Genomic DNA, 56,917 nt, shown 5'->3' with positions numbered 1-56,917 from the left:
TACGCATCGTTTCGGGCAGGATCTGTGCGATGAGCTCGCACACGCCGAGCGGCTTACGGGCGCCAACACCGGGCTTACGCTCCTGCTGGCGCTATCTTATGGCGGTCGCAGCGAAATCGTGCAGGCGGCGAAAGCCATCGCCCGCGCGGCCATGCGGGGCGAACTCGATCCCGATTCCATCGACGAAACTGTCGTATCCAATCACCTGCTCACGGCAGGGATTCCCGATCCTGATGTGATCGTGCGCACCAGTGGCGAGCATCGCCTCTCCAACTTTCTCCTGTGGCAGAGTGCTTACGCCGAACTGGTTTTTCTCGAACAGATGTGGCCCGATTTCAACGAGACGACATTTAACCAGATTCTCGAAATCTATGCCCGGCGGGAACGGCGTTTCGGTGCGCGTCCGGCGTGAACGATCAGGGTAAGCAACCGGCAGCGTCGGCATCCTCATCGAACTGGCGGGATCTTCGTCCCCGGCTGATTTCTGCCGCCGTTCTGATTGTGGTCGCCGCGACCGCCATCGGCGCCGGTGGTGTTGTCTATGGCGCGCTGATCATTCTCACCATGGTCGGCCTTGCCTCGGAAATGGCCAATCTCTTCGGGCTGTCGGTAAAAAGCTGGCGAGGCGTGCTGTATCTTGGCTGGGCGCTTTGTGCCGGCATTGTCGCGTATGCGGGGCGTTGGACGGAAATCCTCGCTTTTCCCATGAGCGCCTTCGTGTTTGGGCCGCCTCTGTGGATTGGCACTGCCGCCATCGTGGCGGCAGGCACTGCGCTTCTGTGGCTGCGGCTGGGAACGGAAACCGGTATCTGGTCGGTGGTGTTCGCTATCGCAGTCGTCGTGTCGAGTGACAGTTCGGCCTACATGGTCGGACGCCTGATCGGTGGTCCGAAGCTGGCGCCGAAGATTTCTCCCGGTAAAACACGGTCTGGTGCTGTTGGTGGCCTCTTGGGTGCCCTGCTTGCTGGCTTGGTTGTCGCCACTCTGGCGCAGAAAAACGGTGATATCTCCATTCAGTCGGTATTGGTCCGCAGTGCTATCTGGTCCTGTATGCTCGGTGTTGCGGCGCAGGCAGGCGATCTGCTTGAAAGCGCGGTGAAGCGTCGACGCGGTGTCAAGGATTCCGGCACGTTGCTGCCCGGTCATGGGGGGCTGCTGGATCGTTTCGACGCGCTTCTGGTCGTGGCGCCTCTTGCTGCTCTCATCTCGCTGGCAGCCAGACCCGGAGCGGGGTTCTGGACGGTGGGGCTGGGCGATCTCGTCACAGCGTTCCGGCAACTGGTGGGACAATGAGAATTTCTGGTTCGGTTTCCCGATAGGTCACGGGTAGGATAAGACTATAATGAAAACAGTAACGGTTCTGGGCTGCACCGGCAGCATTGGGTGCTCGACAGTCGATCTGCTGCATCAGGCTGGAGAGGATGTCGCGGTGCGGGTCCTCGTTGGGGGTCGCAACGTGTCGCTGCTGGCGGAGCAGGCGAAAGCGCTCCGTGCGGAACAGGCTGTTATCGCTGACGAAACCCTCGTGTCGGAACTGAAGTCGCTGCTGGCGGGCACCGATGTGGCGGTGAGTGGTGGACGTGCCGCCGTCATCGAGGCCGCAGGCGTGCCGGCTGACTGGACGATGGCGGCCATCACGGGGGCCGCAGGTCTGGAGCCGACACTGGCGGCGGTGCGCAATGGTCGCACCGTGGCGCTCGCCAACAAGGAGGCGCTGGTGTGCGCGGGCGATGTCATGCTTCGTGCTGTGAAGGACGCCAAGGCCACTCTGCTTCCCGTCGATTCGGAGCATAACGCCGTTTTTCAGGCGATGGCGGATCGGCAGGAAGATCAGGTCGAGAAAATCATCCTTACTGCCTCTGGCGGCCCATTCCGCAATGCAACGATCGAGCAGATGGAAGCGGCGACACCTGCGCAGGCGCTCAAGCACCCGACATGGACCATGGGCGCAAAGATCAGCATCGATTCGGCCTCCATGTTCAACAAGGGGCTGGAAGTCATTGAGGCCGCCCGTATTTTTGGCCTGACCGAGGATCGGATCGGCGTGCTGGTGCATCCACAGTCGGTCGTGCATGGGCTGGTGCAGTATACGGACGGCAGCCTGATTGCGCAGATGGGATCGGCGGACATGCGTATTCCCATCGCCCATTGCCTTGCGTGGCCAAAGCGGATGGCGACCACTTCTTCCCGTCTCGATCTGGCCGAATTCGGTACACTCGTATTCGAAAAACCGGACGATGTGCGTTTTCCTGCCCTGCGTCTTGCCCGTCAGGCCTTGCGCGAAGGCGGTGCAGCCTCCACGATTCTTTCAGCGGCCAATGAAATCGCGGTGGAGGCTTTCCTGAACAACCGGATCGGCTTCCTCGATATCCCGAGGATCGTGGAAAGCGTGATGGAAGCACTGGGTGCGCCCGCCATCGAGACGCTCGATGCTGTCCTGCACTGGGATGCAACGGCGCGTCGTGCCGCGGAAGACCGCGTGCTGAAGCGCGCCGCTTGATCGATCAGACTTCCGGCCGACAGGTCGCGCACGAGAGGAGCCCAAGCCATGCATGAGATGATCCGGACCATACTGGCCTTTTCCGTCGTGCTCGGCGTGCTGGTCTTTATTCATGAACTGGGCCACTACCTCGCCGCCCGCTGGCGCGGCGTAAAGGTCGAGACATTCTCCATCGGGTTTGGGCCGCCGCTGCTGCGCTGGACCGACAAGGCCGGCACCGAATGGCGTGTCGGGCCGATCCCCCTGGGTGGCTTCGTGAAGCCGCATGGGTTCGAAGGGCCGGACGAAGCGACCGACGAGCAGAAGGCTGCGTGGGAACCGGGGCGCACCTTCCACGACAAGCCGGTGCTGTCGCGCGCGATCATCATCGTCGCGGGGCCGGTATTTAACTTTCTTCTGGCTTATGTCCTGTTCCTGATCCTGTTCGCGGCTTGCGGTTTGCCGGTCGTTCGGAACGACATCAACACTGTCCGTCCCGATAGCGCTGCCGCTGTGGCTGGCCTGCGGCCAGGCGACACGATTCTCGGGTTGGGCGATGTGCCGACCCCGGATGCGGCGAGCGTGCAGAAGATTGTCGTGGGTGAACCGGGCAAACAGACGACCGTGAAAATCCGACGTGCCGGGCAGGAAATGAGTCTGCCGGTGACAATCGGGCAGATCGCGCCCAAGGGGGCTGCCAAGCCGGTCGGCCAGCTTGGTATCGAGTTTGCGACAGCAAGCGGCTCTCCGCAGCCTTTCAGCGAGGCGATTGTCAATGCCGGCAAAGCAACATGGGTGACGACCGTCCAGACGCTGGATGGCCTGTGGCAGATTCTCTCGGGGCAGCATACGGCGAAGGATCTTGGCGGCCCGCTGCGGATCGCGCAGCTTTCGGGGCAGGTGGCGCAGCATGGTGTGGCCAATCTGCTGTCCTTCATGGCACTGCTTTCGGTCAATCTGGGACTGATCAATCTCTTCCCGGTGCCGATCCTTGATGGCGGTCGGCTGGTCTTTTACGCGCTGGAGGCGATTCGTGGCCGTCCAGTGCCGAAGAAGGTGCAGGAGGTCGGTTTTCAGGCCGGTTTTGCCCTGCTGGCCGGGCTGTTTCTGTTTTCTACATTCAATGACCTGTCCAGTTTTGGCCTGTTCAAATGGCTGACGTCTCTCGGTGGCTGATGTGCCGGGAATACCTCATTGATGAAAAAAGCGTTTGTCCGACGACGAAAAGCCACTCTGATGACTTGCGGGATAGGGTGGTGTTCGGATAGTTCCCCATGAAGGAATAGAAAGACTTGTCTGTAACGGTCAGTTCGTTGACCGTTTGATAGGGCAGTCCGGGATGTCGGGTCGGAAAGGGCGCTGATGTTGAAGAGTAAACGTTCGGCTCTGCTTGCATCCGTTTGCGCGCTGTCTTCTCTTTGCGCCCATCATGCTTCCGCTCAGTTCGCACCACACCGCACTCATTCTGTCCGCCCCACGACCGACGTGTCCGATACGGCGCTGGCGCGGGGACAGCGGATCGAGGAAATCGAGGTTCACGGTAATGACCGTATCGAACCGAGTACGGTCCTTTCCTACATGGTGGTGCGTCCCGGCGATACGTTCAATCAGGACGATCTCGACCGGTCCCTGAAGACGCTTTACGCCACTGGTCTGTTCAAGGATGTGACGCTGCACCGGAGTGGCAACATCCTGCAGGTGCAGGTGGTCGAGAACCCGATCGTCAATCGCATCGTCTTTGAAGGCAACAGCGCCGCCAAGGACGAGGATCTGCGTAAGGTCATCGCCCTGCGTGCGCGGGCGGTTTTTACGCCGGACGCCGCTGCTGCGGATCGCCAGAAGATTCTCGAGGTTTATGCAGGCAAAGCGCGTTACGGGGCGGAAGTCACGCCTCAGCTGATCAAGCTCGCTCATAACCGCGTGGATGTGGTCTTCCAGATTCACGAAGGGCCGCAGACTCTCATCAAACGCATCGCTTTCGTTGGCAATAAGTTCTACAGCGAAGCGCAGTTGGCGAGTGTGGTTTCCTCCAAGGAAACGGCCTGGTACCGCTTCTTTTCCTCGGCGGATCAGTACAACCCGGAACGTCTGCGTTATGACGGCGAGTTGCTGCGTCGCTTCTATCTGACCAACGGCTTTGTCGATTTTCAGATGATCAACGCGACGGGTGAAATGTCGCCTGATCGCAAATCGTTCTTTGTGACCTTCACCATCAAGGAAGGTCCGCGTTACCGTCTGGGCAAGATCGATATCCGTTCCAGCCTGCGCCATATGCCTGCGTTGAAGCTGCGTAAATATATCGAGGTTTACCCGAACCAGTGGTACGACGGTAACGCCGTGCAGCAGAACGCGACGAACATGGAGGAATCCCTTCAGGCGGAGGGTATTCCTTTCGCTGTGGTGCGTCCCGAGATCGCGCGTAACCCGGAAAAGAGAATCGTCAACCTTCTGCTGGATGTCAGCGAAGGTCCGCGCATGTATGTGGAGCGGCTCGACATCAACGGGAACACGGTGACACGTGATAACGTGATCCGCCGTCAGCTGCCGATGTCCGAAGGCGACCCGTACACACCGGTTCTCAAGAAATACGCCAAGCAGTCGATCGAAGATCTGGGCTACTTCAAGTCCGTTGCGATCTCGCAGGGACAGGGCTCCGCAGCGGATAAGGTCAACGTGGCGACCAGCGTGGTCGAAAAACCGACGGGTGAGTTCTCGCTGGGTGGTGGTTACTCAACTGACGTGGGCGTGATCGGCAATATCGGTCTGAAGCAGCACAATCTTCTGGGAACAGGCGTTGATGCCGGTATTTCTGGCACGATGGCGCTGTGGGAGCGTCAGGTCGATGCGTCCATTACGGACCCATACTTCCTGAACCGGAACCTCGTGGTCGGTGCGGATATTTTCTACATCAACAACCGCTACCAGACCTATCAGAACTACTCGGAAGGTCGTTACGGCATCTCGCTCCGCATGGGGTATGCCTATACCAATCACCTGTCGCAGTCGTTTAACTACTCGCTGATGGAACGTCACATCGGTGGTGTGTGGGAATATGCTTCCCAGTATGTGCAGGACAATACGGGCCATTCGCTGCTGTCGCAGATCGGAACCGTTCTGCAGTATGACACCCGTGACCGTCGCATCATGCCGCACAAGGGTTATATCCTGCGTCTTGGTGGCGATTTCGCCGGTCTTGGTGGCGACGCAAAATATGTGCGTGGCAAATTCGATGCCGCCTATTACCTCCCGCTCGATGACCTGATGGGCAATCACGACTGGACCGTCGAGTTCAAGGCGGGCACCGGATACATGGCGGATTGGGGCCACAGCAAAGACTGGATCATCGACAACTTCTATCTCGGTGGTAACAACCTGCGCGGCTTCCTTGATGGTGGTGCGGGACCGCGTGCGGTTGCCGATCCGTCTCCCAGCTATGTCGGTCCTGACGGGCATGCGCGTGCTGGTGAAGATCTGCTGGGTGGACGCTTCATCTACACAGGCTCCGCTACAGTTCGCTTCCCTATTCCTTTCGCGTCGTCGATGGGGCTTGGTGGGCGTGCGTTTGTCGATACCGGCAGTCTGGCCGGCCTGCGTGTGGCGCGTCGCTTCACCAACAAGGCAAAGGACGGCCCCTATTACGAGGCTGTCAGCGGCAATACGCTTTCCCCACGTATCAGTGCCGGTTTCGGTATTTCGTGGAAAAGTCCTTTCGGTCTGCTGAATGTCGATGCGGGCTTCCCGATCCGACGCAGCTGGAACGATCGTACGCAGGTTCTTCGCTTTGGCTTCGGCCAGCAATTCTGAGGTGATGATGTTTCGTTTCTCACGGGCCGTGATGCTGGCCTCTTCAGTGCTGCTCGCAGGAAGTGCCCTGATTTCGGGCGATGCGTTCGCCCAGTCTTCGGGTGGTGGCTGGTTCGTGCCGAAAACGGCGCATCCGGTAGCACCGCCACCGGCCCATGCCCCCACCCATGCAAGCCGCCCGGCGCCTGACGCGGAAGCTGATGACGGTGGGCAGGGTGATGATGGCGGTGAGGGCGGATCGCGTCCGCCACCGGTTCTTCCACAGCCAGCCATTCCCGCAGCGCCTTCGCTTGCCAAGGCCGCGCCGCCGCCGACTGCGGTGATCGGCATGATCAGTGTGGGCGATGTCATGCGTCAGTCTCTGGCGGGGCAGCAGGTTGAGCGTGAACTCGGTGGGCGCCGTGACGAACTGGCGCAGGATGCGCAGCGTGCTCAGGCAGGCTGGCGGGCTGAACAGCAGAAGCTGCAGGCGAACGCCAAGAGCATGACGGCCGATCAGATTCAGTCGCAGGAGCGTGCTCTCCAGTCAAAGGTCATGAAGGCGCAGCGCACGTTCCGTGATCGCAATCGCATCATTCAGGAAGCCGCGCAGGTGGCTCTCGGACAGATCGAGCGTGAACTGGTGCAGGTCATTCAGCAGGTCGCTGGCAGCCACAGCATGAACCTCGTTCTGCATAGCGAGCAGGTCGCACTGCATGTGGATGGTCAGGACATCACGAACGAAGTGGCCAAGCAGCTGAATCAGGTGCTGCCAAAGGTCTATATCCCGGCTGCCAACGAAGACCCGGAAGTGCTGGCTAAGTCCGGCAAGATGCCGACGACGGCGTCTCCGCCGCCGGGACCGGCTCCGACGGATAGTCAGGCTGCGGTGGCTCCGGCTGCTGCTCCAAAGAAGTAAGGGGCGGAGCAGGCTGAATGGCGCGGAGTCGGGAAACTTCTGTTTCTGGTGACAGGCAGGGTGGGGTGGCGGACAGCCGTTTCTTCACCCGTCAGGGGCCGTTCACGGGGCAGGCTCTGGCAGAAGCGGCGGGGGGAACATACCAGCCGCCACAGGAGCGCGAGGATACCGAACACACCTATGGTGGAATCGGGCCTCTCCAGTCTGCCGGTCCTACAGAAGTCAGCTTTCTCGACAATCGCCGTTATGCGCCACTTCTGGACGGGACGCAGGCGGGTCTGATCATTGTTGCGCCGGCGTTCGCCAAGCGTGTGCCGGCTTCAAGCGCCGCCATTGTTTCCTCCACGCCTTATCTCGCATGGTCGCGTGTGGCCCGGATGTTCCATCCGGCTCCAGCGCCGAAAGCAGGCGTGCACTCAACGGCCGTAATCGAGGAGGGCGCAGTTGTGCCCGCCTCCTGCGAGATCGGTCCTTTTGTGGTGATCGGTCGTGGTGTGGAGATCGGTGAAAACACGATCATCGGTTCGCACGCGATTATCGGTGATGGCGTGACAATCGGCGCTCACTGCCGGATTGGCGCGCAGGTGGTGGTTTCCCATGCCACGCTCGGTGACAGGGTGACGCTGTTTCCGGGCGCCAAGATTGGTCAGGACGGGTTCGGATTTGCCGTCGGGCCGGATGGCTTCGAGACCGTGCCGCAGCTTGGGCGCGTCGTGATCGAGCATGATGTCGAGATCGGCGCCAATTCGACGATCGATCGTGGTTCCGTGCAGGATACGGTCATCGGGGCAGGTTCCCGTCTCGACAATCTTGTCCAGATTGGCCACAACACACGCCTCGGCAAATGCTGTATCGTCGTGTCGCAGGCTGGTATTTCCGGTTCGACCGAACTGGGTGATTTCGTGACCGTTGCTGCTCAGGCGGGACTGATCGGACATATCCGGATCGGGTCGAAGGCCCGGATCGGTGCGCAATGTGGGGTCATGTCGGATATCGAAGCCGGTGCTGACGTGATTGGCAGCCCTGCTATGCCGTTCCGGGAGTTTTTCCGGAACGTGGCGACATTACGTAAACTGTCGAAAAAGTCGGCAGGAGGCGGACAGGACGGATCCGGGAAAGACGGAGACTGACTGAAATCGGCGCCTTGCGCGCACGTTTGAAATGGTTTGAGTAACGTGAATCAGAAACCTGAAGCGCAGGCTCCGGACGAGGAGCGGAAATACATCGAAGCTGTGGACGTGATGCGGATCATGGAAGCGATTCCTCATCGCTATCCATTTCTGCTGATCGACCGGATGGTCGAGATCACATTGGGCGAATCAGCTGTCGGTGTGAAAAACGTCTCGGTCAATGAACCGTTTTTTCAGGGACATTTCCCGGCGCGTCCTGTCATGCCGGGCGTTCTCATTGTCGAGGCCATGGCGCAGACGGCGGCCACGCTTGTGGTGCTCACGCTTGGCAAGGCGTTTGAAGGGAAGCTGGTCTATTTCATGACGATCGAGAACGCGAAGTTCCGTCGTCCTGTCGGACCGGGCGATCAGTTGCGCATCCATGTGGAAAAAGAACGCCAGCGCGCGAATGTCTGGAAGTTCAAGGGCATTGCCCGTGTCGAAGGCGTGTCCGTGGCGGAAGCGACGTTCAGCGCCATGATCATGGAATGATCTGGGTCATACCCAGAGTAGGATGATTGAAAGCCGGCGTGCTCGCTTGTGGGGAATGCATGACGGGATATCTTGACCCGGAGTCCACGAATTGCCGCAAAAGGCATGGATAAGAGAGCATGGCGGCAATGGAGGCAGTTCTGGCTGAGTCGATGAAAACGGTATCCACCGGTCTTTCCGGAAGCCTGGAAACGCTCCCGGAAGGGATTCATCCGACGGCGATCATCGCCCCAGGCGCAAAACTCGGGAAAGGCGTGCGAATCGGGCCATGGTGTTCGATCGGCCCCAATGTCGAGGTGGGCGATGGCGTCGAGATGCTCGCCAACGTGATTGTCGATGGTCACACGCGTCTTGGTGAGAAGTCGCGCTATTATCCGTTCGTCACGATCGGCCTTGCGCCGCAGGATCTCAAATATTCCGGCGAGCCGACGCGTTGCGAAATCGGCGCACGTACGGTGGTCCGCGAGCATGTGACAATTCATCGTGGCACGGCGACGGGTACGGGTATCACGCATGTTGGCGCGGATTGCCTGATCATGGCCAATGCCCATGTGGCTCATGACTGCACGCTGGGTGACCGGGTGATCATCGTCAACAATGTGGTGATGGGCGGTCATGTGAACATCGCCGACGATGCGCGTGTCATGGGGTCGGCAGCGATCCATCAGTTCGTACGGAGCGGTCGGGCTGCTTTGGTCGGGGGTGTCGCAGGTGTGGAAGCGGATGTCATTCCCTATGGCAGCGTCCTTGGAAATCGTGCGCGACTGGTCGGGTTGCACTGGATCTGGTTGCGTCGGAATGGCGTTAAATCCGAGGAACGTCATCGGATGCGGCAGGCTTTCCGTCTGCTTTACCCGCGCGATGCTGAAGGAGACGTCTTCTCCCAACGCCTTGAACAGGTTCGGGCCGAATTTGGCGATGATCCCAAGATCGCCGAAATTCTGGCGTTCATAGATGCGCCGAGCCGTCGCGGACTGGTGCGCGTGGCGACCGCTGGCTTTACGTCAAGCGAGACAGAGGCGGGCTGATGCCCGCGCCCACCGATAGCAGTAACGGTGGATGTGTCGGGATTCTGGCAGGTGGCGGTCCCTTGCCCGGGCAGGTGGCTGCGGCAGTTGCGGCGCAGGGGCGCCCTGTTTTCATCATAGCCTTTCAGGATTTTGCTGAACCGGCCGTCGTCGAACCGTGGCCCCACGCCTATGTCCGTCTGGCAGCGGCGGGAACGATTCTGGCCGAACTTCGCGCGCATGGATGCGGTGACATCGTTCTGATCGGCCCTGTGCGACGTCCTTCCTTCCGTGATCTGCGACCGGATGCTGAAGGCGCAAAGATTCTTGCGCGGCTTGGGCGAGCGCTTTTTTCCGGTGATGACGGCCTTCTGGGTGCGCTGGTGCGCATTCTCGGTGAGGAAGGTTTTACCGTTCGCGGTGCTCACGAATTTCTTTCCCAGTCTCTGGGGGCGGTCGGATCGTTAGGGCGTATCTCGCCCAATGAAGCGGATCGGGCTGACATTGCCCGTGGTGTCGAGGTCGTGCGGACACTTGGAAAGCTCGATATCGGGCAGGGGTGTGTGGTGCAGCAGGGCGTCGTGCTGGCGGTAGAGGCGATGGAAGGTACGGACGCCATGCTGGCCCGGGCCGGTACCTGCCGACAGCCGGGTGAAGGTGGCGTACTGGTGAAGCTCTGCAAGCCCGGGCAGGAACGCCGTGCCGATATGCCGACAATCGGTCCACGGACGATCGAAGGTGCCTCTCAGGCCGGGCTAAAAGGAATAGCCTTCGAGGCAGGTGGCACCCTGTTCACCGATCAGGCTGCGTGTGTCGCTGCTGCCGATGCGGCAGGACTGTTTCTGTTCGGTGTTGATGCCACAGCCTCTCCTTGCGACGGGCTGTGAGGAAAACGCGGGGGAAACCGAACGGGCTTCTCTGCTTTAACAAATGAATATTGGCCGCCTTGGAGACAATCATGGGAACATTTCTGCACACCATGCTGCGGACGAAGAATCTGGAAGCGAGTCTCGGCTTCTACAGGTTGCTTGGGATGCATGAACTGCGACGCCGTGAGGTGCCGGACGGCAAATATACTCTGGTTTTCATTGGTTATGCCTCCAATGCCGAAGGGCAGGCTGAAATCGAACTGACCTATAATTGGGGGCAGGACGATGGATACGATGTCGGCACGGGCTTCGGCCATCTCGCCGTCGGGGTGCCGGATGTTGCTGCGGCCGTGGAAAAGGTGCGCGCAGGCGGCGGCAAGGTCACGCGTGAGGCTGGTCCCGTGAAGTTCGGCACATCCGTCATCGCGTTCGTGGAAGATCCGGATGGTTACAAGATCGAGCTGATTGAGAAACCGACCGCGCCAAACTGATTACGTCCGCGCGGTTTTGAGCCGTTCCGTGGCGCGATCCAGCGCATCGAGAATCTGCGTTGCCCGGGTGCGCGTCGTCTCGTCAGCGCTGAGGGTCAACTGATCGGCGCATAGAACTGCGGGGGACAGAATGCCGCGCAGATCGTGTCGCAACTGGGGCGTGATCTCGCTCTGTGCGGGTTGTGGCTGTGGTGCTTCCTGTGCCGGAGAAGGGGAAAGTGTGAGAAGCGCGCCCGTTGCGATGAATCCTCCAGCCAGAACCAGCAATATTTTTGCGAAAGCGGGGATGGGCACGAAGAGAGCGATCAGTCCACATCCGGCGACGAGGAAGAATACGGCGAGGGCGGGAAGAAGACGGGGCATGCAAGGACTTTCCGGATGGAAGGACGAACGCCGCGCCGTTTTATTGGTGAAAACATTGACGCGACGCCGCCAGATGACTATAAGCCCGCGATCCCGGCAAGGGCTGCCATGTGTTGTGACCTTGCTGCTTATGTAATCGAGTCAGAAAATTTTCAGGGAGTGCCGCCGTGAAGCGCACGTATCAACCTTCCAAGCTGGTCCGTAAGCGCCGCCACGGTTTCCGTGCACGCTCAGAGACTGTCGGTGGCCGTCGTATTCTTGCGAATCGTCGCTCCAAGGGCCGCAAGCGCCTGTCTGCCTGAGATTTTTACATCTCAGGATGTAAGCCGGGACGGAGTGGCGGCAGAGGATTGATCCATGAACCGCCCTTCGATCCGGCTTAAAAAACGGTCCCAGTTTCTGGCAGCCGCGGCAAAAGCCCGCAAGGCTCCCATGCCGGGACTGGTTTTGCAGACTCTCCGTCGTGATGATGACGACGTTGCACGAGTCGGTTTTACAGTTACCAAAAAAGTCGGAAATTCCGTTGTCCGCAACCGGACGCGCAGGCGTCTGCGGGAAGCGATTCGCGTGGTCGAACGTGACACGGAACTGAAAGGCGTTGATCTCGTGCTGATCGGACGAGACAAGACACGCCGTCGTGTGTTTTCCGATCTGGTCGAAGACGTCCGTCAGGCTCTGAAAAAGACGGGAGCAGTCTCGTGACGTCTCAGGGAAACGGAGTCTTTTCTTCAGCCCTGATCGCGGGAATGCGGTGCTGGCAGGTTGCCATACGGCCGGTCGTTGGGCCGAACTGCCGTTTTCATCCCTCCTGTAGTTGCTACGGTATCGAGGCGGTCCAGAAGCACGGTGCGTTGCGTGGAAGCTGGCTGACGGCCCGGCGCATCCTCCGCTGCAATCCCTGGCATGCGGGTGGATATGATCCGGTGCCACCATCGGAAACGGTCAAAAACCGCACTTAGTACGCCCGAAGGCTGGCAATCCGGCGCAATTCCGCTATGAGAGACCGCGATTGCGCCGGGCGTGACAGGGTCCGGGTGTGTTCTCAGAAAGCAGAAAAGGCCTGCCGGTCAGATATGGATATCAGACGCGTAATACTAGCGACCCTTCTTTCAGCGCTGGTACTGATCGGATTTGATTACTTCATGCCGGAGGAACACAAATCCCCGGCAGCGATTCAGGGCAAGACGACCACTGCGGCCGCTCCTCCCGTCGCAACCGACCAGCCTGAAATAACCAGCCGTGACGAGGCTCCGGCCCGTCTCCCCATCGATGCAGCGGATGTGAAAGGTTCCGTGAACCTTCATGGCGCACGCCTTGATGATCTGGTGCTCAAGGGGTACCACGAGACCGTCCGGCCTGATAGCCCGCTGGTGCGCGTGCTGGAGGCCCGGAACGAGAAGGAGCCGACCTATGTCGAGTTCGGCTGGTACGGTTCTGCCGGAGAAACACTGAAGCTCCCGAACGCTCACACCCTGTGGACCACCAGCGCCCAGAAACTCGGCTCTGACAGCCCCGTCGTTCTTACATGGGACAATGGGGAAGGGCTTACGTTCGAAATCGATCTGTCGGTGGACCGTGACTACATGTTCACGGTGACGCAGAAGGTCCGCAATGCAACGGGCGCGGCTGTATCTCTTGTGCCTTACTCTCGCGTCGTGCGGGCCTATACGCCTGAAGAGACGGGCGGCATGCTGGTGCATGAGGGGCCTGTTTCCGTCATCAATGGCCGTCTAGGCGAGGAATCCTACAAGTCCCTGCGTGAAGGCTCGACGGCTCCCAACTATGTGTCATGGTCCAAAACTGGCACGGGTGGCTGGGCTGGCATCACGGACAAATACTGGCTGACAGCAGTCATGCCTGAACAGACATCGGACGTCGCTGGCACTTACGGCTTTGATACGACTGCCGGTGCCTATCAGGTCGGCTTTACGGGCCAGAAGCCGCTGATCGCAGCTCCTAATGGCGAAGCCCAGATCACCTCCCATGTGTTCTCCGGTGCGAAGGAAGTGCGCCTGCTGGAGCGTTATCAGCATGAGATGAACATTCCGGATTTCTGGAAAGCCGTCGATTTCGGCTGGTTCGCTTTCCTGACGCGTCCGGTGTTCTTCGTGCTTGACTGGCTTTATCAGTTCTTCGGCAATTTCGGTCTGGCGCTGCTGACGTTCACACTGATCGTCAAGGCGGTGTTCTTCCCGCTGGCGTCCAAGGGCTTCCGTTCCGCTGCGGCGATGCGCGACGTTGCGCCCCGCATGAAGGAGATCCGCGAGCGCTTCAAGGATGATCCGGTTCAGATGAACCAGCAGATCATGCAGCTCTACAAGAAGGAAGGCGTGAACCCGGCCAGCGGCTGTCTGCCACTCCTTATTCAGGCGCCTGTCTTCTGGTGTCTGTACAAGGTGCTGTATGTCACCATCGAGATGCGTCAGGCGCCGTTTGTCGGCTGGATTCATGATCTGTCCGCGCCGGACCCGACGAACATTTTCAACCTGTTCGGCCTGCTGCCTTTCGATCCGGCGCATTTCTCGTCGTGGCTGTGGCTGGGCGCGTGGCCGATCCTCTACGGCATCACCATCTGGCTGATGCAGAAGATCAATCCGGCGACGATCGATCCTGCCCAGAAGCCGGTGTTCATGATGATGCCTGTCATCTTCACCTTCTTCATGGCGCGGCAGCCCGTCGGTCTCGTGATCTACTACTGCTGGAACAACCTGCTGACGATGGCGCAGCAGTACATGATCATCCGCAGGCACGGGCAGAAGAAGAACGAGCCGGAGATCATTCCTCCGCCCAAGGCATCGAAAAAGAAGGGCTGAGCAATTGGCTGGCGAACAAGATTTTTCCTCTTCCCTTGAGCTGTCTCCAGAACAACTGGAGAAGGGGAGACTGCTGTTCGCCGGTCCATGTGATTTCTTTCATGGTGCGCAGCAGATTCAGCAGCTTCCCGATGCACGGGCGCCGGAAGTGGCCTTTGCAGGGCGCTCGAACGTCGGCAAGTCTAGTCTCATCAACGCCTTGACGGGGCGGAAAAGCCTTGCGCGTGCATCGTCCGAGCCGGGGCGTACCAAGCAGCTCAATTTCTTCGATCTGGCGGGACAGCTGGTTCTGGTCGACATGCCCGGTTATGGCTTTGCCAAGGCCGCCAAGGCTGTGAAGGAAGACTGGCAGGGGATGATGTTCGATTATCTCCGTGGTCGACCCAATCTGCGGCGGGTGATTCTGCTGCTTGATGCGCGGATCGAGACCAAGGAATCAGACCGCGACGTGATGGACATGTTCGACAAGGCAGCCATCAACTTTCAGGTCGTTCTCACGAAATGCGATAACGTGAAACCACAGGCGGAGGAACGCCGCTACCGGGAAGTCGTGGCCGAGGTGAGCCGTCATCCGGCTGCGCATCCGCTGGTGATTGCTTCAAGCAGCCAGACCGGTCGTGGCATCCCCGAATTGCGGGGTGAACTGGCGGCATTTGCCGAGCCTGTAGCGGACTGATTGGGTATACGAACGGCCATATCGGCCTTCCTGTTTTCGGGACAGAGACGGACGTGAAATGACTCAGGGACTTCCAACAGCAGACGCCTTGCAGCAGGCCTCCACACTGGCTCGGGCTCTGCCTTTCCTGCGCCGCTATGCAGGCGATACGATTGTCGTGATGAATGGCGGTCACGCGATGGTCGACCCGGAACTGGCCCAGACGTTCGGCAAGGATATCGCCCTGCTGAAGCTGGTCGGAATTAATCCGGTCGTCGTGCATGGTGGTGGTCCGCAGATCAATCAGATGCTTGAGCGCCTGCAGGTGAAGTCCTCCTTTGTGGATGGCTTCCGTGTGACAGATGCGGCGGCGATCGACGTGGTCGAGATGGTGCTGTGCGGTTCGGTCAACAAGCGGGTTGCTACCCTCATCAATGAGGCCGGGGCGCTGGCGGTTGGCATTTCCGGCAAGGATGGCGGTCTGGTGAAAGCCAGCAAGATGCTGCGGAAAGTGAAAGACCCATCGAGTGGTGTCGAGCAGACGCTCGATCTGGGCTTCGTCGGTGACCCCGACGAGATCAACCCGCAGGTGCTGTATGCGCTGTCAGGAGCCGGTCTGATCCCGGTGATTGCGCCGGTCGCTGGTGGTCATAATGGTGAGACATTCAATGTGAATGCCGATTCCATTGCCGGCGCCATTGCTGGGGCCATCCATGCTTCGCGCCTGCTGATGCTGACGGATGTTCCAGGTGTTCTGGATCAGAACGGTGTTCTGATTCCGGAACTGACGGCGGAAGAAGCGCAGAAGGGAATTGAATCCGGCATGATTTCCGGGGGCATGATTCCGAAGGTCGAAACATGCCTGAAAGCCGTGCAGGCCGGGGCGAAGGCCGCCGTGATTGTGAATGGTCGCGTGCCGCATGCCTGTCTGCTGGAACTGTTTACGACATCTGGCTCAGGCACGTTGATCCGGGGTGCATAACGGCTGATACAGCCTGCTGATAAGGATGGAGAGGGGCTTTTATAGCCCCTCTTTTTTTGTCTTTGAGAGGATGAGCTTTCCGCTCAAGGCAAAAGAAAAGCCACGGAGGAGACCTCCGTGGCTTTCTCAGAACTTCCCGTGGAAGCGGAGAGAGGTTCTCTCCGTTTACTGCGGGGTATCCACACCTGCGTGGGTAGCAGGAGCAAAAGTCCAGCCCGGGCCGAAAGGTTGCGGTGTGAACAGACCCCAACTGGAGCTTTCCGTCGGAGAGAAGGTCCAGCCCCGGGTGTCGGCGATCGACTGAGTGCCACGAAGCTTTCCAACTTCGCTCGCCGTCATGTTTGCAGTGCCCTTGTTACCCCAGGCCGTGCGGATGAAGTTCACCACATCAGCAACCTGCTGGTCGTTCAGGATCTTCTGATAGCCCGGCATGGCGACCGCGGAAGGCGCCCAGTTGGTTGGCGGCAGAACGCCACCGGCAACAATGATGTGCGCAACCGAGACCGGGTTGTCAGACGCTACGACCGGGTTTCCAGCCAGAGGCGGGAACATGCGGTCGACCGCACCACCGTCATTACGGTGACAGATCGAGCACTGCTGCACATAGATGTCAGCACCCGTGATGCCAGCTGTCTTGCCCGAATCAAGAGCCTGAGCCGTGGACGGATCGTAGGTGTAATCGCCCTTGGGCTTCGGAACTTCCGGCAGGCTCTTCAGATACTTGGCGGTCGCACGAAGATCGTCTTCCGACCAGTACTGGGTGCTCCATGCCACAACGTCGGACATGCCACCAAATGCAGCCGTGTGGCTGAGACGGCCAGAGCGGAGGAAGGTGACGATATCGTCTTCCGACCAGCGGCCAATGCCCTCCACCGGATCGCTGCGCAGGCTTGGTGCAATCCAGTTATCGATCGGTGCGCCACCGCTCAGGAAGTCTGCACCGCCAGCAGCATCATACGCCTTTTCCTGCATGGAGAAGCCGCGCGGTGTGTGGCACATGCCGCAGTGACCTGGGCCGGTGACGAGGTATTCACCACGGGCGATAACCGGATCAGCTCCAGCAGACGGTGTGAACGGTTTCACAGCCGGTGCGAAGAACTTGGCCCAGAGAGCCAGAGGCCAGCGCATGGACAGCGGCCAAGAGATACCCGCTGGCTTGTTCGGCTGATTGACCGGGCTCACGCCATGCATGAAGTAGGCGTAGAGAGCCTTCACGTCTTCATCCGGCATACGGGAGAAGTCCGGATAAGGCATGGCGGGATACATCGACGCGCCATCCTTGCGGACGCCGTGACGGAGGGCTTTTTCAAAGTCCTCGTAGGTGTAATTGCCGATACCTGTGTCCGGGTCAGGCGTGATGTTCGTCGAGTAGATCGCGCCGATAGGGGTCTTGATTTCAAGACCACCAGCGAACGCCTTGCCATGCAGGCCGGTATGACAGGCAACGCAGTCGCCAAGGCGGGCGATATATTCGCCCTTTGCGACCAGATCCTTGTCTCCCGCATCCTGGGCCATTGCCGGAGCAACACTCAGGATGGTGCCCGTCAGAAGCCCGGCTGCGACCGCACCAAGTGCGGTCTTGAGTCCCTTGATCATTGTTTTACCGCCGCGTCGCTTTTGTTCGAAGGATGTCATTTTCAAAGACCCCCATTCACGGCGTGATGCCGAGCGCCGGAGCGGTCGGAATGTTGTTCGGGTTCTTCCGGGCTTCCGCCTCACGCTCATACGTTTCGTTGGCGCGCTTCAGCAGATACTGACGGATGGTTTCGATTTCGTCCGGGCTCATGGATGTATCGAAACGGTCCATGCCGTAAGCTGTCAGAGCACCGCGACCGACGACGTTGTAGAACGCGTCCTGATGGCGGATGGCGCCCGACCAGCGCAGATCCGGCAGCACGCCACCGGCTTCAGCGTTATCGCCATGACAGGTCTGGCAGTACGTCTGATACTGGAAGTAGCCCTTGTCGACGAGTTTCTCGTCATACTCGGCAGGCGGCTTCACAGGCAGGAAGCCCTTGTTGTTCCAGTTCGGCGCCTTGGCTTTGCCGTCCATGGAGAAGACCGCGATGTAGGAATGGTTGACTGTCCAACCGCCCGTGCGGCTCATGCCGCCCATGGAGATCGGATAGATGCCGCCCCAACCCACTTCGATCGCGACATACTGCTTGCCGTTGACGCTGTAGGTCACCGGGTTCGCGATGATGCCGCTCTTCAGGTCATACTTGAAGAGGTCTTTACCGTTCGTGGCGTCGTAAGCGTGGAACTCACCCTTTGCGAGCCCCTGGAAGACCAGATCGCCGCCAGTGGCCAGCACGCCGCCGTCCCAGCCGCCTTCACGCTCGATCGACCAGACAGCCTGCATCTTGATCGGATCCCATGCCAGCAGCCAGCCTTTGAGATCTTTCATGTAAGCCGTGCGGGCTTCCGGGGTGTCGGGCAGACCCGTCTTGGTCATATCCAGACCGACATTCCATGAATCCGGGTGCGGCTTGAAGCCACCAGCCTGGTTCTTGTAGCCGAACGGAATCTGGTGCGCCGGGATGTAGACCAGATTGGTCTTCGGGCTGTACGCCATCTGCATGAAGTTATGCGCACCCAGCGGTCCCGGAATACCGTACCATTCCTTGCCGTTCAGGGTGTAAAGCGCCTCGGGGTTGAAGATCGGGCGACCAGTCTTCGGATCCAGGCCATAAGCCCAGTTCTCGTAGACGTAATTCTTGCCCTGGATGAACTCACCCGTCTTGGCGTCGATCATGTAGAAGAAGCCGTTCTTCGGCGCATGAACGATGACGTGGCGGGTTTCACCATTGATCGGCAGATCAAGTGTCATGATCTGCTGAACCGAGGTGTAGTCCCACTGGTCCATTGGCGTGGCCTGGAAGTGCCACACATATTCGCCAGTGTCCGGCTTGACCGCTACGATGCTGCCAAGGAACAGGTTGTCGCCAATACCGTTCGAACGGTATTTGTAGTTCCACGGAGAACCGTTGCCGACAGCGATGTAAACAAGGTCGGTGACCGGGTCATAGACCAGCGAGTCCCAGACGGTTCCGCCGCCACCCTGACGCGTCCACGCGCCGGTCGGGCTCCACGTCTTGTAGGCCTTGTTCATCAGAATGTTGTCGGACGCGGCGTGATCCGGCTCGTTCTTCGGGTTCGGAACCGTGAAGAAGCGCCAGTCGAGCTTGCCGGTCTCGGCGTCGAAAGCGGAGATGAAGCCACGGGCACCGAACTCGGCGCCACCGTTACCAATGATAACACGACCTTTGGCGATACGGGGGGCGCCATCGACAGTGTAGGAGCGCTGCTTGCCGAGTGCTGCGTCCTTGGGAATGGTGTTTACGCTCCAGACCAGCTTGCCGGTCTTGGCGTCCAGCGCGAGCAGGCGGCCATCAAACGTGCCGACATAGATCTTGCCGTTCCAGTAAGCGATACCGCGGTTGACGGTGTCACAGCAGCCGCGAACAGCGACGTTACCGGGCACTTTCGGGTCATAGGCCCATAGCAGTTCGCCGGTGTCGGCCTTGAAGGCTTTGACCTTGGACCAGTTGGTGGAAGCGAACATGACGCCATCGACGATCAGCGGCGTGCCTTCCTGACCACGATTGGAGTCGAAATCGTAATACCAAGCCAGCTTGAGGTTGCCGACATTGTCACGATTGATCTGGTCAAGCGGGCTGTAGCGCTGCTCTGAATAGGTGCGCCCATAAGTCAGCCAGTTTTCCGGATGATCATCAGCGTGGATGATCGCTTCTCCGGTGGCACCCTGATCGTCAGCGGCGCGGGCGACGCCTGCGGGCTGACCGAGGGCCGCGGCAAGCATGGTTCCTGCCGCGAGAAAGCCAAGGAGGGAAGTCCTCTTGGCGGGTGAAGGACGGCTCATATCGTTATGTCCTCGAACTCACTGATTGCTGTTTTTCTCGGCAAATCAATGCGGAATTACCGTTGTGTCTCAGTCAGCCCACATGAACCAATGATGTCAATCGTGTCATCTGGGCACGCCCTATGCATCAACGGAAGGCCCGGAAACGCCACTATGACGTTGCCTGGCGGGAACGATTCAGTGTCCGCAAATGAAAAGAATCTGGTTTCGTGTAGCTAAATCAACGGCTGTAACGCGGTGTCCTCTTTCGGGAGAACGTGCCTGTCAGGCCGTTTGACCCTCTCAATTTCGATCAGTTTTCCCAAGCAAAAGCCGCTGCGGATCGTCGAACCTCACGGAAAGGTGAAATTCCTGAGGCAAGTCCTAACCATGTGAACTCATTGGAATCGCATCGGTCGATGGTGAACGCGAACAGGGAATGAAACTCTCTTCATGAAGGCGTCTTTGACCGCTTCCGTGCTGCAGTGGTCGTCTTGAGTATGCTATAGTAATATATAAAGAGTATCGGTCAGGTCTGAGGTGTCCGGCGTTCTTGAAGTATGCCCCTTGGGGACACATATGAATCGCGGATCGGTAGAGCTGATCTAAGATCGAGGAGACAGTATGTCATTCAGTCGCGACTTCCGTTCGTCGCCTTTTGCCACCGGGACCCAGTCTGCGGCCATTGATGCTGGGCTGCGGGCGTATATGCTCCGCGTCTATAACTGGATGGCCTCGGGATTGCTGCTCACAGCGCTCGTTGCTTACCTGATCGCGGAAACCTCAGTGCGATCCCTGTTCTTCCATGTGCAGGGGTATCAGATCGCGCCGACGGGTCTTGGCTGGCTGGCGATGATTGCCCCGCTGGGTTTCGTGATGGTCATGTCGTTCGGCGTGAACCGTCTTTCGCGTGGAACAGTTCAGGCTCTGTTCTGGCTTTTCTGTGGTGTGATGGGAGCAAGCCTTTCAAGCATTCTGCTGGCCTATACGGGCGTTTCAGTCGCACGGGTCTTTCTGGTGACATCGGCGACCTTTGCCGCAACGTCCCTGTGGGCCTACACGACCGGCGCCAATCTTATCCGGTTCCAGTCCTTCCTCATGATGGGGCTGTTCGGGCTGGTGATTGCCGGACTGGTTAATATGTTTCTGGGTAGCCCGGCGCTCTATTTCATCTACAGCGTTGTCGGCGTGTTCCTGTTCATTGGCCTGACCGCTTTCGATACCCAGCGGATCAAGGTGACCTATCCGCAGTTCGCCTATTATGAAGGGCCGGAAGGCGTTGCGAAGCGCTCGGTATACGACGCGCTAAGCCTGTATCTGAACTTCATCAACCTGTTCCAGTTCCTTCTCCAGTTTATGGGTGTGCGGAACAGCAACAGCAGCGAGTGATGGGCTGATTGCCTGTCCTCAGTGTTGAGAGTGCGACTCTGCCCCGGCCTTGAAAAAGGGTCGGGGCTTTTTTTTGCTAAAATTCAGAGCTGCCGGGTAGGTGGGTCGACGGTAGGGAATGAACTGCATGCAAAAAAAGATAACACTTATTTGAAACTTGGGGGGATAGTCAGAAATCCGTGAGTTCTGTTTTCGCGGAAGTCTGTGAGTTGTGTCGAAAAAAAGGAGTATCTGTGTATTTTGTAATTATCTGAAATATTGCGTGATCAATGATTAGAGGGTGGCAGGCTTGCACTGAGAGAAAAACAGAGCCTTTCCCCGTTTCATAATCCATTGTGATAACTTTCTAGTGGGATTATGGAATCATTGTAATGCAGCATGGCCTGAAATGGCCGTGGCCTTTTTCGCAAGGTTGGTATGGCGGGAGGCGGATTTGCTGGAGAAGTCAATGAGTATGTCAGAATCGAGGGACGTACGATGAGAAACAAGTGCCTGAAGGGAGCGGCCAGACTGGCCGGTCTCGCTTCGGTACTTCCACTGGCGGGATGTGACTGGGACGTCCTGGACCCGAAAGGGCCGGTGGGAGACCAACTGAAAACCCTGATCGTTGAATCGACGATCGCCATGCTCATTGTGGTTGTCCCGACAATCATCATGGCATGCTACTTTGCTTGGAAGTATCGCGCTTCGAACACCGAAGCCGAGTACCTTCCGAAGTGGAGTCATTCCAACAAGATCGAACTGGTCATCTGGGGCGTTCCCAGCCTGATCATTCTGTTTCTTGCTGTGATCACCTATCAGACCTGCCACTCGCTGGACCCCTATCGTCCGCTTGAGGCCGAAGCGACCACCAAGCCGCTTGATGTGGAAGTTGTCGCTCTCGACTGGAAATGGCTCTTCATCTATCCGAATGAAGGCATTGCCACGGTCAACCAGCTCGCCATTCCGGTGAACACTCCGGTCCATTTCGTGATCACCTCCGACGCCGTGATGAATTCGTTCTTCATTCCGCGTCTTGGTTCGATGATCTACGCCATGGCCGGCATGCAGACGCAGCTTCATCTGATGGCTACGGAAGCAGGTGATTACCTCGGTGAATCCGCCAACTACAGTGGTCGCGGTTTCTCCGACATGAAGTTCCGCACTCTTGCGATGCCGCAGGAGCAGTATCAGGCTTGGGTCGAGAAGGTCCGTTCTTCAGCTGATCAGCTGGACGATCAGACTTATCCGCGTCTTGCGGCACCGAGCGAGGCCGAGCCGGTCAAGTATTATTCCCACGTCGAGCCGAATCTCTTCGACGAGATCGTGGCGAAGTACAACAACGGCATGGTCATGGACAAGAGCACGGGCAAGATGATCCACGTCCAGTCCGCGATGTCCGACATGAACATGAAGGAGTAGGATCACAATGCTAGGGAGATTATCATTCGCGGATATTCCGTTGGATGTGCCGATCCTCGTCGGTACGTTCCTCGGGGTCGCGGTCATGGGTATCGCCGTTCTCGGTCTGATTACCTATTTCGGCAAATGGGGCTATCTCTGGAAAGAGTGGCTGACGTCTGTCGATCATAAGCGTCTGGCGGTGATGTATGTCGTCGTTGCGCTGCTTGCTCTTGTGCGTGGTTTTGCCGACGCCATCATGATGCGTACCCAGCTTGCGCTGGCGTATGCGGGAAACCCCGGCTATCTGCCGCCTCATCACTATGACCAGATCTTTTCGGCCCACGGCACGATCATGATCTTCTTCATGGCGATGGCGTTCATGACGGCTCTGTTCAACTTCGTGGTGCCGCTTCAGATCGGCGCGCGCGACGTTGCTTTCCCGTTCCTGAACAACCTGAGCTTCTGGATGACGGCAGTCGCCTTCGCGCTGATCAACGTCTCGCTGTTCATCGGTGAGTTCTCTCAGTGCGGCTGGCTGGCTTATCCGCCGCTGTCCGAAAGTCAGTTCAGCCCTGGTGTCGGTGTCGACTACTATATCTGGGCGGTTCAGATTTCCGGTGTAGGCACGCTGCTGACGGGTGTGAACTTCTTCGTCACCATCGTTAAGATGCGTGCTCCGGGCATGACCTGGATGAAGATGCCTGTGTTCACATGGACGGCTTTCTGCGCCTCCGTGCTGATCATGGTCGCCTTCCCGGTTCTGACCGTGGCTGTGGCTCTTCTTGGCCTTGACCGTTATTTCGGGATGCACTTCTTCACGAATGACGGTGGTGGCAACCAGATGCTCTACCTCAACATGATCTGGGCGTGGGGTCATCCGGAAGTCTACATTCTCGTTATCCCGGCGTTCGGCGTGTTCTCGGAGGTCGTTCCGACGTTCTCCCGCAAGCCGCTGTTCGGTTACAACACGATGGTCTACGCGACCTGCGCCATCATGGTGCTGTCGTTCATCGTCTGGGTTCACCACTTCTTCACCATGGGTGCTGGTGCTGACGTCAACGCGTTCTTCGGTATCGCGACGATGATCATCTCCATTCCGACGGGCGTTAAGCTCTTCAACTGGCTGTTCACCATGTACAAAGGGCGCGTTGAATTTCACGCCACGATGTACTGGGCTGTTGGCTTCATGGTCACCTTCACCATCGGCGGCATGACCGGCGTGATGATGGCGATCCCGGCTGCCGACTTCGTTCTCCACAACAGTCTCTTCCTCATCGCTCACTTCCACAACGTCATCATCGGCGGTGTGTATTTCGGCTATGTCTGCGGCATGAACTTCTGGTTCCCGAAGGTCTTCGGCTTCAAGCTGAACGAAACCTGGGGCAAGCGGGCGTTCTGGTGCTGGTTTGTCGGCTTCTACTTCGCGTTCGTTCCTCTGTATGTCCTCGGCTTCGAGGGTATGACGCGTCGTCTGAACCACTACGACAATCCGCAGTGGCACCCCTGGCTGCTGATTGCTGAAATCGGCGCTGTCATGATCATGTTCGGTATCGTCTGTCAGGTGACCCAGCTTTATGTCTCGATCCGTGACATGAACCTGGCTGAAAACCGTGACGAGACGGGTGATCCGTGGAACGCTCGTTCGCTCGAGTGGTCAACGTCTTCACCGCCGCCGCCGTACAACTTCGCTATCGTTCCCCACATTCATGAGCTTGATGCGTTCATGCATGACAAGGAAAACGGTATCGACACGCGTCAGGCTGGTGGTCCTTACGAGGCGATCCACATGCCGAAGAACACGGCAGCCGGTTTTCTGGTTGGTGCGTTCAGCTTCGTGCTTGGTTTCGCCGCGGTCTGGTACATCTGGTGGCTTGCAGCAATCGCTCTGGTGGGCGTCTTTGCGACCGTCATTGCACGCAGCTCGAACCAGGATGTTGATTACTACATCCCCGCCGAGGAGGTTGCCCGGATCGAGAACGAGCACTCTCGTAAACTTATGGCACAGGCGGCTGAGTAATGGCGCACGATACAACTCTCTCTGACGCGCACGCGGAACACGGACACCACGAACTGCCGACGGTGTTTGGGTTCTGGGTGTACCTGATGACGGACTGCATCATCTTCGGATCGCTGTTCGCCGTCTTCGCAGTCCTCCGCAACCAGTTTGCGGGCGGACCTACGGGTAAGGAGTTGTTCGAAATTTCGGGGCTTGCGCTGGAAACAGCGCTCCTCCTGATCTCGAGCATCACCTATGGTTTCGGCATGATCGCGGCTCACAAGGGCCAGATCAAATCTGTCCAGATGTGGCTGGCCGTTACCTTCCTGCTGGGTCTTGGGTTTGTGTTCCTTGAAATCAAGGAATTCGCTCACATGATTGCCGAGGGTGCTGGCCCGGATCGCAGTGCGTTCCTGTCCGCGTTCTTCACGCTGGTTTCGACTCACGGTCTGCACGTGAGCTGTGGTCTGATCTGGATTATCGTCCTGATCGCCCAGCTTTCGGGTGTGACCGCGATCAATGAGCGTATGATGAACAAGCTCACCATGCTGAGCCTGTTCTGGCATTTCCTCGACATCGTGTGGATCTGCGTGTTCACCTATGTCTATCTGGCGAGCATGATCTGATGAGTACTGACCATTCAGCAGCCCATGGGGGCTCCAGTCACGGCAGTGCAGGCTCGTATGTAATCGGGTTTGTTCTTGCCGTTGTCCTGACGGTCGCAGCATTCATGGTGGTGATGGGTCACAGCCTGTCACCTTCTGCGACACTGACGGCGATCTCCGCTCTGGCAGCGATTCAGGTGATCGTTCACCTGATCTTCTTCCTGCATATGAGCACGACATCCGAGAAAGCCTGGGATAACAAGGTCTTCCTGTTTACCCTCGGCTTTGTGGTGATCCTCATTATCGGCACGCTGTTCATCATGGACAACACGGCCGCTCACATGATGTCGCGTTAAAAAGGTTATTGTTCTGGTTACTTCGGTGACTGGACCAACGATCTGGAAAAGCCCCACCCGTTAATTCGGGTGGGGCTTTTTTTTTGTGCAGCATTCATTTGCTTGTGAGAACGTGCGCTGTTCCATCAGATGAAGAGTATTCATAAGCTATTTGATGGGTACGTGCTTATGGACAAACAGACTTCTCAAGGATGGTTCGCCGTAAAACGCTATGGATATGGTGCAGGGATGCCCATCAGTTGGCAGGGATGGGTTGTTTTCCTGCTTTTCCTGGCATTGACGTTAATTCCGACTTTGACGGTGCCTTGGCTTGACTTGCCTCGGCCACTCCTTGCCGAAGGCATCGTTGTTTTTACCAACGTGGTCACGACCGGAGTATTTGTCTGGGTCTATAAATCAAAAACGAATGGTGAGTGGCGCTGGCGTTGGTGAGAGACAGACTGAATCAAGGGAGGGACATGCCTGCGCTAGGCTGAGGCAATAAAAAAACCCGCCTTCCGGAGAAGACGGGCCTGTTCCTGAGACAGAAAATGTCTGCTCAGTCCTTGTGCGGCTCAGGGGAGAGCAGTTCTGCTTTATTGGGCTTGTCTTTCCATTCCTCGGCATCCGCCGGCTGGGTGCCTTTGCGTGTGATGTTCGGCCACACGGCAGAGTATTTTGCATTGATCTCAGCCCAAGCTGTCGCGCGGTCGTCACTGTCCGGGAAGATCGCCTCAGCCGGGCATTCCGGTTCGCAAACGCCGCAGTCAATGCATTCGTCAGGGTTAATGACGAGAAAATTCTCGCCGGCGTAGAAGCAGTCCACCGGGCAGACTTCCACGCAATCCATGAACTTGCAGCGAATGCAGTTTTCAGTGACCACGTAGGTCATCGTCATCTCCGATTGTCGGGGCTGGACAAACAGACCAGCCTGGTGTGCGTGAACAGATGAGCCACCGTCCACAGATTGAGGCGCACCTATGATGCGGTTTTCCTGCAGACGCAAGCCATTGGAGAGGAAAACTCTCCTTTTTCAGCGAATGGCGACCATGCGGTAGGGCTTACGCGGCAGAGGTTCTTTGCAGGAGAACAGACAGCGCCGCGAAGGGACTGTCCTTCTTATATAAAGGTAAAGCGCGCCGGGACCTACGGTTTTCTGCCTTTCCTGAACGCGCTCGTGCGAGCATCCAGAATGGCATCGGACCCGCCATGACAGCGGGTAGCGGGCGTGGCGCGGCAAGGTGAAAGCCGAGAGACCTCAGAATGGCCGGGACATCCGCTCGCTTGGTGCTGAGCCATGAGGCGAAGTCTGCCGGAAGCGCCACGTCTCCCTGACGCGCCTGATGAGAAAGCTGGCGTGTGAGCCTGTCCACCATGTCGATCCTAAGTCGCACTGGCCCACATGCCACCCAGCCAAGCCAGTCAAGCACCGGAAAAGGGAAGCTGGCGATCGGCACTGACACGGCGGAAGCCGGTGGCAGTTGAATGGGGCTGACGTCTTGATGAACGGCCAGCAGAAGGGCGCGGAATTTCATTGGACGTGGCTTGAGAAGAGCGGGGAGATAGAGCCATCCCAATGCACACCGAACACCGATTTTCAGCAGGGGGTGGCCTTTGGTGACCGGAAAGCGGGCAGCGGCCTGTCCCGCCGCTTCCATCATCTCATGCAGAGCGCCACGCGTCTCCGGATTGGAGGCGGCTCGGGCATGGGCATGGAACAGGGGAGCCAGTTCCTGCTCGATCTGGCCCGCGACAAAGCGGCTGATGCGGGCTCGTACAGTGTCGCGTTGCCGTGTGTCGAGCAGGCCATCCCCCAGCAGGCCGATCGCTGGATGCAGCGCATCACGACCGGGACGAAGCCGGGCGATAAGGGTGTCGCGCCAATGGATTTCCCCATTGTCGTGCGACAGGGTGAAAGCCGTGTCGTTATCCTCATGACAGGCCCGGACGCGGGCCGGGAGTTCTATTCGAAGAGCACGGCGGGCAGCACGTCCCAGAGTCGCGCGGTCGGATTGCGACAATTCAGCTTCAAGTTCGAGCTGGAAGCCGCGCATGTGGCCAACAGGATGCCCCTCGACAATCACCTCGCCATCCGCTTTCACGGCGGAGAGAAGGGGTGCGTTGCTCTCGTTTTCCAGGAGGCGGATCAGATGTGCCGAGCGGCGGTCGACAAAGCGGGCAGTGAGCCGTTCATGCAGCGCATCGGACACCTTGTCCTCCACAGCACGGGTGCGCTCCTGCCACAGGGAGGCGTTCTTCACCCAGTGCTCGCGATTGGCGATGTAGGACCAGATACGGATGCCGGCGAGGCGCTGCATCAGCGTGTCCACATCGCCGTCCACGCGGTCAAGGCGTCCGAGTTGTTCCTCGATCCATGATGCGGGCAGGCGTCGCTGCTCAATCAGCAGACTGAATACGCGGGCACAGAGCTGTGCATGGCTACGCTCCCCGATCTTGCGGAAATCGGGGATCTGGCAGACGTCCCACAACAGGCGTGTATGGGCGCGGGTTGTGGCAGCTTCACGGATAGCGGGCTCATGCGCCAGAGCTGCCAGAATCAGGGCGTCACTGGTCGGTTCGCTGGCCTGAAGGCCCCGCAGGGGCGGCGGTCGGTTGAGACTGGCCATCAAGGCCGCGGGACTGGAGAAATCGAGGGCGTCATTTCGCCAGATCAGCCGTTCCAGAGGATCGAACTGATGCGTTTCCACGGCTTCAATGATGTTGTCGGGAATGGGTGGACAGCGGCCGGTCGTGCCGAATGTGCCGTCCCGCGCGCCGCGTCCGGCACGTCCGGCAATCTGGGCGATTTCCGCAGCCGTTAATGGACGGCGTCGGGAGCCATCGAATTTCGAGAGACCGGCGAATGCGACATGGGCGATGTCCATGTTCAGTCCCATGCCGATGGCGTCGGTTGCCACCAGATAGTCCACTTCGCGATTCTGATAGAGTTCGACCTGCGCATTGCGGGTGCGGGGCGACATCTGCCCCATAACCACGGCGCATCCGCCGCGCCGACTGCGGATCAGTTCCGCGATTGCATAAAGTTCCGCGGCGGAGAAAGCGACGATGGCGGAGCGGGCCGGCAGCTTTTCCAGCCGCATCGCGCCGGAATAGATAAGAGCGGACAGGCGGGGCCGCGTATCGATGACAATGCCTTCAACAAGCCGTCTCATCAGGGGTGCGATGGTTTCGGCGCCGAGAAACAGGGTCTCATTGAGGCCGCGCGCGTGGAGCAGACGGGAGGTGAAGATGTGCCCCCGTTCCGGGTCCGAGCAGAGCTGGATCTCATCTACGGCCAGAAACGATACTGGCCGGTCCACGGGCATGGCTTCCACAGTGCAGGAGAACCATCGCGCGCCGGGGGGCACGATCTTTTCCTCACCCGTGATCAGTGCGACGTGTGCGGCGCCTTTGCGGGCGACCATGGCCTCGTAATTCTCGCGGGCCAGAAGCCTCAGCGGGAAGCCGATGATACCAGAGGAATGAGCCAGCATTCGCTCGATGGCGAAATGCGTCTTACCCGTGTTGGTGGGGCCAAGAATGGCGTGGAGGTGATGGTCCGCGCCATGACGAGGCATGGGGAAGGAACCATCGGCATCCGCTGGGGCGCAGGCCGGGAGCGGGTGGGTAAGAAACCCTGTCATGCCGCCATGGTCGGATGGCTCGCGCAGAAATGCAAGCAACAGTTTCATGTTGCGCGGATCTGGGAGACGGTTGCCTTCTCCTGCCTTCGGGAGCAGCTTTCCTCTCACGGTTTTTAATAAAGTGGGAGGGCGCGATATGGGCGCGAAAAGTCTGGGCTGCATCGTTACGGGAAGTGTGAAAGGTCCTGTGAATGTCGTGCATGGCGTGCGCGCTGCCGACCGGCACGCTCTCGCCTCTCTTGTCGGCGAAAATGGGGCTCGCTTTGCAGAGATGACGGGTTTCTCGGCCAAAGCCGGAGAGATCGCCCTTGTGCCTGATGCGTCCGGCAATGTGGTGGGGCTGCTGGGGCTGCCTGCGGAAGGGAGTGTGATTGCGCCCACGGTTTTTGGCGGGCTTGCGGGCAAGCTGCCAGAGGGGGTGTGGCGCCTGGAACTCCCCGAGGAGGTCAGCCGTGCCGATGCGGTCCTTGGCTTTGCGCTCGGTGCCTATCGCTATTCTCTCGCGGAGAAGAAAGCGCCGAAAGTGCTTCTGCATGAGGCGAAACCCGACAGGTTGGCGCTTGAGACGGCGCGTTCCATCTGGCTTGGGCGGACCCTGATCAATACCCCCGCCAATCTGCTCGGGCCGGAAGAACTGGCTGACGCGGCCGTTGAAGAGCTGACACCTTTTGGCGCGAAGGTGAAGGTCATCAAGGGCAAGGCGCTGGATGAGGCCTATCCCCTCGTCGCGCATGTCGGGAATGGCTCGGATCGCAAGCCTCGGGTGGTTGTGGCCCACTGGTCGGGATCGAAGGCGAAAAAGAATGCGCCTTTGCTGTCGTTGGTCGGTAAGGGGGTGTGCTTCGATTCCGGCGGATACGACATCAAGCCTTCGTCGGGCATGTTGAGAATGAAGAAGGATATGGGCGGAGCCGCCACCGTTCTGGCGCTGGCGCGGCTCATCATGGCGCAGGATCTGCCGCTTCGGCTGGAGGTGCGGCTGGGCTGTGTTGAAAATTCGGTCTCCGGCTCGGCCATGCGTCCGCTTGACGTGGTGAAGGCCCGGAATGGTCTGACAGTCGAGATTGGCAACACGGATGCAGAGGGGCGGCTGGTGTTGGCTGATCTGCTGACCGAGGCAAGCGAGGCCCATCCTTCCTTGTTGCTGGATGTGGCGACCCTGACCGGCGCGGCGCGGGTGGCACTGGGCCCCGATCTGCCCGTGCTGCTATCCAATAATGATCTGGTTGCCGAAGCGATGCTGGCAGCCGGTCAGGAAGTATCCGACCCATTATGGCGTCTGCCTTTATGGGATGGTTACCGTGATTGGCTCAAAAGTTCAGTTGCGGATCTGAATAACATTTCGTCAAAACCTTTTGCTGGTGCAGTGACGGCGGCATTGTTTCTTGAGCGTTTTGTCCGGGCCGATGTGCGGTGGGTACATGTGGATAGTTACGCATGGAATGATTCTTCGCGTCCGGGCCGCCCAGAAGGAGGCGAAATCATGGGGTTGCGGGCGATCTATGCGGCTTTGCCTCAGGCTCTAAAGGTGACGGATTTATTAAATTCGTGAAAAGAACGATCGCGCAATGCAACTATTCATTTGTTACGGGTGTAAACCGGATGCGGATCGCTTATATGTGAAAGCAATTGAGAGACGCCGACCATGAGTCGGCAGGCAGGTGGGGCGCACAGGCCCGTCTGCCGTAACAGAACAACAGGGAATAGAGACATGGCTCAGGCCAAAACCAGCCTTCGTTCTGCCGTTGCCGCGAGAAACGCTGGCAAGACACAGACGAATGCCACCGCAGACCAACTCGTTGCCACGCTGCGCGATACGATGGTGTCGCTTGTGCGTCGTGACGGTCCGGACCTCTCCGCACGTCAGATGGCGGTATTCCTGACCTGCTATCTGCAGGAAGAGGGCCACACGGTGCGTGGTCTCGCGGCGGATCTGAATGTGTCCAAGCCAGCCATCACCCGTGCGCTTGACCGTCTGGGCGAGCTTGATCTGGCACGCCGGAAGGTTGATCCGCTTGATCGCCGTTCCGTGCTGGTTCAGCGCACCCTCAAAGGTGCTGCGTATCTGCGCGAAATCCGTTCGATCATGGGTGAAGCGGGAACCGCACCACGTAAGGAAGTCGAAGAGCGTATCAAGCGCGTCGCCTGAAGCGTTTTTTCAGTTTCAGAGAAAAGGCCGTGTCTTCAGGACACGGCCTTTTTTATTGGGTTTTTGAAAAAGAGGCTGGGTTGAAGCCCCTGTCCAAAGCGTCCACTCTGTCCGGGTATAATTGCCCCTTTCTTCATGGGAGAGATCATGACCGAACTGACTGACGCGCTCAGGCACCGTTATACCTGCAAGGCCTATGACGCTTCTCGTCGTCTTCCAGACCCGATTGTGCAGCAGCTTCTGGCAGCGCTTCGATACAGTCCGTCTTCCGTCAATTCTCAGCCGTGGCATTTCATTGTGGCTGACAATGCGGAAGGCAAGGAACGGATCGCCAAAGCGACGGCGGGTTCTTACGCCTATAACGCAGCCAAAGTGCTGAATGCGTCTCATGTTATCGTGCTTTGTGCGCGCAATGAACTGCCCGACGATTATCTCCAGGCAGTGCTTGATCAGGAGCAGGCCGACGGACGGTTTGCGGATGAAGCGGCCCGTGAAGGGCAGCGCAAGGGGCGCGCAGGCTACGTTGCGCAGCATGAAAGTGCTGGCGATGTCGCGGAATGGACGCAGAAGCAGACTTACATCGCGCAGGGCTTTCTGCTGCTGGCGGCAGGGCTTCTGGGTGTGGATGCCACACCGATGGAAGGTTTTGATCCTGCCGCGCTGGATGCGGAATTCGGTCTCAAGGAGAAAGGATTTTCTCCTGCGGTGATCGTTTCGCTCGGTTATCACGCGGACGGTGATTTCAACGCGACATTGCCGAAGTCGCGTCTGCCTGAGGCTGTGCTTTTCTCACGCGCCTGACACACATCTGCGGTGCCAGCGTCTGACCAACAGGTTCAGCGCTGGTTCGCGGAAATCAGGATATCGCACGACGGGAATTTGTAATTCCCTTTATATATTCAAGTTTCTTTCCATGTAAAAAAGAATTTCGTCATCACTCTGACACTGCATTGAGTGTGTCAGAGTATGTATAGTTGTTATTTGCAGTTGACAGTGATTTGCAATTGCACAAAAGGTGCGCCGCATAATTTTGTGTTGCGGAAAGAAACCATGCGCCAGTCGATTTCCCTGGCACGCAGTGTCGTGCCTGTAGCTTTCATGGTTTCGCTCGGTTCTGCGGCGATGGCGGCCTCGCCGGAGCCGGAGCCCATCAAGAAGAAAGCGACGGTCAGAAAGGTCGCTGGGAAAGCGGGCTCAAAGGAAGAAGTCATCGTCGTGACGGCGACGGGTCTTTCCCATGCGACTTCCAGCACAAAAACCCGTACGCCGATCATTGAGTCCGCCCAGACCATTTCCATTGTCAGTCGGGAGGAAATCGAACTTCGTGCTTCGCCAACCGTGGCGGACGCGCTGGCCTATACAGCAGGCGTGCAGGCCGAGCCGAGCGGTATCGACAGTCGTGTTGACGAAGTTTCAGTCAGAGGGTTCGGCGCGGGCGGCTTTTCTTCCAACAACAATTTTGTGGACGGATTGCGCCTGCCGTCCGGTGGCCAGTGGACACGCACCTCGTTCGATCCTTTCGCACTCCAGCAGATCGAAGTGCTCAAGGGTCCGTCTGGCGCGCTTTATGGACAGACGGCACCCGGCGGTATCGTCAATCTGACGACCAAGAAACCAACAGAGCAAAGTCACGGTGAGTTTTTTACCCAGACGGCGGGTTATACGGATCTTGGAAACTGGCAGGGACAGGCTGCGGGCGACGTGTCCGGCAAACTGAACAAGCAGGGAACAGTGCTCGGCCGGATTGTCGCTCTTGCGAAATATGGTGGCACGCAGGTCAACAGTGTCATGACTGGCCGTTATTATGTTTCTCCCACGTTGACATGGAAATACGCTCCAGGTTCGTCGTGGACGCTGCTGGCACAGTATCAGCGCGATGCGGGTGGTTCGACGTTCCAGTTTCTTCCGCGTACAGGCACGCTCATTGCCTCGAAGGGGCGTTACATCTCCAACGACGCCAATATCGGCGAGCCGGATTGGGACAAATTTGATCGCACGCAGGCTTTGGCGGGATCTTTTCTGGAACACCAGGTCAACCGTTTTCTCACGGTGCGCAACAATGTGCGCTACACTTATCTCGATAATCTCTATCGCGCGACCGTGCTGAGCGGAGATACGCTCACTGCCTGTCCCCCATCGGTCAGGGGCTGTGTGGCGGGTGAGACCGTCAATCGGCGTGCCGTGGAAGGCCGAGGCCGTTCACAGGGCGTAGCGATGGATACGCAGATCGAAGGTCATGTGCGAACGGGGCCGGTGCAGCATACGCTGCTGGTCGGAACAGATTATTTCTATACCAACTGGGAAAGCTCCCGTGATCTTGTGAATTCCGCACTTGTTTTGCCAATGCTTGATATTTTCAATCCGATCTCAAGGGGAGCGGAGGGGTATGCGGGCGGCCTCAGTCCTCAAGTCTACAGTGCTACGACCTCGACCCAGAATGGCGTCTATTTTCAGGATCAGATGAAATTCGATCGCCTGCGTGTCACGGTTGGAGGTCGACAGGACTGGGCGACAGATGACACGTTGAATATCCTCACTCAGAAACGATATGTGACGTCATCTAATAAATTTACGTGGCGTGCGGGTGGTGTCTATCTGTTTGACTTCGGGCTAGCGCCGTATTTCAGCTACGCTACATCTTTTCTGCCGCAGGTCTCCGATCCTTCGACTGCGCTGAATGGTCAACCCTTTAAGCCGACTACAGGCGATCAGTATGAGGCGGGGCTGCGCTATCAATACAAGAAGAGTATTTACGTTACGTTTGGCGCCTATCAGATCAAGCAGCAGAACATGACCACGCCTTCACCGGGTGGGGAACTGTGTGGCACCACAACCTGTCTCATACAGACAGGCGAAGGCCGTGTCAGAGGACTTGAGCTGGAAGGACGTGCAACGCTTCCGTGGGATATGGCTGTGATCTTCACCGGCACGCGGAGCGATCCGAAGGTGACGAAATCGAATATTGGATCGCAGATCGGCAATTATCTGCCGCAGGCACCTAAGTGGATGGCGTCGCTTTTTGTCGATCAACGTATCAGACACGGTATTTTCAAAGGCACAGGTGTTGGCGGTGGCGTCCGTTACACCGGTCATAGTTATGGCGATACGGCAAATACGCTATCGATACCCGGTTATACAGTGTTCGACATGTTCCTGCGTTATGATTTTGGAGAAGCGCATCCTCGCTATAATGGCCTGTCTTTTTCGGCGAATGTACGAAATATCGGCAATAAACGATTTGTCGCAACATGCACGGCGGTGTCGGCCTGTTATTATGGGCAGGGACGAAGTCTGACGATGCGACTGGAATATCGCTGGTGATACCGGGAAATTTCATGCTGGTTCTTGGAGGTATCGCCACGCTGGTTGCAGGGGGGCTGTTTTACTGTGCCTCTTCACAGCAACGGCTTCTTCCTGCCCCTCTGTCCGCTCTTTTAGGCGTGGGTGGCGGGACAGGTCTCATTACCATCGCTGTCATCTATCTTTCGCAAATCATGTCTCCGGCAACGACATCTTTCATGATCGTTCTTCTGCTAATGATTGTGTGCTGCCTGTTGCCGGTGCTGGCTTCCTTTCTGAAGCTGCGGAATGGACGTCGGTGATGACAAAAAAGCTCGATAACACAGCCTGGAAAGGAAAACTTTCCGCTGGGGTTCTGGCAGGAGCCGGATCGGCTTTCGGACTTATGGCTGTCATTGGACTGCTCTGTCATACAACGGGCAGTCCAATGACGCTTTCAGCGCAATACCTTTTATGGGTTGTTGCATTCGTATGGATTGTGATCGTCTCCTCATGTTTCCTGTTTTCCAGTGGACGGAAAGCATGGGGATGGCTAGGCGGTTCATGTCTCTTGCTCTGGCTTGTTTTCCTCATTCTGAAGAACGTGATGCGATGAAACTCCGCGCTGATATTGTCGAGATTTATCGCGAAGTTCATAGCTGGGTCGGTATTCTGACCGCACTGTTTCTGTTCGTTGCTTTTTATGCTGGTGCAATCAGCATGTTTGAACCGGCGGTACAGAACTGGCTGTCTGTGGAGAGCCATCTGCCTGCGCCGGTTTCCCTCGAACGGACACCAGAACTGATGGACAAAGCGTTTGCGGCCTTTCCGGAGGCACGCAAGCATTACATGATCGTTCTGAATGTGAGCCGTACGCAGCCGGCCCGCATGGTGTGGTCAAAAAAAGCCGATCCACATGGGAACGTCCCGAAACTTTTTGTTGGCGCGGCTCTTGACCAGAATGGCGCTCTGGTGACGGAAAAACGTCCTTCTTCGGAAGCCGCCTACTTTATTGATGTGTTGCATCAGCGTGTCGGGCTTCCTTTTTCCGAGGATGTGGCAATGCCGATCATGGGCGTGGTGGCTCTCGCTTATGCGGTTGCGCTGGTTTCCGGTGTCATTGCGTTTCTGCCTGCTCTGAAAAAAAGTCTTTTCGCTGTTCGACTGGATGGAGCGAAACGGCGTGCCTGGCTGGACCTGCACAATGTATTCGGTTTCTTTTCTCTGCCGTTTCACATCGTCATGGCGGTGACGTCCGTTGTATTTGCCTTCCATGAGCAGATCTATGACGTGCAGAAAATGCTTTTTCATAAAGCGGATCTTCCCGCTCATGTCAGGTCGCGCGACGAGGGAGTGAAAAATGCTGGTACACCGCTGGAACCGGCTGTGCTTGTCGCTGCTCTGGCGCGTCAGGCTCCGGGCTTTGTGCCGAATACATTGCAGTATGCCGTTCGTGGAGACGGGGTGCTGACTCTGCGTGTCGCGGGATATGACAGGCGTTTTCCCATGAGAGGACCCAATGTCGGGTTTGCGATGATGGACCCGCTCACCGGTCATATTATCTCGACTGACTATCTGCCTGGCCACCAACCGACGGGCTTTGCGGTTCTCACCTCGTTTTTCTCTCTGCATTTCGGCAGTTATGGCGGTGCGCCGGTTCGGTGGGGCTATCTTGTTCTCGGGTTTTCTGGCGCTTTTCTTTTCTATACCGGAAACCAGCTCTGGATCATGGCGCGGCGGCGGCGGGAACGTGCCAGCGGGTTGGAGTTCGACACACGTGGCACGCGCATCCTCTCGTCGCTCACCATCGGTTGCTGCACCGGCTGTATGACGGGCATTGCCGCCGTTCTCACTGTTGCCGCGTTTTGGCCGGTGTTTTTGCCCTATATGAGCATTGCGACCCTCTATTACGTGATCTTTGCACTGTGTGTATTGCTCGCCTGCTTGCTGCCGTCTCGGCGGAAAGCAGTAGCCCTCTTCACGATCGCGGGCATCAGTAACGCGCTTCTGGCGACGGTCGCCCTGACGCGGGAATGGCATCTGCACGATGGAACATCGGTCGCAGTGGCGACCGTCGCACTCTTGCTGGCGGCAGGGCTTCTTCTCGTGCCGCTGAAAATGCGGCGACTGGCGTGATGGAAGATCAATGCGGTGAAAAAAGGGCATCCTTTTTGCGCAACCCTTATGCGCTCTGAACCTTCTTTGCGGAGAAAAATGCACATGTTTCAATGATCTGCGAAACCGGCATGATGATCGTGCGTTACAATGGTCACAACTCTTCACGACCACCATTTCTGGTTTTGTCGGAAACATATTCAGGAGTGCAGTAATGCGTTTAGCTCCATTGGCCGCAGTTGCGGCTTTTTCTGCTGCCGTTTTCACGATGCCTGCTCAGGCAGCGGAATCGGCGCTTGGCAAGCCTTCGGGCACGATCAGCATCAAGGTCAAATCGGCCGATGTCGGCGTCGGTTATACGTGGGGTGACGCCCGCCTTACCTTCAATGGCAAGGTGTACCGCTACAAGGTGACGGGTGGCCAGATCGCCGCTGTTGGTTTTTCTGAGTCCGAGAGCAAGGGCACGGTCTACAACCTGCACCGTGTGGCCGACATGACGGGAACTTTCGCCTCGACTCATGGTGAAGCGACTTTGGGCTCTGGCCTGGGAGGAGCGGTTCTTGAAAACAAGAACGGCGTTCGCCTGAAGCTGGAAAGTGATTCCAAGGGTGCGCGTCTCTCGGCAGGCGCAGGTGGCCTGACATTCGAGCCACTTAAATAAGAGCTATCGTGACGGCAAAATATGCCGTGACGAAAAAACGGGGGTCTCAAGATCCCCGTTTTTTATTTGATTCTATTGCTTGGTCCGTACGAACCTTACCAGCGTCCAACAGGGTGACGCTGAACGCGCAGAACCACGAAAGCTGTCCACAGCACTTGCGGCAGGATCACGAGCGCTACGGTCAGCAGATCGCCGTTTAACGCTGCCTCCCGTGCGGGCAGGGAGAACAGCGCGTAGGCTGCGCCCCCCCACAGAACAAATCCCCAGTGCAGCAGTGATACGACTGGCATTGGAATGCCTGACCGGAAGGCGATCTGATAGAGGTGCCCCCGGTGTGCCTGAAGCAGCTTTTCGCCCATGCAGCCGCGACGGATGAGTGTGAAGGCCACATCGTACAGCAAGCCCGCGGTCAGGCACGGCACGAGCAGGCCCGTATGAATGTCCGGTATTTTTGGTGCGATATCAGGGGTAGCGAGGAAGAGCGCTGCCGTGGCCACCAGCAGACCACAGGGCTGGCTGCCGACATCGCCAAGAAAGATGCGGGCACGTGGGAAATTCAATGGAAGAAACGCCAGTAATCCAAAAGCCAAAAGCGCTGCGGACAGCCGCAGTTCCACCGTGTCTGAAGGCCAGAACGGTAGGGCGAGGCAAAGGAAGGTCAGGCAGAGCGAGCCGGAGACCAGTCCGTTAAGGCCATCCATGAAATTGACGGCATTGGTGACGAAAACAGTCCATGTCACGGCCAGGACAAATGCCGCCATCACCATAGTCGAACTGGAGAGGCTGCCAAGCGGCAACGTGGCGGCAGCGACCAGAAGCGCGGCGACGATCTGAGCGGCGAGCTTTATGGTCGGTCGCCATTGATAGACATCGTCGAGCCATGACACCGCAGCGAGAAGGGCGACCGCAACCCATAGGGCAACGGCATCCGGCGTGAAGGCTGCCAGTCCACACATATGCCGCATGGGAAAGAACAGAATCAGAAAAGCGCCGACCACACCCACTCCGCCGCCTTTGGGTGTGGGAGTGCTGTGAGAGCTCCGATGACCCGGCGTGTCGAGAACCGCGACGGCGATCATCCGGCGGCACAGCAACGCGGAGATGCCGTAAGCAAGAATCAGGAGGCCGAGGGAAAGAAACTGTTGAGACATGCTGAAAGCCGGAACGGGGAGAAAGACAGGTTCGGCTTCGCGCGCATCAAGCCGATACAGCAGTGGCTATAGGGCGCGCAGGGTGTGCCCGCAACAATCCCTCATGATCGGTGTCAGGATTTCGCATGTCCGTAGGTCGCGTTCAGGCGTTCCTGTAGATAGTCATGACCCGTGATGGGAGGATAGTGCGGCTTGTCGTCCGCTTGTGTCACGATTGGCTCGACAAGGGCGTCCGCGTCCGGATCGAGGAAGAAGGCTATGGAATAGCGCTCGGCGGCAGGGCGCAGAACACGGTGCGGCGTGGAGGTGTAGACGTCGTTGCTCCACCGCATCAGGCAGTCGCCAATATTGCAGATGAATGTGCCGGGGATCAGCGGTGCGTCGATCCATTCCTGTCCGCGTGGGCGCACCTGCAGGCCCGATACGCCATCGACCGCCAGAATCGTCACATTGCCATAATCCGTATGTGCTCCGGCACCGGGGCCGGTAGCTTCCTGCGAGCTTTCCGGCGCGGGGTAGTGAAGCAGACGCAGGGTCGCGAGCGGATTTTGGAATTTATCGACGAAAAAATCCTCAGCCACACCAAGGTCGCGGGCGAAGCCGCGATGAAGGATGGCGCCGAGATCAAGGCAGGTCTTGAAGTATTCTTCCATCAGGGCACGCCAGCCGGGCAGATCGGGGCAGGCTGAGAGCGTGCCTTCCTCGTCACGATTGAGGTTGAACGCTTCCTTGCGGTCGGGGAGGGAGCTCGTATCCAGACGCTCCACACCCAGTCCGACATAACCGCGATTCTTGCCAAGATGGCGCATTGCCAGCGCATCCTTGGCTTCGGGAGACTGGCTGAAGAAGTGGCGCGATGCCGCGAACATCTTCTCCATCGTATCGGATGCGACCCCGTGGCCCTGCATATAAAAGAAGCCGGTCTCACGGCAGGCTTGGCCAAGGGCCTGCGCCGTGGTCGCGCGTTCGGCTTCCGTGCCGGAGCGGAGCGGCGTGATGTCGATGACGGGGATCGTGGTCATGGGCAGGGCGCTCTTCTGGGATGGAAAGGAAGGGTGCTGCGTGCAGTCTGGCCTCCATTTCAAAATCGAAACCAGCTCACGCTAGCGAAAAAGAGCAGCGGATAAAATGGTCTGAGCCCGGCAGGCTGACTGCCGACACCAAGAAGAAATGCAAAAAACCTTTGTCCAGCTGCCTTCTAGCCGACGCATTGGTGGGCTATACGGCGAGCGTGATGGTCCCGCAACGCCCGCCGGACGCCGCGCCGAAAAGCACCCGGCTGCGGCCGCTCAACCGGATACTGGTCAATGTCGCCCTTGACGGCAGCCTTGCCGCCGTGGCTGCGCCTGTCGCGCGCTGGCTGGCTGCGCCGCGGGACGGCCTCCTGCATCCGCTCTGGTTTCTTGCCGGTGGGGCGATCACCCTCATTGTCAGCGGCGTGCCATTCCGCATGCAGCAGCAATACTGGCGCTTCTCGGGTCTTTCCGACCTGCTGGGCATTGCGGGCGCTTCCATCGCCAGTTCACTGCTGTTCACGTGCGGTCTGTACGTTACCGGCTTTCCACTGCCCAGCCCGACCTTTCCGATCATTTACGCGTTGACCCTCACCGCCATGCTCGGCGGGTTAAGAATGGCCTATCGTCTGAGCAACGGCATCACCCGCCGGAGTGTGGTGCAGCGACGCATCGTGCTGGTCGGCGCGGATCAGATTGCCGACCTCTATCTCCGGGCCCTTGATCGCAATCCGGAATCGGGGGTGCGAGTCACGGGACTGATCGGGCTTGGAACGCATCAGGCAGGACGGCGCATCCACAATGTGCCGATTCTTGGTCATGTAACTGACATTGCTGCTCTTCTTGATGGTATGGCGCGTCGGAATGCGCTGCCTGACACGCTGGTGGTCACCGATCCGAATTTCCGGGGGGAAGGACTGAGCCGCGTGCTGGAAGCGGCAGAGGCGCACGGCATCGACGTCATGCGTGCGCCGGTGCTGACCGCGCTCACGCCAGCGGAGAAGATCGAACTGCGGCCTGTGGCCATCGAGGATCTGCTCAATCGGCCACAAGTGCCGCTTGATCGGGCAGGCATGGACCGGATGATCCGCGATCAGGTCGTGGTGGTCACCGGCGCGGGAGGCAGTATTGGCTCGGAACTGGTGCGCCAGATCGCAGGTTTCGCCCCGTCTCACCTTGTGCTGCTGGACCACAGTGAGTTCGCGCTGTGGCAGATCGATATCGAGCTGAGCGAGATCACTCCCTCTTTGTCACGCAGTATCGTCGTGGCGGATGTGCGCGACGGGGAGCGGATCGACGCCGTATTCGCGCAGTATCGACCCACGCTCGTCTTTCACGCGGCGGCGCTCAAGCATGTGCCGATCGTCGAGGCCAATGCCTGCGAGGGTCTGCTGACCAATGTGGTCGGAACGCGGATCGTCGCTGATGCCGCCCAGCGGCACGGCGCGCGGGCGCTGGTGATGATTTCCACCGACAAGGCGGTGAATCCCTCCAGCCTGATGGGGGCGAGCAAACGCGCGGCGGAGATGTACTGTCAGGCGCTCGACATTGCCGCCCGTGCTGCCGGTGAACCTCTGCGGTGTGTCACGGTGCGGTTCGGGAATGTGCTCGGTTCGACCGGTTCCGTCGTGCCGCTGTTCCGGCGTCAGCTTGAGCGCGGTGGTCCTTTGACGGTCACGCATCCCGACATGCAGCGCTATTTCATGACTGTGCCGGAGGCGGTCGGGCTTGTGCTTCAGGCCAGCGTCCGTGGCACGGACAGCGCGGGTTTCGAACAGGATGAAAGCGTAGCGTCCGATCGTGTGGCGGGAACGGACGCCCTACTGCGGGAAGGCGGCATTTTCGTGCTGGATATGGGGCAGCCGGTAAAGATCGTCGATCTGGCGCGCCAGATGATCCGTCTGGCCGGGCTTCGTCCCGATGAAGACGTGAAAATCGATTTCACCGGCCTGCGCCCCGGCGAGAAACTGTTCGAAGAGCTGTTTCACGGACGGGAGGCGCCGGTACCGACCGATGCGCCGGGGCTGCTGATGGCCGCGCCGCGTGTGGTCGATCAGGTGGAGGTCACGGCGGCGCTGGAGCGTCTTGCCGCGCTGGCACATGCCGGCAATGCGGCAGAAGCCATTGCGGTTCTCAAACAGCTCGTGCCGGAATTCGATCACAATGCGACCGGAGAGGCGCGCGGAGTCGTGCCGGGTGCGGATCGGGACAGGGAGATTTTGACTTCATGACCAGGGGGACAGCATGACCACGACGGATGGCGTGAAGCCGATCGCCTTTCTTGACCTTCCCGCGCAGCAGCGCCGTCTGGGCGCGCCGCTGAAGCAGAGAATCGATGCGGTTCTGGAGCATTGCCGCTTCGTGCTCGGTCCGGAAGTGACAGAGCTAGAGGAGAAACTCGCGGCGTGGTCCGGCGTCGGTCATTGCGTGGGTGTGTCGTCCGGCACGGATGCCTTGCAGATCGTGATGATGGGCGAGAACATCGGAGAGGGTGACGCCGTGTTCTTGCCTGCGTTCACCTATACGGCGACGGCCGAGGTGCCGCTGGTGCTGGGTGCGACGCCTGTATTCGTGGATGTGGACCCGGACACGTTCCAGATCGATCCGGCCAATCTGCGGCAGCGGATCGAAAAGGTGCTTCAGGACGGTATTCTGCGGCCGCGTGCAATCGTTGGCGTGGATCTGTTCGGCCAGCCTGCACCTTGGGACGAGTTGCGGGCAATCGCCAAGGAATATGATCTGTTCCTGCTGGATGACTGTGCCCAGTCCTTTGGCGGTGCCTATCACGGTCGCAATCTCGGCGCTGAAGCCGTGGCGAGCACGCTGTCCTTCTTCCCTTCCAAACCGCTGGGTGGCTATGGCGATGGCGGCGCGATCCTGACGGACGACGCGGACCGCGCTGAGCTTTACCGTTCGTTGCGTACGCATGGTGAGGGCAAAACCCGCTACGAAGTGCTGCGCACGGGCATGAACGGTCGTCTCGATACATTGCAGGCCGCCGTGCTGCTGGCCAAGCTGGACGGATTCAAGGAAGAACTGGCGCGTCGTGACGCCATTGCGCAGGCATACGATGCCGGACTGAAGGACGTGGTGCAGGTGCCAGCTCGCGTGCCGGATAGTCAGAGCGCATGGGCAATCTATGCGATCCTGTTCCAGAATTCGGAGGAACGGGTGACAGCGCAGGCGCGTATGAAGGCGGCTGGTGTGCCCTCTGCGATCTACTATCCGTTGCCGTTGCACCACCAACCGGCCTATCAGCCCCATCATGACGGTGTGGCACTGCCTGTTTCCGAATCGCTTTCGCAGCGGATTCTGGCTCTGCCGATCCACCCGGAACTGACAGATGCGGAGGTCGCCCGTGTGATCGCCGCTGTGCGTGGCTGAAGGATCGACGAAGTATGAGGAAGGAAACCGCGTTCATCATCACCTTTCTGGCGTTCACGATAGGAACGGCGGCGGTGATCTGGATGGCCGCCCTGCCGAATTTTGTGGCCGTCAGCTTCCCGGAAGTGACGGCTGGCAAGATCGTGGTGGGACCGATGCGGGATTCCCGCGCACTGGCGCCGGGCGAGGTGGCGATGGTTAATGACTGGCTCAAGAATCACACCAAGGGCTGGGGACCGCTGAGCCAGACGCCTCCCTCGAGTGGCGATGCCCGCTTGGAACTGGAAGGCACGAAGGACGGCAAATCGGACCCGATCGTGCTGACCCTCTGGACCGGAATCAGCGCGGCGGACTGGAACAATACGGTGTTTGTGGAAACCCCGGACGGGTCGAAGGTGCGGACAGAAAGTTTCCCGGACAAGGAGTTCGATCCTCTCCGCAAGCTGGCCGACGGGCATGTGTTTCCCCGTTCGGCGTTCCCCTGATGCAGGTGCCGGCTGATACGCAGGCACTGATTTTCGATTGCGACGGGACGCTGGTCGATAGTTTGCCGCTTTATCTCCAGTCATGGCTGGAGGCACTGAAGGCCAAGGGCGGACTGGATGTATCGCCGGAGTGGTTCTTCAGTCGCCGCGGTTATTCGGAAGGCATGGTGCTGTCGGCGCTCGAAAAGGAACGGGGCGTTGCTCTGGATCGGGCCGCCATCATGACCGCGACGCGTGAAGGCGTGCGTTCGCGTCTTCCAACCGTTAAAGGCAACGTGCCGGTTGTGGCGCTGGCCCGAGAGTGGGCTGGATGTGTGCCGATGGCCGTGGCCTCCAGCGGCTCGCGCGAAGTGGTCGAAGCGTCTCTGGCCGCCATCGGTCTGCTGGATATTTTTGATGCCATTGTGACCATTGAAGACGTCACACGGCCCAAGCCTGCCCCCGATATCTATCTGCTCGCGGCGGCACGTCTTGGCGTGCAGCCCGCAGCGTGTCTGGTGTTCGAAGATAGCGCCGAGGGGTTGGAAGCTGCGCATGCTGCTGGTATGTCCGCAAAAGATGTGCGGTCTTGGTCGGATTTTCAGGCGATCGCCTGATGAAAACCTGCTGTGCATCATGTGGCGCGCCGATGACCTGTCTGGCTTCTGGTGACTGCTGGTGTATGGCGTTGCCCCCGGTTCTGCCGATACCGGAGCGACCAGAGGAAAGTGGGTGCCTGTGTCCGCGCTGTTTTCAGGAAAAATCGTCTCGTTCATCATTCCATGACGCGGAAAAGGCGTCAGGGAATGACTGAGGGATTTTTAGGATGACGGTCGTGAAAATGACATTGTTTGCTGTTGTCTAACGATCGAAATAAGTGGTTTGCGAGGAGTGGCGTGTGAAGGTTTTCGTGCATCTGGCGAGAGGATTTGGTGGCGCGACATGGCGGGAGCGCTGGCAGTCCGGCAGGTTGCTCGGTCTCAATGAAGAGCAGGCCTATGGTTACGATCATGCCGCTTCGGCGGATGTGGATGTCACCTATTCGACAGACTATCCGGAAAATCCGCTCCAGAAGCTCGTGCGTCTCGGGGGACGCTTTATTCTCGGTTACGACTTTGTTCACGTATGGCGTAACCGCAAGCAGCTTCTCGACGCCGATGTCGTGTGGACCCACACGGAATCACAGACGCTAGGCGTGCTGACGCTCTTCCGGCTGATGCGGGGACGGAAGGTTCCGAAGCTGGTCGGGCAGACCGTCTGGATGATCGATCGCTGGGCGAAGCAGCCGTTATGGCGTCGGCTGCTGTATCGTTTCCTGCTGAGACGCCTTGATGTGCTGACGGTGCTCTCCATTCTCAACTGTGCGGATGCGCGGGAACGTTTCCCGTGGCTTCGGGCGGAGCGGGTGCTCTTCGGGATCAAGGCTGAGGGAATGAGACCGGCCCGAGGTCCACATGAGGGCAATCGCACCATCGTCCTGTCGCTGGGCAATGATGAACACCGTGACTGGCCGACATTTTGCGCCGCAGCGGATCATCTTCCTTCCGCCGCATTCCGTATCGCAAGTACAACCAAGGCGGCCCGTCAGGCGGCTGCAGGCCATGAAAACGTCGATATCCTGCGTATCAAAGATAATACCCAGCTTTTTGCCGCCTATGACGCAGCAGACATGGTGGTTGTACCGTTGACGGAGAATCGCCACGCTTCCGGCATCACCGTGATGATGGAAGCGACCTATTTCGGCGTTCCGATGATTGTTTCAAAGTGCGGAGGGGTTGAGGATTACTTCGATTCCGATTCGGTTCTCTATGTGCCGCCAGGTGATGCTGAAGCATTGGCCGCAGCGATCCGTGCCGTCAAAGCCGATCCCGAGGCAGCGAAGAAGCGTGTCGAGCGGGCGCAGGAGCGGATGAAGTCCGCATTGAACTCCAAAGCTTATGCGGAAGCGCATGTGGCGCTGTCGCGTGAACTGTTGCAAAGATAGAGCTATCAGTTCCGGCGGATGGTCAGGATATGGATATCATCCGCCGTGTCTTCCGTGGACAGGATTGTGTGACCAAGAGCTTCTGTCGAGCGCGTGACGTTTTTCAGCGGTTCGCTCCCTCGCAGGGTGACGCATAACACTTCGCCCGGTTGAAGCCCGTCGAGTGCGATCCGGGTGCGGACAAACGTCATCGGGCAGGTCTCGTGAGTGATATCGAGTGTGTGGGGATGGTGTTCGGTGTGATTCATGACGGAACTCTGAACGGATGATTCTGTTGCTTCAAGGTCTGGTGCTCACAATACAATTGAGCAACAAAGTGTGGTCTCTCTGTGGACAAGTCATATGGGAATCAGCTAGGCGAGGATTTATGGTTGCGCATACACAGGCAGCAGGAAGCATGCCGTGAGTCCGGCTTCGACCCCATCTCCCTTTCGGACGGCTCGTAAAGCAGCCAAGTCTGATGATTATTCTGATTCCCGGATCGCCCGCCTGTGCGTGGAGAAGGGACTCAAGATGACCGGGCAGCGGCGCGTGATCGCCCGCGTCCTGTCTGATGCCGAAGATCATCCCGACGTCGAGGAACTGTATCGTCGTGCGTCGGAACTGGATCCCCGCATTTCAGTGGCGACGGTCTATCGTACCGTCCGTCTGCTGGAGGAAAAGGGTATCCTTGAGCGGCGGGACTTCGGTGGCGGTCGTGCGCGCTATGAGGTGAGCGAGCACGGACGGCATTATCATCTGATTGATGTCGATACCGGAAAGGTTCTTGAGTTCGAGGATGAGGAGCATGAGGATCTCATGCGCCGGATCGCCAGCCGCCTTGGGTTTGAACTGATTTCGATGCGTTTGGAACTGTTCGGTCGTCGTATACCTGAGCCAGAAGCCGCGCAGACGGAAAGCAAACGTTCGAAAGCCGCCCGAGGCAAGGGAACCCGCAAGGCATGAGCGCCGAACAGCCGAGACGTGGCGGCCTCTCTGCACTCGACCTTGAGCGCAACGGCTTCCCTGAGCTGCGGGGCGGGAATCTGGGTGTGCGCATTGCGTCCACGCCCGAAGAGATCGACGCCGCGCAGGCTCTGCGTTACCGCGTTTTCTTTGAGGAAATGGGCGCTGTTCCCGACGAACGCGCTGCGCTCCTGAAGCGTGATGTCGATGAATTCGATGAGTATGCCGATCACCTTCTGGTGATTGATCACGCCATCTCTTCCGGTGCGGAGGGCGTGGTGGGCACCTACCGTCTCATGCAGGGGGATGCGGCGCAGCGGCTCGGGCGCTTCTACAGCGAGAGTGAGTTTGATATCTCGGTTCTCAAGGAATTTCCCGGCCGCCTGCTGGAAGTCGGGCGCTCCTGCGTGGATGTGCGTTATCGTGGACGTGCCGCGATGCAGCTTCTGTGGCGTGGGATTGCGTCCTACATTTTCCTTCACAAGATCGACGTGCTGTTTGGTTGCGCCAGTCTGGCAGGCACCAATCCCGACGAACTGGGCGAGGAACTGACCTACCTCTACCATAATCACCTCGCTCCTCCGGCGCTGCGCGTGAAGGCGCTGCCTGATCGTCGCGTGGAGATGCTGCGTCTTGATCCGCATACGGTTGACCGCCGTCGCGCGCTGACCCGTCTGCCACCGCTGATAAAAGGTTATCTGCGGCTGGGCGGCTATGTAGGCGACGGAGCTGTCATTGATCCGGTGTTCAAGACGACGGACGTGGCGGTGCTGGTGAAAAGCGAACTGATGGCTGATAAATATTATCGCCACTATGAACGCAGGCTGCGTGACGCGCTGGACTGAGGCAGCGCTGCTTCCTAACGTGATTCGCGCATCATGAATGCAGCCGTTCCAAAGAAACATCGGGTAAGGACGGCGCTGAAAGCGTTCGGTCGTCCGCTGCTGGCGGGCGCGGCTGCGGCCCTTGCCTTTCCTCCGTTGCATCTTCTGCCCATTCTGCCTTTCGCCTTCCTTGTCCTCATGCGTGCCATCGACGGTGCGGCAACCATGCGGCAGGCAGCCTGCGCGGGCTTTGCCTTCGGCTTTGGGCTTCATGCGGTCGGCCTTTACTGGCTGATCAACGCCATTCTGATCCGTGCCAGTGAATTCTGGTGGTTCGTGCCATTTCCCTCAATGGGATGTGCGCTCATTCTTGCGCCATTCGCTGCTGTGCCTGCTGCGCTCTGCCGTTTTGCGCCGCAGGGATGGCGGAGAGGTTTCCTGTTCGCAGCACTATGGACGCTCTGCGACATGGGACGCCTGTTTCTGTTCAGTGGCTTCACGTGGAACCCTATGGGAAGCGACTGGGCCTTTCATGGTCTGCTCGGCGATGTGCTGATTCAACCTGCCGCATGGATCGGTGTGGATGGCCTGACGCTTGTGACCGTCCTGCTTGCTGTGACCATGCCGCTGGGGCGTAGGATGGCGCTGTGTGGTGTGGGGGTGCTGGTCCTCTGGTCAGCAATAGGAGCCGCGCGGTTCTTCGCTCTTGCGGGTGCGGTAGCCGAGAGTCCTTCCTCACCACTGGTTGTGCTGGTGCAGGGCGATGTGCCCGAGCAGGAAAAAATCAGTCGGACCGATCGGCAGGCGATCTTCGAGCGTTATCTGCGGCTGACGCATGACGGTGTCGCTCGGGCGCTGAAGCAGACCGCTGAGATGCCTGGGGCTGCACGCCCCATCGTGTATGTCTGGCCAGAGACGGCTTTTCCCGGTGTGCTGGAGGAGGACGATCAGGCGCGTCTGATGATCGCCAGTGCGGCGGAAGGCGCCACAGCCGGTGTGATCGGCACCTTGCGGATTGCACCGGACCAGCACTGGCGCAACTCCATCGTTGCGCTTGATGAAAGCGGCGCGGTCGAGGGGGTCTATGACAAGGCGACGCTGGTGCCGTTCGGCGAGTATCAGCCGCCCTTCCTGCCGCTTCAGGTGGTGCCGGGTGGAGGCATGACGCCGGGACCGGGGCCACGCAGTTGGCATCTTCGGGGTGTCACGGCAGTCGGCCCGTTGGTCTGTTATGAAGTGATTTTTTCAGGACACGTCGTGGATCGGCACGACCGGCCGGACTGGCTGGTCAACGTGACCAACGACGCTTGGTACGGCAACAGCGCCGGCCCGCGTCAGCATCTGGCGGCCGTCCGGTTGCGAGCCGTCGAAGAAGGTCTGCCGGTCGCGCGTGCGGCGAATACCGGCGTTTCCATCGTTTATGACGCCCGCGGGCATGATATGGGCCGCCTTCCGTGGGATGTGGCGGACGTGCTGGTGCGACCGATGCCCGCGCCATTGCCGCCCACTCTGTTCGCCCGTTTTGGCCAGACTATTCCTGTGGTTCTGTGTCTGATCGTCGCGGCGTTGGCTTTTTCTCCCCGTATCCGGTTGAAGTCTGCACGTAGCAGTTAACAAATTCATCTTACGGTTGTATGTTAACCGGTAGTTAACAGCGTGTAGGTTGTCGGAGAAAACGCAATGACAGCAGTGGAAGACGCCAGCGGCACGCGTATAACCGATCTCGACGCGCATGTCGGCGCGCGCATTCGGCTGCGTCGGACCATGCTCGGCCTGTCTCAGGAAAAGCTGGGCGAGGCGATCAATCTGACGTTCCAGCAGATTCAGAAATACGAGCGCGGTGCAAACCGTGTCAGCGCCTCCCGGCTGTTCGAGATTGCCAAGGTGCTGGATGTGCCCATCGGCTTTTTCTACGACGATATGCCGCCCGAACCTCTGCCGGCGGTGCCCGCGTCCACACCGCAGACGAGCGCCCCGGTCATGGGGTTCGCGGAAGCGCAGCAAGGATTTGGCGGGCCGCCCGTGCCTGCCGCTGCCACTTCTTCCGGGCAGAACGTCGATGCCAGCGTCCTCTCCCGTCGTGAGACGATGGAACTGGTGCGGGCCTATTACCGGATTCCCGATACCGGCGTGCGCAAGCGGGTGCTCGACCTGATCCGCTCGATGGCGCCCCCCGAATAACTCAGGGACGTGGAGGCGGCGGCAGCGGCGTCCAGTGCGTCGGTTGCGCATGGGGTGCGCTGCGCCAGCGCCGGTCCTGCGGGTCCCAGCGATCCAGCCAGATATAGTCGCCGCGCTCGGGCATGTTCAGAAACAGCAGAATGGCGCTTCCGTCGCGCGGGGCCGTAGCGATCGGTCGCCACATGCGGGCCGTAAAGGCCTCCAGCGCCAGATACATCCGCGTGCGGTAAAGATCCTGCGCCTTGGTGGCGAGCCCTGACCACGGCGCGCCACAATAAGCGTAATAAGCCTCCGCCGCCGCTTCCAGCTGATCGGGCGAAACCAGCGGCATGTTTTGTCCACGGCGCTGCGCAACCGGTCTGACCGGCGAGGGGGACGGCTGCGCGTCGGAAGGAGAAGGGGAACGGGTCAAATGGTCTTCATGCCTGCAAGTGGAAGGCCATTAAGCTCCGAGATGACCCGTTTGTTCAAGAGGGGAAGGGCGCCAAAGGCCAGAAAGACAGGTTTCAGAGGTTGTGTTTTTGTAACCTGCCTTCAAGGCCTTAAGGGATGACCGCGATACCCGTGATCTCCACTTTCCATGTCGGGTCCGCCAGCTTCGCCTCGACCGTGGCGCGGGCAGGTTTGTTGGCGCGATCCAGCCACGCATCCCATGCGCGGTTCATGGCTGCCATATCACTGATGTCGGCAAGGAAGATCTGCACCGACAGAAGATTGCTCTTGCTGGTGCCCGCCTCAGCCAGAAGCGCGTCGATCTGGCGCAGGATGTCGGCGGTCTGCCCTTCGGCATCCAGTGTTGTATCGTCAGCGATCTGTCCGGCGAGATAAACCATGTTGCCGCAGACAGAGGCTCCGCTGAGACGTTCTTCGGGGGCGAGGCGTTTGATGGTCATGAATAGCCTGAACTGCAAAAATTGAATGGGCTGAAAGTTTAACACAGGTCGCTCGTGAGGATGACTGTGTTTCCGCTGTTCAGCCTGTAAGGGCGTGGATGGCGGCCATCCTGTGGCGATGTTATGTGATGGGTCATCACGAATTCAGGGATGCGACACATGCTGGCGAAGATTCAACCGGGTCCGACGTTCAGGGATAACCTTCAGAAACTGCCGTCGATTGAGGGTGTGCAGCGCATCGACCTGACCGATGGGACGGGTGCGGTGGTGGCCAGCATCGAGAACCTGCCGGGCAAGCAGGGATCTGTGGCTGTGTATCAGTATCTCGGGCAGGCTTTTGGTGTGCTGGATGCGGATGCGGCGGCGCATGGGCTGGCTGTGTTTGGCGAGCATACGGCGGATGCGCGGAACCGGCCGGGGGCGCACCCGAATATTGACCGGTTGCTGGAGATTGTGGGTGGGGGTGCGCCGTTGGGGGTTGTGGTTCGGTGACTGTGATGCGGGGAAAGTGGAAGGTCGGCTTCCCGACACGGAGGCTTGCAAGCGGACATCGCCGCCAATCCCACCTCACTATCCTCTACTCCGTCTCATAATCCCGGCACGATTTGCATTGATTCGGTATAGCAACATCATTCGCTAATAGGCGACAGCGATAATGCCGCCCCCGACTGTGATCAGCTTACAGCTTACTGCCCTCCCACCGTTGTTACGGCCGGATCCGGGGCAAAATCGTATACAGCTCCGCCAGAGCGTCGTTCACCGCTTCCTCGGGTGATGACCCGGACACTCGCAAGACCGCGAGTGCAACTTTTTCTTGAACTTGCGACAGCCATACTTTCACGACCGCTGCCTCCCGTGCCGACAGGACGTGAAGTCTTATTCCACAGTCCTCTCTGGCCGGGTATTCGATACCGCTATTCTCTAAAGTTAATCGTAACATTGCCGCCAACTGAGGACCGCACCAAATGCGCATATCCAAGCCGTTCAAAGTGAAGGCGAATGGCAAGCCTGTATTGACGGCAAATTGAAAAGCTAACACTGATTCGCACATGATCTGAACGCGAATTGCGTAAAGGCGCCTATCATCGACATCGCGGGAGTCTTGAGGCGCCCCAAGTAATTCCTCTTTAAGTGAGGACTTCACCCCGTTGGGGATAAGGTCGTAAATTGTCGCGCCAACAATTCCTTCAGCGATGCTACGAACCGATTTGAAGATCTCCATGAAGAGAGTTGTACGATTTCCGGCCTGAACCGTTTCTCGTATCTTTGCAATTTCCGTCGAGAGTTCATTTATACCATTTTGACCTTGACGATTTCTCACCTGCTCCTCAAGATCTGTAAGCAGCCGACGTAATTGTTCAGCTTCTTCAAGACTTACTCCGCGACCTCTCTGATCATCATCCACGATTTCGCTCCTAACGCAGTCGCTGCCTCACCACTGCCGTTAGGAGTGTAACACATATGTACAGTGTCCGTCTCGAAAAGCGACGAGCATCGCATCAATGGCATAGATGAGGGCGATTACTGCCTGTCTACGGCCATCCACTGAATAGATAGGCCGTTGAGGGGGGGGATGGCACGTTGGGTTCACCGAAGGAACAGCGCTAAAGCGGACTTATATTATAGATATCCGATGCGGCATTCTCTAACTATCAAGACAGAAAAACTTTCTTTCTCCCGCTCGTTACTATTCCGAGCTTTCCATGGCCGGGCCGATTGGAGTGATCGTGACGTGATAATCACCCATTTTTTGCGATGCTCCTTTAATCGAAAGAGATGAAGAAGTTTCGTCAAATTCCATTTCTTGAAAATTCGGATTAAAATCCAGGTGATATTTATAATTTGGAAGTTCTTCGACTTCAGTAAGAGATATATTCCCCCAATCCATAGTTTGGACCGCCATTCGGGCATTTGTTGATGCGGAAACTATTCCATATTTTGATTTGTAAGTTACTCGGCAGTCAAACGCCGGATTGTTGTTATCGACGTCAAAATTTGAATACAAATAGCTTTGAAACTGACCCATCGTCATACTCTAAATTCCTCTAAGCCTGACCATACGAGATCTTTATCTTATATCTAATGCTTTAGTAAGAGAATTTCTGACCGTCTACTTTAAGAACTACCAAATAAGGTGTTCTATCTCCGAGGTGAGGCGGAAGCGGACATGCTTGCTTATAAATTCTCAATAACAAATCGGATCAAAGGGACGCGTCCCTTTGTGGGGCACGGGGCAAAGCCCCGCCAACACTCCCAACAAAAAAGGCCTTCCACCGGGAACACCAGCGGAAAGCCTTTCTCACATAATCCCCGGCGCAGTCACCCACGCCGGGCCTTCATGCAGTAATCAGTTCTTCGTCTTGTCGACCAGCTTGGACTTCGCGATCCACGGCATCATGGCGCGCAGCTTCTCGCCGGTAGCCTCGATCGGGTGGGCGTCGTTGCGGGCGCGGACGGCCTTGAAGCCGACGTTGCCGGACTGGTTTTCGAGGATGAAGTTACGCACGAACGTGCCGTCCTGAATGTCGTTCAGGATGCGCTTCATCTCTGCCTTCGTTTCCGGCGTGACAACGCGCGGGCCGGAGACGTATTCGCCGTATTCGGCGGTATTGGAGATGGAGTAGTTCATGTTGGCGATGCCGCCCTCATAGATGAGGTCGACGATCAGCTTCATCTCGTGGAGGCACTCGAAGTAGGCCATCTCGGGAGCGTAACCGCCCTCGACCAGCGTCTCGAAGCCGGCACGGATCAGCTCGACGAGGCCACCGCAGAGAACAGCCTGCTCACCGAACAGATCGGTCTCAACTTCTTCCTTGAAGGTCGTCTCGATGATGCCTGCACGGCCACCGCCGTTGGCGGAAGCGTAGGAGAGAGCGATTTCCAGAGCGTTGCCGGAAGCGTTCTGCGCCACGGCGACGAGGGACGGCACGCCGCCGCCACGCTGGTATTCGGAACGAACGGTGTGGCCCGGGCCCTTCGGTGCGATCAGGAACACGTCGAGGTCCGGACGGGCTTCGATGATGCGGAAGTGGATGGACAGACCATGCGCGAAGGCGAGGGCTGCGCCCTGCTTCAGGTTCTTCTCAAGGGATTCCTTGTAGAGCGCGCCCTGACCTTCATCGGGTGTCAGGACCATGACGACGTCGGCCCACTTGGCAGCTTCGTCGGGGGTCATGACCTTGAAGCCGGCGGCTTCGGCCTTGGCGACGGCGGAGGAGGTCGGACGCAGACCGATCACGATCTCCTTGACGCCGCTGTCCTTCAGGTTGTTGGCATGGGCGTGGCCCTGGCTGCCGTAACCGATGATGGCGACCTTCTTGTTCTTGATCAGGTTAACGTCGGCGTCGCGATCGTAATAGACGCGCATGGACATAATGTATGCCTTTCAGTGCAGAAACCGGAGCGCGCCTGTGGCGTCACCCCGAAAAGGAAACTCAGAGGGTGCGGGGGCCTCGGGTGAGACCGGCGACACCGGTGCGGGAAACTTCAGCGAGGCCGATGGGTCGCATCAGTTCGATGAAGCTGTCCAGTTTGTCGCTTGCTCCCGTCAGTTCGAACACAAAGGAGCTCGCGGTTGTGTCCACGGCGCGCGCCCGGAAGGCTTCCGCGATGCGGAGGGCCTCGGTGCGGGCTTCGCCGGTGGAGACGACTTTCACGAGCACCATTTCGCGCGCGATATGTGGCCCAAGCGTTGTGAGGTTGGCAACTCGGCAGACGGGCACCTGTCGGTCGAGTTGGGCGCGGATCTGTTCGATGATCTCGGGCGTGCCGGATGTCACGATGTTGATGCGCGAGCGTGCGCCGTTGGCTTCGACGGGGGCGACGGTGAGGCTCTCGATGTTGTAGCCGCGACCGGAGAACAGGCCGACGACGCGGGCGAGGACGCCGCTTTCGTTGTCCACGAGGACGGAGATCACGGCGCGGATGATGTTTTCGCCGCCCGTGGCGAGGCCTTCGGGAGAGAATGAGGCTGTCGGGGCCGACAGGTCAGAAAAATGCTTCATCGACTGAATCCGGGGTCCGATCCGTTACGACGTCCGGGCGGCTGTAACCGCGCGGGACGCAAAAGGGAAGAGCATGGGGCGGTGTGTGGCGGTCTCTTTCTTTTTTCCAAAAAAGAACGGAACCGCTACACGCGGGAATGCGGTCTTTAAACGAGCATCTTCCCCTCGTCGGTGATTTCCGCGCCTTTCTCTTCCTGCTCCGGGCCGAGGATCATCTCGTTATGAGCCGCGCCGGACGGGATCATCGGGAAGCAGTTTTCGCCTTCCGCCACGCAGATGTCGATGACTGCCGCGCCGGGGTGGGTCAGGGCGGCGCGGATGGTGTCATCCAGTTCGCTCATCTTGGTGGCGCGGAAGCCCTTGGCGTGGAAGCTGTCGGCCAGCTTCACGAAGTCCGGCAGAGCGTCGCTGTAGCTCTCGGAGTAGCGGGAGCCGTGGAGCAGTTCCTGCCACTGGCGGACCATGCCCATGTAGTGGTTGTTGATCAGGAAGATCTTCACCGGCAGGCGATACTGGGCGATGGTCCCCAACTCCTGAATGTTCATCAGGGCCGAGGCTTCGCCGGAGATGTCGATGACCAGTGCATCTGGGTGCGCGACCTGTGCGCCAACGGCGGCGGGCAGGCCGTAGCCCATCGTGCCGAGGCCGCCGGAGGTCAGCCAGTGGTTCGGGCTTTCGAACTTGAAGAACTGGGCGGCCCACATCTGGTGCTGGCCGACTTCCGTGGAGACGAAGGTCTCGCGGCCTGTTTCGACGGCCAGTTCATAGATGCGCTTGATGGCCTGCTGCGGCTTGATGATGGCGTCGGGTGATTGATCCTGCGTGAAGCGCAGGCAGTCGAGCGCCTTCCATGCCTTGATGCGGGACCACCATGTCTCCAGCGCCTTCGTGTCGGGCTTGGCGGTCTGCGCTTCCCACTCCTCGATCATCATGGCGATGATGCGCCCGGCGTCACCGACGATCGGCACGTCCACGCGGATGATCTTGTTGATCTGCGAGGGGTCGATGTCGGCGTGGATCTTGAAGGAATGCGGCGAGAACGCATCGACGCGACCGGTCACACGGTCATCGAAGCGGGAGCCGAGAGCGATCAGCACGTCACAGTCATGCGTGGCCAGATTGGCTTCGTAGGTGCCGTGCATGCCCAGCATGCCGAGGAACTGCTTGTCGCTGCCGGGGAACGCGCCGAGGCCCATCAGGGTGGCGGTGCAGGGGAAGCCGGTCATGTGGATCAGGCGCGTGAGATCGGCGCAGGCTTCCTTGCCCGCGTTGATCACGCCGCCGCCGACATAGAACAGCGGACGCTTGGCCGACTTCATGGCCGCGACGGCACGGGCGACGGCCTTGCGGTCCGGCTCGGTGCGCGGCTGGTAGGACGCGCGGGGCGTGCGGCTTGGGGGCGCGTAATGGGCCGGGCCGACGGTGATGTTCTTCGGCAGATCGACCACAACCGGACCGGGGCGACCAGAGCGGGCGATCTCGAAGGCTTCGTTGACCACGGGAGCCAGCTCTTCGGGGCGCTTGACCAGATAGTTGTATTTGGTGGCGGGGCGCGTGATGCCGGTGGTGTCGGCTTCCTGAAACGCGTCATTGCCGATCAGCGACACGGGCACCTGACCGGTCAGGCAGACCACGGGGACGGAGTCCATCAGAGCGTCGAGCAGACCGGTCACGGCGTTGGTCGCGCCGGGGCCGCTGGTCACCAGCACCCCGCCCCCCCCCCCGGGCGCGCGGGCATAGGCTTCGGCGGCATGCACGGCGGCCTGTTCGTGGCGCACGAGAATGTGGCGGATGCGGTCCTGCTGGAACAGCGCATCGTAAATCGGGAGGACCGCGCCTCCGGGATAGCCGAAGACGACCTCGACGCCCTGATCCACAAGAACCTTCATGAGCACTTCTGCGCCGGTCAGCGTGGTGCTGGCGTCGGGGCGGGTCGTGATCGTCTGTGTGGTGGCGTTCATTGTCGTCTCCTCGGGGGCGTTGCCCGCAGGCTTTCTTCTCACCCGGGTTGCTTTGCTGGCCGACCGTTTCCGTATGGCGGCGCAGGTGTGTCTGTCGGCCCCATGCCGGCAGGTGGAGGGCGGGTTTATGCCTCTGCTGTCGGGGCGTCAACCTGTTTTTGTATGAAAGATACAATTTCGGTTATTTTTCTTTCCGAAAATTGCTCTGATGGGTCGAATCTTTTTTCGATAATAACCGTGTCGTCGGGGTGGGCCAGAGGGTGGTGGCCGAACCATGTGGCCTGACGCTTGGTGTAGCGGCCTGTCGCCAGCACGGCGCGTTCGCTGGCGGTGGGCAGGTCGATCTCGCCGCGCAGCAGGGCGGCCAGTTCGGGGACGCCGTGGGCGCGCATGGCGGGGAGGGCGGCGTCGAGGTTCTGTGTCAGCAGGGCGCGGACTTCCTCGATTGCGCCCTGCTCGATCATCCGGGTGAAGCGGTGGGCGATGGCTTCCCGCAGTCTGTCGCGCGGAGGGGCGAGGCGGACGGCGATGAAGCGGCAGTCTGCTGCTGGCAGTCCGGGTTGGGTTCGCCACCATGTCAGCCCTCTGCCCGTGCTGCGCCAGACTTCCCATGCGCGGGCCAGCCGTTGGGGATCGGTGGGGCGGAGGGTGCGGGCGGTGTCGGGGTCTACGT

The 56,917-nt window shown here is 58.8% G+C and carries 56 protein-coding genes (1 of these 56 cut by a window edge); 40 read left to right on the top strand and 16 right to left on the bottom strand.

What is annotated here, in order from left to right; translation table 11 throughout:
- The 11 genes from uppS to gloA all read left to right on the top strand — a co-directional run.
- On the top strand, positions 1-412 hold the 3' portion of the coding sequence (gene uppS / locus ABF824_RS02115) for a polyprenyl diphosphate synthase (protein WP_415486170.1). The gene continues 353 nt to the left of window position 1, outside the view; the window shows 412 of its 765 coding nt (coding positions 354-765); the start codon falls outside the window, past its left edge; it ends in the stop codon at positions 410-412.
- Positions 409-1,293, top strand: a complete 885-nt coding sequence (locus ABF824_RS02110; RefSeq protein WP_415486169.1) for a phosphatidate cytidylyltransferase — start codon at positions 409-411, stop codon at positions 1,291-1,293. The genes uppS and ABF824_RS02110 overlap by 4 nt, the downstream gene beginning before the upstream one ends.
- Before the next feature lie 49 nt (positions 1,294-1,342).
- Positions 1,343-2,500, top strand: coding sequence for a 1-deoxy-D-xylulose-5-phosphate reductoisomerase (gene dxr, locus ABF824_RS02105; protein WP_415486168.1), 1,158 nt, complete (start codon positions 1,343-1,345; stop codon positions 2,498-2,500).
- A 48-nt stretch (positions 2,501-2,548) separates the two neighbouring features.
- Positions 2,549-3,655: an RIP metalloprotease RseP gene (gene rseP, locus ABF824_RS02100; protein WP_415486167.1), complete on the top strand. Its 1,107-nt coding sequence runs from the start codon at positions 2,549-2,551 to the stop codon at positions 3,653-3,655.
- A gap of 186 nt (positions 3,656-3,841) precedes the next feature.
- Positions 3,842-6,283: an outer membrane protein assembly factor BamA gene (bamA, locus tag ABF824_RS02095; protein ID WP_415486166.1), complete on the top strand. Its 2,442-nt coding sequence runs from the start codon at positions 3,842-3,844 to the stop codon at positions 6,281-6,283.
- 7 nt (positions 6,284-6,290) lie between these two features.
- Entirely contained in the window at positions 6,291-7,181 is an 891-nt protein-coding gene (locus tag ABF824_RS02090) for an OmpH family outer membrane protein (RefSeq protein ID WP_415486179.1), read from the top strand.
- A 17-nt stretch (positions 7,182-7,198) separates the two neighbouring features.
- On the top strand, positions 7,199-8,311 hold the full coding sequence (gene lpxD / locus ABF824_RS02085) for a UDP-3-O-(3-hydroxymyristoyl)glucosamine N-acyltransferase (protein ID WP_415486165.1): 1,113 nt from the start codon (positions 7,199-7,201) through the stop codon (positions 8,309-8,311).
- A 93-nt stretch (positions 8,312-8,404) separates the two neighbouring features.
- A complete protein-coding gene (fabZ, locus tag ABF824_RS02080; RefSeq protein WP_415486178.1) occupies positions 8,405-8,842 on the top strand; it encodes a 3-hydroxyacyl-ACP dehydratase FabZ in 438 nt (145 codons plus the stop codon).
- Between the two features lie 152 nt (positions 8,843-8,994).
- Positions 8,995-9,870 carry an acyl-ACP--UDP-N-acetylglucosamine O-acyltransferase gene (gene lpxA / locus ABF824_RS02075; RefSeq protein WP_415486177.1) on the top strand — a complete coding sequence of 292 codons (876 nt, stop codon included), beginning with the start codon at positions 8,995-8,997 and terminating at the stop codon, positions 9,868-9,870.
- Positions 9,870-10,736, top strand: a complete 867-nt coding sequence (locus tag ABF824_RS02070) for an LpxI family protein (protein WP_415486163.1) — start codon at positions 9,870-9,872, stop codon at positions 10,734-10,736. Before lpxA ends, ABF824_RS02070 begins: the two co-directional genes overlap by 1 nt.
- 71 nt (positions 10,737-10,807) lie before the next feature.
- Positions 10,808-11,209 carry a lactoylglutathione lyase gene (gene gloA / locus ABF824_RS02065; protein WP_415486162.1) on the top strand — a complete coding sequence of 134 codons (402 nt, stop codon included), beginning with the start codon at positions 10,808-10,810 and terminating at the stop codon, positions 11,207-11,209.
- On the opposite strand, the gene ABF824_RS02060 is transcribed toward gloA, so the two are convergent.
- The gene (locus ABF824_RS02060; protein ID WP_415486161.1) at positions 11,210-11,572 is read right to left on the bottom strand and encodes a hypothetical protein; all 363 of its coding nucleotides are present in this window, start codon (positions 11,570-11,572) and stop codon (positions 11,210-11,212) included.
- Positions 11,573-11,739: 167 nt separating this feature from the next.
- On the opposite strand from ABF824_RS02060, the gene rpmH reads away from it, so the two are divergent.
- The 6 genes from rpmH (at position 11,740) to argB (ending at position 16,022) form a co-directional block, all read left to right on the top strand.
- Positions 11,740-11,874, top strand: coding sequence for a 50S ribosomal protein L34 (rpmH, locus tag ABF824_RS02055; protein ID WP_415486160.1), 135 nt, complete (start codon positions 11,740-11,742; stop codon positions 11,872-11,874).
- A 55-nt stretch (positions 11,875-11,929) separates the two neighbouring features.
- Entirely contained in the window at positions 11,930-12,274 is a 345-nt protein-coding gene (gene rnpA, locus ABF824_RS02050) for a ribonuclease P protein component (protein WP_415486159.1), read from the top strand.
- Positions 12,275-12,318: 44 nt separating this feature from the next.
- A complete protein-coding gene (gene yidD, locus ABF824_RS02045; protein ID WP_415486176.1) occupies positions 12,319-12,531 on the top strand; it encodes a membrane protein insertion efficiency factor YidD in 213 nt (70 codons plus the stop codon).
- A 114-nt stretch (positions 12,532-12,645) separates the two neighbouring features.
- Positions 12,646-14,385 (top strand): membrane protein insertase YidC, encoded by a 1,740-nt coding sequence (yidC, locus tag ABF824_RS02040; RefSeq protein ID WP_415486158.1) that lies wholly within the window; start codon positions 12,646-12,648, stop codon positions 14,383-14,385.
- Between the two features lie 4 nt (positions 14,386-14,389).
- On the top strand, positions 14,390-15,061 hold the full coding sequence (gene yihA, locus ABF824_RS02035) for a ribosome biogenesis GTP-binding protein YihA/YsxC (RefSeq protein WP_415486157.1): 672 nt from the start codon (positions 14,390-14,392) through the stop codon (positions 15,059-15,061).
- Between the two features lie 58 nt (positions 15,062-15,119).
- A complete protein-coding gene (gene argB / locus ABF824_RS02030; RefSeq protein ID WP_415486156.1) occupies positions 15,120-16,022 on the top strand; it encodes an acetylglutamate kinase in 903 nt (300 codons plus the stop codon).
- A gap of 165 nt (positions 16,023-16,187) precedes the next feature.
- Here argB and ABF824_RS02025 read toward each other — a convergent pair whose 3' ends face one another.
- Together ABF824_RS02025 and ABF824_RS02020 are read right to left on the bottom strand one after the other, a co-directional pair.
- Positions 16,188-17,618: a c-type cytochrome gene (locus ABF824_RS02025; RefSeq protein WP_415486155.1), complete on the bottom strand. Its 1,431-nt coding sequence runs from the start codon at positions 17,616-17,618 to the stop codon at positions 16,188-16,190.
- Between the two features lie 55 nt (positions 17,619-17,673).
- Positions 17,674-19,905 (bottom strand): PQQ-dependent dehydrogenase, methanol/ethanol family, encoded by a 2,232-nt coding sequence (locus ABF824_RS02020; protein WP_415486154.1) that lies wholly within the window; start codon positions 19,903-19,905, stop codon positions 17,674-17,676.
- A 603-nt stretch (positions 19,906-20,508) separates the two neighbouring features.
- On the opposite strand from ABF824_RS02020, the gene ABF824_RS02015 reads away from it, so the two are divergent.
- The 6 genes from ABF824_RS02015 to ABF824_RS01990 all read left to right on the top strand — a co-directional run bounded on the left by ABF824_RS02015 (position 20,509) and on the right by ABF824_RS01990 (position 26,045).
- Entirely contained in the window at positions 20,509-21,273 is a 765-nt protein-coding gene (locus ABF824_RS02015) for a Bax inhibitor-1/YccA family protein (RefSeq protein WP_415486153.1), read from the top strand.
- 477 nt (positions 21,274-21,750) lie between these two features.
- Positions 21,751-22,674 carry a ubiquinol oxidase subunit II gene (cyoA, locus tag ABF824_RS02010; RefSeq protein ID WP_415486152.1) on the top strand — a complete coding sequence of 308 codons (924 nt, stop codon included), beginning with the start codon at positions 21,751-21,753 and terminating at the stop codon, positions 22,672-22,674.
- 7 nt (positions 22,675-22,681) lie between these two features.
- Positions 22,682-24,673, top strand: a complete 1,992-nt coding sequence (gene cyoB, locus ABF824_RS02005) for a cytochrome o ubiquinol oxidase subunit I (protein ID WP_415486151.1) — start codon at positions 22,682-22,684, stop codon at positions 24,671-24,673.
- On the top strand, positions 24,673-25,278 hold the full coding sequence (gene cyoC, locus ABF824_RS02000) for a cytochrome o ubiquinol oxidase subunit III (RefSeq protein WP_415486150.1): 606 nt from the start codon (positions 24,673-24,675) through the stop codon (positions 25,276-25,278). The genes cyoB and cyoC overlap by 1 nt, the downstream gene beginning before the upstream one ends.
- Positions 25,278-25,613, top strand: coding sequence for a cytochrome o ubiquinol oxidase subunit IV (gene cyoD, locus ABF824_RS01995; RefSeq protein WP_415486149.1), 336 nt, complete (start codon positions 25,278-25,280; stop codon positions 25,611-25,613). Before cyoC ends, cyoD begins: the two co-directional genes overlap by 1 nt.
- 168 nt (positions 25,614-25,781) lie before the next feature.
- On the top strand, positions 25,782-26,045 hold the full coding sequence (locus ABF824_RS01990; protein ID WP_415486148.1) for a hypothetical protein: 264 nt from the start codon (positions 25,782-25,784) through the stop codon (positions 26,043-26,045).
- Positions 26,046-26,151: 106 nt separating this feature from the next.
- On the opposite strand, the gene fdxA is transcribed toward ABF824_RS01990, so the two are convergent.
- Both fdxA and ABF824_RS01980 read right to left on the bottom strand, forming a co-directional pair.
- The gene (gene fdxA, locus ABF824_RS01985; RefSeq protein ID WP_415486146.1) at positions 26,152-26,484 is read right to left on the bottom strand and encodes a ferredoxin FdxA; all 333 of its coding nucleotides are present in this window, start codon (positions 26,482-26,484) and stop codon (positions 26,152-26,154) included.
- Between the two features lie 169 nt (positions 26,485-26,653).
- Positions 26,654-29,236 carry a helicase-related protein gene (locus tag ABF824_RS01980; protein WP_415486175.1) on the bottom strand — a complete coding sequence of 861 codons (2,583 nt, stop codon included), beginning with the start codon at positions 29,234-29,236 and terminating at the stop codon, positions 26,654-26,656.
- Positions 29,237-29,372: 136 nt separating this feature from the next.
- Between ABF824_RS01980 and ABF824_RS01975 the strand changes: the two genes are divergently transcribed.
- From ABF824_RS01975 to ABF824_RS01945, 7 genes are all read left to right on the top strand, one after another.
- Positions 29,373-30,788, top strand: coding sequence for a leucyl aminopeptidase family protein (locus ABF824_RS01975; RefSeq protein WP_415486145.1), 1,416 nt, complete (start codon positions 29,373-29,375; stop codon positions 30,786-30,788).
- 159 nt (positions 30,789-30,947) lie between these two features.
- Positions 30,948-31,385 carry a MarR family transcriptional regulator gene (locus ABF824_RS01970; RefSeq protein WP_415486144.1) on the top strand — a complete coding sequence of 146 codons (438 nt, stop codon included), beginning with the start codon at positions 30,948-30,950 and terminating at the stop codon, positions 31,383-31,385.
- A gap of 147 nt (positions 31,386-31,532) precedes the next feature.
- Positions 31,533-32,186, top strand: a complete 654-nt coding sequence (gene nfsB, locus ABF824_RS01965; RefSeq protein WP_415486143.1) for an oxygen-insensitive NAD(P)H nitroreductase — start codon at positions 31,533-31,535, stop codon at positions 32,184-32,186.
- A 249-nt stretch (positions 32,187-32,435) separates the two neighbouring features.
- Positions 32,436-34,706 (top strand): TonB-dependent siderophore receptor, encoded by a 2,271-nt coding sequence (locus ABF824_RS01960; RefSeq protein WP_415486142.1) that lies wholly within the window; start codon positions 32,436-32,438, stop codon positions 34,704-34,706.
- Between the two features lie 14 nt (positions 34,707-34,720).
- Entirely contained in the window at positions 34,721-34,987 is a 267-nt protein-coding gene (locus tag ABF824_RS01955) for a hypothetical protein (RefSeq protein WP_415486141.1), read from the top strand.
- A gap of 289 nt (positions 34,988-35,276) precedes the next feature.
- Entirely contained in the window at positions 35,277-36,800 is a 1,524-nt protein-coding gene (locus tag ABF824_RS01950) for a PepSY-associated TM helix domain-containing protein (protein WP_415486140.1), read from the top strand.
- Between the two features lie 193 nt (positions 36,801-36,993).
- Positions 36,994-37,440 carry a hypothetical protein gene (locus tag ABF824_RS01945; RefSeq protein ID WP_415486139.1) on the top strand — a complete coding sequence of 149 codons (447 nt, stop codon included), beginning with the start codon at positions 36,994-36,996 and terminating at the stop codon, positions 37,438-37,440.
- Positions 37,441-37,535: 95 nt separating this feature from the next.
- Here the strand turns inward: ABF824_RS01945 and ABF824_RS01940 are convergent, their stop codons facing one another.
- The gene (locus ABF824_RS01940; RefSeq protein WP_415486138.1) at positions 37,536-38,591 is read right to left on the bottom strand and encodes a UDP-phosphate alpha-N-acetylglucosaminephosphotransferase; all 1,056 of its coding nucleotides are present in this window, start codon (positions 38,589-38,591) and stop codon (positions 37,536-37,538) included.
- A 113-nt stretch (positions 38,592-38,704) separates the two neighbouring features.
- A complete protein-coding gene (locus ABF824_RS01935) occupies positions 38,705-39,613 on the bottom strand; it encodes an isopenicillin N synthase family dioxygenase (protein WP_415486137.1) in 909 nt (302 codons plus the stop codon).
- 212 nt (positions 39,614-39,825) lie between these two features.
- Here ABF824_RS01935 and ABF824_RS01930 point away from each other — a divergent pair, with 212 nt between their 5' ends.
- The 5 genes from ABF824_RS01930 (at position 39,826) to ABF824_RS01910 (ending at position 45,436) form a co-directional block, all read left to right on the top strand.
- Entirely contained in the window at positions 39,826-41,835 is a 2,010-nt protein-coding gene (locus ABF824_RS01930) for a polysaccharide biosynthesis protein (RefSeq protein WP_415486174.1), read from the top strand.
- A gap of 13 nt (positions 41,836-41,848) precedes the next feature.
- Positions 41,849-42,988: a DegT/DnrJ/EryC1/StrS family aminotransferase gene (locus tag ABF824_RS01925; RefSeq protein WP_415486136.1), complete on the top strand. Its 1,140-nt coding sequence runs from the start codon at positions 41,849-41,851 to the stop codon at positions 42,986-42,988.
- A gap of 14 nt (positions 42,989-43,002) precedes the next feature.
- Positions 43,003-43,473, top strand: coding sequence for a hypothetical protein (locus ABF824_RS01920; RefSeq protein ID WP_415486135.1), 471 nt, complete (start codon positions 43,003-43,005; stop codon positions 43,471-43,473).
- Complete coding sequence (locus ABF824_RS01915; protein ID WP_415486134.1) at positions 43,473-44,069, top strand: HAD family hydrolase; 597 nt, start codon at positions 43,473-43,475, stop codon at positions 44,067-44,069. The genes ABF824_RS01920 and ABF824_RS01915 overlap by 1 nt, the downstream gene beginning before the upstream one ends.
- 281 nt (positions 44,070-44,350) lie before the next feature.
- Positions 44,351-45,436 (top strand): glycosyltransferase, encoded by a 1,086-nt coding sequence (locus tag ABF824_RS01910; protein WP_415486133.1) that lies wholly within the window; start codon positions 44,351-44,353, stop codon positions 45,434-45,436.
- Positions 45,437-45,441: 5 nt separating this feature from the next.
- Here the strand turns inward: ABF824_RS01910 and ABF824_RS01905 are convergent, their stop codons facing one another.
- A complete protein-coding gene (locus tag ABF824_RS01905; RefSeq protein WP_415486132.1) occupies positions 45,442-45,684 on the bottom strand; it encodes a sulfurtransferase TusA family protein in 243 nt (80 codons plus the stop codon).
- A gap of 247 nt (positions 45,685-45,931) precedes the next feature.
- Here ABF824_RS01905 and ABF824_RS01900 point away from each other — a divergent pair, with 247 nt between their 5' ends.
- The 4 genes from ABF824_RS01900 to ABF824_RS01885 all read left to right on the top strand — a co-directional run bounded on the left by ABF824_RS01900 (position 45,932) and on the right by ABF824_RS01885 (position 49,386).
- Complete coding sequence (locus tag ABF824_RS01900; RefSeq protein ID WP_415486173.1) at positions 45,932-46,381, top strand: Fur family transcriptional regulator; 450 nt, start codon at positions 45,932-45,934, stop codon at positions 46,379-46,381.
- Entirely contained in the window at positions 46,378-47,226 is an 849-nt protein-coding gene (locus tag ABF824_RS01895; protein WP_415486131.1) for a GNAT family N-acetyltransferase, read from the top strand. The genes ABF824_RS01900 and ABF824_RS01895 overlap by 4 nt, the downstream gene beginning before the upstream one ends.
- 33 nt (positions 47,227-47,259) lie before the next feature.
- Entirely contained in the window at positions 47,260-48,819 is a 1,560-nt protein-coding gene (lnt, locus tag ABF824_RS01890) for an apolipoprotein N-acyltransferase (RefSeq protein WP_415486130.1), read from the top strand.
- Between the two features lie 66 nt (positions 48,820-48,885).
- On the top strand, positions 48,886-49,386 hold the full coding sequence (locus ABF824_RS01885; RefSeq protein ID WP_415486129.1) for a helix-turn-helix domain-containing protein: 501 nt from the start codon (positions 48,886-48,888) through the stop codon (positions 49,384-49,386).
- A 1-nt stretch (position 49,387) separates the two neighbouring features.
- On the opposite strand, the gene ABF824_RS01880 is transcribed toward ABF824_RS01885, so the two are convergent.
- A complete protein-coding gene (locus ABF824_RS01880; protein ID WP_415486128.1) occupies positions 49,388-49,717 on the bottom strand; it encodes a hypothetical protein in 330 nt (109 codons plus the stop codon).
- Positions 49,718-49,928: 211 nt separating this feature from the next.
- Positions 49,929-50,279: a RidA family protein gene (locus ABF824_RS01875; protein ID WP_415486127.1), complete on the bottom strand. Its 351-nt coding sequence runs from the start codon at positions 50,277-50,279 to the stop codon at positions 49,929-49,931.
- 159 nt (positions 50,280-50,438) lie between these two features.
- Between ABF824_RS01875 and ABF824_RS01870 the strand changes: the two genes are divergently transcribed.
- On the top strand, positions 50,439-50,771 hold the full coding sequence (locus ABF824_RS01870; RefSeq protein ID WP_415486126.1) for a DUF2322 family protein: 333 nt from the start codon (positions 50,439-50,441) through the stop codon (positions 50,769-50,771).
- A gap of 214 nt (positions 50,772-50,985) precedes the next feature.
- Here ABF824_RS01870 and ABF824_RS01865 read toward each other — a convergent pair whose 3' ends face one another.
- From ABF824_RS01865 to ABF824_RS01840, 6 genes are all read right to left on the bottom strand, one after another.
- Positions 50,986-51,684, bottom strand: a complete 699-nt coding sequence (locus tag ABF824_RS01865) for a hypothetical protein (RefSeq protein WP_415486125.1) — start codon at positions 51,682-51,684, stop codon at positions 50,986-50,988.
- Between the two features lie 282 nt (positions 51,685-51,966).
- A complete protein-coding gene (locus ABF824_RS01860; RefSeq protein ID WP_415486124.1) occupies positions 51,967-52,311 on the bottom strand; it encodes a hypothetical protein in 345 nt (114 codons plus the stop codon).
- Between the two features lie 315 nt (positions 52,312-52,626).
- Positions 52,627-53,646: a ketol-acid reductoisomerase gene (gene ilvC / locus ABF824_RS01855; RefSeq protein WP_173574321.1), complete on the bottom strand. Its 1,020-nt coding sequence runs from the start codon at positions 53,644-53,646 to the stop codon at positions 52,627-52,629.
- Positions 53,647-53,713: 67 nt separating this feature from the next.
- Positions 53,714-54,283 (bottom strand): acetolactate synthase small subunit, encoded by a 570-nt coding sequence (ilvN, locus tag ABF824_RS01850; RefSeq protein ID WP_415486123.1) that lies wholly within the window; start codon positions 54,281-54,283, stop codon positions 53,714-53,716.
- Positions 54,284-54,429: 146 nt separating this feature from the next.
- Entirely contained in the window at positions 54,430-56,244 is a 1,815-nt protein-coding gene (gene ilvB / locus ABF824_RS01845; RefSeq protein WP_415486122.1) for a biosynthetic-type acetolactate synthase large subunit, read from the bottom strand.
- Positions 56,245-56,369: 125 nt separating this feature from the next.
- Positions 56,370-56,917: tRNA (adenosine(37)-N6)-dimethylallyltransferase (locus tag ABF824_RS01840; RefSeq protein ID WP_415486121.1), on the bottom strand; the 548-nt coding region annotated here is incomplete at its 5' end.

Origin of the sequence: Acetobacter sp. (assembly GCF_047721705.1) — a bacterium.
Lineage (GTDB): Bacteria > Pseudomonadota > Alphaproteobacteria > Acetobacterales > Acetobacteraceae > Acetobacter.
Note: the sequence above shows the minus strand (reverse complement) of the source record. Positions and strands in the feature narration are given on the sequence as shown.

Coding starts and splice junctions, on each gene's coding strand:
- dxr (WP_415486168.1), top strand. CDS start 1,343: ATGAAAACAGTAACGGTTCTGGGCTGCACCGGCAGCATTGGGTGCTCG.
- rseP (WP_415486167.1), top strand. CDS start 2,549: ATGCATGAGATGATCCGGACCATACTGGCCTTTTCCGTCGTGCTCGGC.
- bamA (WP_415486166.1), top strand. CDS start 3,842: ATGTTGAAGAGTAAACGTTCGGCTCTGCTTGCATCCGTTTGCGCGCTG.
- ABF824_RS02090 (WP_415486179.1), top strand. CDS start 6,291: ATGTTTCGTTTCTCACGGGCCGTGATGCTGGCCTCTTCAGTGCTGCTC.
- lpxD (WP_415486165.1), top strand. CDS start 7,199: ATGGCGCGGAGTCGGGAAACTTCTGTTTCTGGTGACAGGCAGGGTGGG.
- lpxA (WP_415486177.1), top strand. CDS start 8,995: ATGAAAACGGTATCCACCGGTCTTTCCGGAAGCCTGGAAACGCTCCCG.
- ABF824_RS02070 (WP_415486163.1), top strand. CDS start 9,870: ATGCCCGCGCCCACCGATAGCAGTAACGGTGGATGTGTCGGGATTCTG.
- gloA (WP_415486162.1), top strand. CDS start 10,808: ATGGGAACATTTCTGCACACCATGCTGCGGACGAAGAATCTGGAAGCG.
- ABF824_RS02060 (WP_415486161.1), bottom strand. CDS start 11,572: ATGCCCCGTCTTCTTCCCGCCCTCGCCGTATTCTTCCTCGTCGCCGGA.
- rnpA (WP_415486159.1), top strand. CDS start 11,930: ATGAACCGCCCTTCGATCCGGCTTAAAAAACGGTCCCAGTTTCTGGCA.
- yidD (WP_415486176.1), top strand. CDS start 12,319: ATGCGGTGCTGGCAGGTTGCCATACGGCCGGTCGTTGGGCCGAACTGC.
- yidC (WP_415486158.1), top strand. CDS start 12,646: ATGGATATCAGACGCGTAATACTAGCGACCCTTCTTTCAGCGCTGGTA.
- argB (WP_415486156.1), top strand. CDS start 15,120: ATGACTCAGGGACTTCCAACAGCAGACGCCTTGCAGCAGGCCTCCACA.
- ABF824_RS02025 (WP_415486155.1), bottom strand. CDS start 17,618: ATGATCAAGGGACTCAAGACCGCACTTGGTGCGGTCGCAGCCGGGCTT.
- ABF824_RS02020 (WP_415486154.1), bottom strand. CDS start 19,905: ATGAGCCGTCCTTCACCCGCCAAGAGGACTTCCCTCCTTGGCTTTCTC.
- ABF824_RS02015 (WP_415486153.1), top strand. CDS start 20,509: ATGTCATTCAGTCGCGACTTCCGTTCGTCGCCTTTTGCCACCGGGACC.
- cyoA (WP_415486152.1), top strand. CDS start 21,751: ATGAGAAACAAGTGCCTGAAGGGAGCGGCCAGACTGGCCGGTCTCGCT.
- cyoB (WP_415486151.1), top strand. CDS start 22,682: ATGCTAGGGAGATTATCATTCGCGGATATTCCGTTGGATGTGCCGATC.
- cyoC (WP_415486150.1), top strand. CDS start 24,673: ATGGCGCACGATACAACTCTCTCTGACGCGCACGCGGAACACGGACAC.
- cyoD (WP_415486149.1), top strand. CDS start 25,278: ATGAGTACTGACCATTCAGCAGCCCATGGGGGCTCCAGTCACGGCAGT.
- ABF824_RS01990 (WP_415486148.1), top strand. CDS start 25,782: ATGGACAAACAGACTTCTCAAGGATGGTTCGCCGTAAAACGCTATGGA.
- fdxA (WP_415486146.1), bottom strand. CDS start 26,484: ATGACCTACGTGGTCACTGAAAACTGCATTCGCTGCAAGTTCATGGAT.
- ABF824_RS01980 (WP_415486175.1), bottom strand. CDS start 29,236: ATGACAGGGTTTCTTACCCACCCGCTCCCGGCCTGCGCCCCAGCGGAT.
- ABF824_RS01975 (WP_415486145.1), top strand. CDS start 29,373: ATGGGCGCGAAAAGTCTGGGCTGCATCGTTACGGGAAGTGTGAAAGGT.
- ABF824_RS01970 (WP_415486144.1), top strand. CDS start 30,948: ATGGCTCAGGCCAAAACCAGCCTTCGTTCTGCCGTTGCCGCGAGAAAC.
- nfsB (WP_415486143.1), top strand. CDS start 31,533: ATGACCGAACTGACTGACGCGCTCAGGCACCGTTATACCTGCAAGGCC.
- ABF824_RS01960 (WP_415486142.1), top strand. CDS start 32,436: ATGCGCCAGTCGATTTCCCTGGCACGCAGTGTCGTGCCTGTAGCTTTC.
- ABF824_RS01955 (WP_415486141.1), top strand. CDS start 34,721: ATGCTGGTTCTTGGAGGTATCGCCACGCTGGTTGCAGGGGGGCTGTTT.
- ABF824_RS01950 (WP_415486140.1), top strand. CDS start 35,277: ATGAAACTCCGCGCTGATATTGTCGAGATTTATCGCGAAGTTCATAGC.
- ABF824_RS01945 (WP_415486139.1), top strand. CDS start 36,994: ATGCGTTTAGCTCCATTGGCCGCAGTTGCGGCTTTTTCTGCTGCCGTT.
- ABF824_RS01940 (WP_415486138.1), bottom strand. CDS start 38,591: ATGTCTCAACAGTTTCTTTCCCTCGGCCTCCTGATTCTTGCTTACGGC.
- ABF824_RS01935 (WP_415486137.1), bottom strand. CDS start 39,613: ATGACCACGATCCCCGTCATCGACATCACGCCGCTCCGCTCCGGCACG.
- ABF824_RS01930 (WP_415486174.1), top strand. CDS start 39,826: ATGGTCCCGCAACGCCCGCCGGACGCCGCGCCGAAAAGCACCCGGCTG.
- ABF824_RS01925 (WP_415486136.1), top strand. CDS start 41,849: ATGACCACGACGGATGGCGTGAAGCCGATCGCCTTTCTTGACCTTCCC.
- ABF824_RS01920 (WP_415486135.1), top strand. CDS start 43,003: ATGAGGAAGGAAACCGCGTTCATCATCACCTTTCTGGCGTTCACGATA.
- ABF824_RS01915 (WP_415486134.1), top strand. CDS start 43,473: ATGCAGGTGCCGGCTGATACGCAGGCACTGATTTTCGATTGCGACGGG.
- ABF824_RS01905 (WP_415486132.1), bottom strand. CDS start 45,684: ATGAATCACACCGAACACCATCCCCACACACTCGATATCACTCACGAG.
- ABF824_RS01895 (WP_415486131.1), top strand. CDS start 46,378: ATGAGCGCCGAACAGCCGAGACGTGGCGGCCTCTCTGCACTCGACCTT.
- lnt (WP_415486130.1), top strand. CDS start 47,260: ATGAATGCAGCCGTTCCAAAGAAACATCGGGTAAGGACGGCGCTGAAA.
- ABF824_RS01885 (WP_415486129.1), top strand. CDS start 48,886: ATGACAGCAGTGGAAGACGCCAGCGGCACGCGTATAACCGATCTCGAC.
- ABF824_RS01880 (WP_415486128.1), bottom strand. CDS start 49,717: ATGCCGCTGGTTTCGCCCGATCAGCTGGAAGCGGCGGCGGAGGCTTAT.
- ABF824_RS01875 (WP_415486127.1), bottom strand. CDS start 50,279: ATGACCATCAAACGCCTCGCCCCCGAAGAACGTCTCAGCGGAGCCTCT.
- ABF824_RS01870 (WP_415486126.1), top strand. CDS start 50,439: ATGCTGGCGAAGATTCAACCGGGTCCGACGTTCAGGGATAACCTTCAG.
- ABF824_RS01860 (WP_415486124.1), bottom strand. CDS start 52,311: ATGACGATGGGTCAGTTTCAAAGCTATTTGTATTCAAATTTTGACGTC.
- ilvC (WP_173574321.1), bottom strand. CDS start 53,646: ATGCGCGTCTATTACGATCGCGACGCCGACGTTAACCTGATCAAGAAC.
- ilvN (WP_415486123.1), bottom strand. CDS start 54,283: ATGAAGCATTTTTCTGACCTGTCGGCCCCGACAGCCTCATTCTCTCCC.
- ilvB (WP_415486122.1), bottom strand. CDS start 56,244: ATGAACGCCACCACACAGACGATCACGACCCGCCCCGACGCCAGCACC.